The following is a 57,671-nucleotide window of genomic DNA, read 5'->3' on the forward strand; positions in this document are numbered from 1 at the left end:
TAGTTCAGGCTGTGGCGCGGCTCGCGGTCGTTGGCGTAGATCACGTGGCACGAAGCGCAGCCCGAGGAGCGGTAGTCACCCGGCTGGTCATTGGTGCCCATCTGGAACAGGAACGGGTCGTTGAGGCGCGTCTTGTGGATATTGAGCACCGGGATCGCAACGCGCAGGCCGGTGGCGGGGCCGCGGTTCGATTGCTTGAGATCCGGACGGCCGGGCTCTTCGAGACGCTGGATCGAACCGGTCGAATTGGGCAGGCCGATTTCGGGGAACTGCGGGTTGATCGTGCGGCCGCCATCCTCGAACACGCGGAAGATGTCGCCCGGCGGGATCGTGTGCCACTTGGGCAGGGGATAGAGGATCGGCAGCGCGCCGCGCGCCTTTTCAGCCGGGGTGACCGTGCCCCACATCGGCTTGCCATCGGGGCCGATCTGCTTCGAGGCAGATTTCAGCAGCGCGGGTTCGCCCTGCCTCGTAAAGCTCTCGCCGAACATGTAGTTTTTGAACGGCACGATGCCGTTGTTATAGGCCGCGCCGCCCCACAGCATCGCGCCCGTCGCCATCAGCGAGCGCTCCGAAGCCTCGATGATGGACATGTGGCAGGCCCCGCAGGAATCGCGCGCGACGCGGTAGTCCGAAGGGTTCACGAAGCGGATGAATTCGGGGCTTTCCCTGGCGAGCAGCGCATAGGAGCGCTTGGGGTTCGCCGAGCTGGGCCAGCTCCATGCGACGGGAAAGCGCGGCAGGACATGCGCGTCCTTCATCGCCGCGACATAGTCCATCGAACCACGCGCCCAGCGCCGGTCCGCCATGATGCGGGTATTGCCGCCATGGCAATCGGCACACGAAAGCACCACGGCGGGGCTGGCGTGCATGGTGCGGTGGTCGCTCGTGGTGTGGCAGCTGACGCAGCCCGCGTTCTGCTTGTCGACATAGGCCCATTGCTCGGCCGCCGTATCGCCCGGCTGGCCGCGCGGCGCGGGCGGGGCGCGGGTGTAGGTGATCTTCTGCGCGACTTCCTCGCCCGAGGCCCAGAGCGCGGTCGGCACGCCCAAGGCGCCGATCAGCAGCGCCAGCCAGATCAGCAGAGCCTTTCGGGGCGCGAAGTGCATGGTCTTGCCCATCAGAAAGCCAGCGTCAGGTTGCCGAGCACGGAATAGAACTGCCTGCCGTGGCCGCGCTGGTCGAACAGGTCGCGGAAACCCTTGCCCGCCTTCAGCACCGCGCCCGACAGGCGGAAGACCACATTCTGCGCCGCCTTGGGCCGCCAGGTGGTAGCGACCGAAAGATCCCAACCGATCGCCTTGGGGATCGAGCCCTGGTTGCGCAGTTCCTGCAGCACGGCGGTATTCGCAAACCACAAGTGGTTGGCATTGGCGGTGAGCCGGAACGTGGGGGTGAGATCAAGATCGGCGCCCACTCCGGCCAGCGCAGTGCCCGGATTGAGGAAGTTCGACTGCCCCTGCTCCTTCGACGAGCGCAGCGAATTGAGGATGCCGTTGCGCCCGTTCACGCCGATGACGCGCCCTCCGCCTGCAAAGGGGATCGATTGGCGGATCCAGTAGGAGGTGTCGGCCCCTGCGAACTGCGGGTTCTCGAAAATCGCGTCGAAGCCGGTCTCGGTGTTGTCGTAAGGGTCGCTGTCCCCCGTCGCATAGAGCGCGGAGGCGCGGAAGCGGGCCCAGTTGCGATCATAGCTGATCTCGGCAGCGCCGAAGAAGGAGCGGATCCGCGCCGGTTCACTGGTGAGGAAATTGTTCCGGTCCTTGCCGAACGCGCCATAGAACTGGCCCGTCAGATTGAGCCGGCCGATATGCCCATCCACCCCGTAGCCCAGATAGAACACGCGGTATGTGCGCGGGCGCAGATCGCCGAGCAGCGCCGGGCGGACCGGGAACCCGTTGGCATCGGTGGTGATGCGCGTCTCCCGGTTGACGTTGTAGGTCAGCGAAAGCTGGCTGGTCAGGCCGACGAAGGGGAAATCCTGCCGATAGAGATTGGCCGCGAAGACCCAGTCCTTGCGCAGCGGCGCGGCGATATTGTTGAGCCCGGAATTGGTGTCCTTCTCGATCCGCCAGAAATAGGCGAGATTGAACTGCAGCCGGTTGTTGTCGCGGTTGCCGAACAGACGCACGCCAAGCTGGTTGTCATTGAACAGGAAGCCGCGGAAATCCGCCTGGAACGGCTGGATGCCGACGCGCAGCGAGACGAAATCAAAGCGGTTCGTATCGAACTGGCCGAGGTGGTAGTCGATGAAGGCTTCCTGCAGGCCAACGAAGCCGTCGGTGCGCTTGGTGCCCTTCGAAGGCTCGACAAAAAGCACGCGGCGTTCGGGCACTTGGACGTGGTTGATATTGGCCGCGATTGCCACGCGGTATTCAACGACCGGCGGCTTGAAGGCCGTTTCGCCCTTGAGCAGCGAAAAGCCGGCGATGAAGGTCTGCGACAGCACGAGGCTGTTGCTGCGGCCGAAGGTATCGTTGGAATCGGGATCGCTCGTCGTCTGGTTCCCGACGGGAATCGGGAAGCTGCGCGGCTCGACCACGGTATCGGAGACACCGTTGACGACGAAGAACCAGTCGTCGCCCTTGAGGAAACCGGGCCGCTTCCCCGCCGCGAGCGGACGGTCGCCCTTCAGCGTGCTATGGTGGAAGGGATCGAGCTGCGAATGGCAGACATGGGCGAGGCGCGGGAACAGCGTGTAGAGCGCGGAGTTGATCTTGCCGGACGCGGTATCCTTCTTCGGGCAGAGCGAAGAGGTGATGCGCCAGCGATCCGGCACGCCGGTATCGACAACAAGGTCGGACGGGCTGCCCTCGCCGTCCCACTTGTCATAGAAGGCTTCAGGCGGCGGCGCATTGACCGCGCCGGGATTGTCCTGCTCGACCTTGTCCGGCAGCGTCTTCTGATAACCGGGGCGGCGGCGGCCTTCGAGCAGTGCACCGTCTGCCGTCGTCGGCTCGGCTGCGGGCGCATCGCTTGGCGGCGCAGCGGGCGGTTCAGCCGTTGCCGCTGGCGCGGCCAGCGCGAGCATGGGAGCAAGGAGGGACGCCAGTGCGCTCACAGCCCCTCGCAGACATTCTGCGCTGATGTATCGAGGAAGGGCGCAAACGGGCAGTTCACATAGCGCAGCCGCACGCCGACACCAACTTTCACCACGATCCGGTCCGACCGCATGGCCTTGGGCGCATTGCCGATGCTGCCGACCTTTTTGCCGCCGTTGCTGGCGCCGAGGAAGGCGATCATGTCGTCCTGATCGATGCCGTCACCCGAAACGCCGATGGCGCCGACCAGCGTGCTGCCGCGGTAGATCGGCACCGCACCCGGGAAGATCTGGATTCCATTGGCGAGGCGCTGCTGGCCGCTGGGCGCGCGCGGGACATTGGTGCAGCGGTCCGCGCCAAGCGTTCTGGCGATCAGCGCGGTCTGGAGCCCGGTGGCAAAGGGGCTGAAGCTGGCGATCGGCAGCGAGAGCGGACCGTTCGGGCGGCCGACTTCGCCATCGGGGAAATAGGGCCGCGCGAGCAGGCCGACGGCGCGGTTGGAGAATGCGGACTTGCCGGTGAGCGCTGCGGTGTCGGCAAGGAAGCTGCGCGTCGCCGCGACGGTGGGCGCGACACCGGGATCGGGATCGGCGAAGAGCAGCGCGCCTGCCCTGGGGTTCGAGAAGAACGCCGCCGTGCGCGCCTTCTGCAGCGAGACATCGGTGCCGAAGATCGGCGCATCGGGGCTGCGCACCAGCCCGAGCGGCGTGCCCCAGGTATCGACCACCGATATCGAGACTTGCGCCGGCGAATCCAGCGGGCGGCGGATCTGCGCGCGGGCCCGGCTCATGACCTTGAAGGCTTCCTCCAGCACCGCGCGGACTTCGGCCGGGCTGAGCGCGGTGCCGACTTCGGCCGCATCCGTGCCGCCGCGGATCGGAAAGCGGTTCACGCCGTTGCCGTCGCTGAGGATGAAGGCCTCGCGATTGCTGAACTCGGCTGCCGTGGCAAGGCGGATGCCGCTGCGTTCGGTGCCATAGGCGACGCCGGGGAGGATGGCAGTGCCGGCGTAGAAGCCCGCAACCGCAATGAGCGCCCCGGCCCCGGTGCCCAGCGCGGCAAAGCTGGATTGCAGCGGGTGGAGCTGGCTTGCCATGGCATCGGAGAAGCGCAACGTGGTGCCATCGACCGGGATGCGGTCCGCGCGGATCGTGATCGGCGGCGCGAAGCCCTGCAGGCCGGCAAGCGCAAGGACCTCGTCGAGATCCTTGTCGAAATCGAGCACATTGGGATCGAAGCCGTAGATCCCGTCCGCCATCACGCCGATCCCGCCGACAACCACGCCGCGCTTGTAGAGCGGCAGCCCGCCCGGATCAGCCGCGAGGCCGAGCGGGGAACGCTTGGGGCCGATCATCGCCGTTGCTACCGCCGCATTGCCGGGAAAGCGCGTGTTGAGATCAGAACAGGGCAACTGGCTGAACTGCACGCCGAACAGCGGCCCGGATTCCAGCCCCGGCGTGCTTGGCGCGGGCGGGAAATGCGGCTGGACGATCATCGAGGCCGTCCGCGTCGAGAACGCATTGCCGCTCGAGGAGAGATAGGCAGCCGTGATGGCCTTGGCGATGGCGCCGAGCTCGGAAGGGAACACACTGGTGGGCAGCTGGGTGCGCGCGGTGATGCGCATCTGCGTAGCGGCACCGGTCATGCGATAGACCGCCAGCACGTTGCCCACCCGGTCGACCACCGCGATCGTCGCCTTCGCGCCGCGCGCCCTGGCCTCACCGACCGCCTGCGCGATGACTTTCTGGACGTCGGCGATCGTCAGCGCTTCCAGCGGCGGTGCGGTGTAGACGGCCGCCGAGGCATTGCTGGCGGCGATCGGGGCGAACCCCGAAAGCACGAGGCCAACCAGCGCGAACCAGGCCGCCAGATGTCCGGGCAGTTTGCGAAGGGCCATCAGCGTAGACTCCGGATTGAACGGACCGCGCTGCCCAGTGCGCGGCGAAAGGCAATCGGCTGGAACCCGTTGGGATCGCGCACCGCAGCATAGGCCTGGTTGATCTGGAGGCGCAGATTGCCCGCGCTGCCCGCTGTCACCATGCCGGCGTTGACCATGCCGTTCAGCAAGGTGTCGAGCGCCATGACCGACTGGACCGAGCCTTCATAGTCGGTGAAGCGCTCGGCAATCGCGTCGCTGGCGATGGTGTCGATCACCGTGAAGGCCTGATCGCGGCTGAAGGCGGTCGCCGCAAAGCGCGCGGAGAGCGCTTCGGCGGCCTGCCGCAGCGCCTGCGCCGCCGCCACCGTCTCGCTGCGGCCCACGCCCATCGCGCGGTGGAATGCCTTGGCGCGCGCATCGAATGTCGCAGCTTCGGCCGGGGCGACGACGCGCGCGGCGGCGAGCAGAAGGATCATGTTCTCATCGTTGTACGGCGGCATCCCGGCATGGATCGGGCGGCCCGGATTGGGCACCGCGCTGACGTTCGCCTCATCGCTGTCGTAGATGCGGCGATGGCAGGAATGGCAATCGTAGAAGGTGAACTCGGGAAACACGCCGTCGCTGGCCTTGGCCGGCTGCAGATAGAGCGAGAGCCCGCGCGCGACGGCCTCGGCCTGCCCGATCGCCCACATCTGCATCGAATTGGTCTTGTGGCCCTTGCGCGCGATGTAGTCGGCATCCTCGTCGTGGTGCTGCTGCAGGGTGCTGAACAGGTCCATCTCGAACGAGATGCGTGGGTGGCCCGCCGCCATGATGCGATGCGCGATGAACTGGCCCGGTCCATCGCCCGAGAGGTGGCAATCGAGGCAGACCCCGGCGCGCACGCGCGGGACAGTGAGATCGGTCATCCCTTGCGCCACATTGCGCGCATGGCTGGTGCCGACAGTGTAGTGGGTGGCGAGCCAGCCGCCGCCGGGTCCGGCACCGGAATTGCCGTGGCAGGCCTCGCAATCAACGCCGTCCGCGAGCCTTGCCGCACCCTGCGAGGCATGGCAGCCGGCGCATTCACGCACGAGCCCGGCGCTGTCCAGCCCGAGCCTGCGGGCTATCGCGGCCCCGCGCGGTTCGCCGATCACGCGCCAGGCGCGGCTGTGCGCCCCGGTGGGAGAGCTTTCTTCCTGCCAGCGCAGCAGTTCATCCTGACGGATCGGCGTTCCGCTGGCGACGCTGCGGCCATGGCAGGTCGAGCCGGCACAGCTGGCGACGCCCATGTGTGCGCGCTGGGCAGCATTGTCCGCAGAAGATTGCGCCTTGAGCGGTGCGGGACGCAGGGCGAACGCTGCGGCAAGTGCAAGCACCGCGAGCGCCAGACACGCAAGGGCGGCGATGAGCGGTCCTCTGGCCCCGCCGCGAAGGGCAGCCTCAAACGACCGCGCCAGTGTCGAAATGCCCCGCATTGCCCCTCGTTCCCAACGGCAGCGCCGAGTGCGGAGGAACCTTTGCGGGCCTCACCGCGCGCAGGACGCGACCCAACAGGACGACCCCTTGATGGGTGGTTACGCCAGACAGTGCGTGCCATTCAAGCGTGGATTTGTACCGAACTCGACCGTCGCCGCGCGCCCTGCGCTCAGACCCGCCGGATCACCAGATTGCGGATCTCGCTCATGTCCTCCATCGCAAAGCGCACGCCCTCGCGGCCAAGCCCGGAATCCTTGACCCCGCCATAGGGCATGTTGTCGACGCGGTAGCTTGAGACATCATTGACGACGACACCGCCGACCTCCAGCTGGTCCCAGGCCTCAAGCACCTTGTGAATATCGCGCGTGAAGATCCCGGCCTGCAAACCGAATTTGCTGTCGTTGACTTCCTCCAGCGCCGCGTCCCAGTCGCTGAATTTCGAGAGGATGACGACCGGGCCGAAAGCTTCCTCGGTATAGACGTCCATGTCGCGGCTGCAGCCTTCGAGCAAGGTTGCCTCCAGCATCGCCCCGCTGCAACCGCCGCCCGCCAGCAGCGTTGCGCCGCCTGCGATGGCCGCGTCGATCCAGCCCTTGAGGCGCTGGGCTTCCTTGGCGGAGATCATCGGGCCGATAAAGGTATCGCGCGCCTTGGGATCGCCCGAGATCAGCGTCTTGACCTTGGCCGCCAGCATGTCGCGGAAACGGTCGTAGATGCTTTCGTGAATGATCACGCGCTGCACGTGAATGCAGGACTGGCCCGACTGGTAATACCCGCCGAACACGATGCGCGCGAGCGCATGATCGAGATCGGCATCGGCATCGACGATCACCGCCGCATTGCCGCCGAGTTCGAGCACGACCTTCTTCTTGCCCGCCTTGGCCTTGAGGTCCCAACCCACACCGGGCGAGCCGGTGAAGGAAAGCAGCTTCAGGCGCTCGTCGGTGGTGAAGAGATCGGCCCCGTCGCGGCTGGCGGGCAGGATCGAGAACGCGCCTTCGGGGAGCACGTCGCATTCCGCGAGCACCTCGCCCATGATGATCGCGCCCAGCGGGGTGAGGCTGGCAGGCTTCATCACGAAGGGGCAGCCCATGGCAATGGCAGGCGCGATCTTGTGAGCGGCGAGGTTCAGCGGGAAGTTGAACGGCGAGATGAAGCTGCACGGACCGATGGGAACGCGCTTCCACATCCCCATGTAACCCTTTGCGCGCGCAGAGATATCGAGCGGCTGGACTTCGCCGTAATTGCGCGTCGCTTCCTCGCTGGCGATGCGGAACGTATCGATCAGGCGGGTGACCTCGCCTTCCGCATCCGCGATCGGCTTTCCGGCCTCAACGCAGAGCGCATAGGCGAGCTCGTCAAACCTTTCGATGAAGCGGCGCACGCAGTGGGCCAGCACATCGCGCTTCTCGTAGCTTGCCAGCCGCGCCATCGGCTCCGCCGCACGGACGGCGCCGGCAATGGCGGCGTCGATCACATCGGGTGTGGCGAGCGCGGTGCGGAAGGCGATCTCGCCGGTGAACTTGTCGGTCACCGCAAGATCGGTGTTGGGCTGCACCGCCTTGTTGTTGAGATAGAGCGGGTAGACGTCTTTGAGCTTGGTCATGGCGTACTCCCCCCTCCCGCCTGCGGGAGGGGTCGGGGGTGGGCTTTGGAGCAGGCCTTGCTGGCCCACCCCTGCCCCCTCCCGCAAGCGGGAGGGGAACACGCTAGTCTTACAGCGCCTTCGACAGCGCCTTGATATCCTTGTTCAGGATCTGGTCGTTTTCAGAATAGTCGACCGGGCAATCGATCAGGTGGACACCCGGTGTATCGCGGCAGTGCGCGAGGAGTTCCTTGAGGTGCGCCGCACTTTCCACGCGGTGGCCATGCGCGCCATAGCTCTCGGCGTATTTCACGAAGTCGGGATTGCCGTAGGTCAGTCCGAAATCGGCAAAGCCCATGTTGGCCTGCTTCCAGCGGATCATGCCGTAACTGTTGTCGTTGGGGATCAGCACGGTGAGATTGAGGCCTAGCCGGACGGCGGTTTCCATCTCCTGGCTGTTCATCATGAAGCCGCCATCGCCGCAGATCGCCATGACCTTGCGCTCGGGGTAGAGCATCGCGCTCATCATGGCGGAGGGGAGCCCTGCCCCCATCGTGGCGAGCGCGTTGTCGAGCAGCACGGTGTTGGGGCGGTAGGCGGTATAGCCGCGCGCGAACCAGATCTTGTAGACGCCGTTGTCGAGGCAGATGATCCCGTCGTCCGGCATCGCTGCGCGCACTTCGCTTACAAGATGCGGCGGGAAGATCGGAAAGCGCGCGTCGGCGGCCAGGCCCGCCGTGTGGGCCACTTCGGCAGCGCGGTAGTCCAGCAGCCGGCCGCAGGTCCAGCTGGCGTTCGGAATGATGTCTTCCTTCATCTGCCAGATCGCGTTGGCGATATCGCCAATGACCTCGATATGCGGGAAATAGACCGGATCGACTTCGGCCGTCTTCGACGAGACATGGATTACCGTCGGGCCACCTTCGTGCATGAAGAAAGGCGGCTTTTCGATGACATCGTGGCCGATGTTCACGATGCAGTCGGAATCCTCGATCGCGCGGTGGACGAAATCGCCCGCCGAAAGCGCCGCGCAGCCGAGGAACTTCGGATGGCGCTCGTCGATCACGCCCTTGCCGAGCTGCGTGGTGAGGAAGGGAATGCCGGTCTTCTCCACGAACTGGAGCAGCATGCGCCCTGTCATCGTGCGGTTGGCGCCCGCGCCGATCACGAGGACCGGCGACTTGGCCGCCTCGAGCGCCTTGACCGCCTGCCGCACCGACTTGGGATCGGCGCTGGGGCGGCGGACCATCGAGCGCTTCAGCGGGCGCGCCTCGGTATGCTCGTCGGCAATGTCTTCAGGCAGCTCGATATGCGTCGCGCCCGGCTTTTCCTCTTCGGCCAGGCGATAGGCTTCGCGCACCCGGCTCGGGATATTGTCGGAACTGGCCATCTGATGGGTGAACTTGGTCAGCGGCCCCATCATCGAGACGACATCGAGGATCTGAAAGCGGCCCTGCTTCGATTTCTTGATCGGCTTCTGGCCGGTGATCATCAGGATCGGCATGCCGCCCAAGGTGGCATAGGCCGCCGCGGTCACCAGATTGGTCGCGCCCGGCCCGAGCGTCGCGATGCAGACGCCGGTCTTCCCGGTGTGGCGGCCATACGTCGCGGCCATGAAGCCGGCGCCCTGTTCATGGCGGGTCAGCACAAGCTTGATCTTGCTGGAGCGAGACAGCGAATCGAGGAAATCGAGGTTTTCTTCGCCGGGTACGCCGAAGATGTATTCGCAGCCTTCTTCCTCAAGGCATTCGACAAACAGGTCAGAGGCTTTCTTGCCGGCACCATCGCTCATGTATTCGCTCCCCAGCGGGAGCCCGCAGCCGCGCCTCCCTCAGCCCAGTACGGTCGCGACCAACCGGTGGTTACAGCATGCCGCTGCACCCCCGGTGCCAAGGGGTAACAAAGGCACGCGCGCGAGTCACGCCTCGCGCGCCACTTCAGTAGCCGAGCGCGAAATCGACCTGATGCGTCAGCGGCTCGCCGCGGTGGTAGCGTGCCAGATTGCCGAGGAAACGCTCCACCGCGCGGCGGAACATCTTGCCCTGCGCGCGGCCGGAAAGGTGCATGGTGATATGGACATTAGGCATCGCCCACAGCGGGTGCTCCGCCGGGAGCGGTTCGGGCGTGGTGACATCGAGGAACGCACCGCCGAGCTTCTGTGCAGTAAGCGCCGCCACCAGCGCATCCTGATCGACCACGCTGCCGCGCGCGACATTCACCAGCACCGCCGAGGGCTTCATCACCGCCAGTTCCGCCGCGCCGATCATGCCTTCGGTCTCCGCCGTGCCGGGCACGGCCAGGATCACCCAGTCGAACTCGCCCAGCCGCCCGCGCCATTCGCCGGGCGTCAGCGTGCCCTCACCCGCCGAGCGGCGGACCTTGACCACATCGACCCCGAACCCGGTGAGGATGCGGTCGACGCGCTGGCCGATCTCGCCATAGCCGAGGATGAGCGCCCGGCTGCCATCAAGTTCCATCTTGCCGGGCGATTCGGTAAGCCATTCGTGTCGGCCTTGCGCGTGCACCACCTCGCGGTAGCCCTTGGCGATATTGAGCATCCCCATCACGACATATTCGGCGATCGTCACCGCATTGATGCCCGCGCCGTTGGTCATGACGACGCCGCGCTCGGCCATCAGCGAAAGCGGCAGGCCATCGACCCCGGCGTAGATGCTGGTGAGCCACTTGAGCTTCGTGGCCCGCCGGATCGCCTCGGCCATCGGCGCGGTGTCTTCCAGATCGAACCAGCCGATCTCGGCTTCGGGCGCCATTTCCATCAGCTCTTCGGTGTGGCGGAAGAAGCGCGGCTCGATCCACTCCGGCAGATGCGGCTGGACCAGCGGCGCGGCGAGCGCGTTCATCACAAGGACCGTCATTGACAAGGCTCTCCCGCACTGTTTCGTTCAAGGCGGGATAGCGGAGAGAGGCGCCGATGAAACGGATTTTTGTGTCAGTCTGCCTTGCGGGCGTGCTCTTCCCGGTCACCGTGATGGCGCAGGACAATGGCATGTCGGAAGTCATCGTGACGGCGACGCGGCGGGATTCCGACACGTTCGACGAGCGCGTCCCCGCCGTGGGCCTCAAGCGCGTCGCCGATTTCGCGGTGCAGGAAGTCTCGATCACGGGCGATACGCGCGATGCCGGCAAGCGCATCGCCGAAGTGTACCAGATGATCGAGAACGCAATCCGCCTGGCGCCAAAGCAAGGCGTCCAGCTCGCCTATGGGGAGCGCACGGTCGAGCCGCTGACCTTGCAGAACTACAAGACCCTCTCGCTGTCCGGAGCGGGCCGGCCCGATACCTCGCGCGCGGTCTTCCTGATCAAGGTGCCGCTCGGCGGGGCGGTGTCGGGCGTGGTTGCCGAGAAGAAGATTGCCGATTTCATCAAGGCCGTGGAGCCGGTGGGCCGTGCGGAATTCGGCGAAACGGAGGACCTGACGCTGTCGGTCGTGGCACCGGATCAGTATCGCGGCGCCGTGGCGGATGCGATCGCCGCCGATGCGCGGACAATGGCGGCCAAGCTCGGCCCAGATTATGGCGTGGAGATCGAAGGCCTCAACCGCCCGGTTGAATGGGCCCGCGCGAGCCTTTCCGAAGTGCTGCTCTACATTCCCTACAAGCTGGTGGTGGTGCCCAAGCGCTAGATGGCTACCGCAATCCTTCGTAGATGATTCGCATTGGCGGAGCGTGCAGGCATTCGGCAAAGCTGAACGGGCGCGTTTGCAGCGCCCCGACGTGCGCTGCACCGGGATGGCGCGGATTAAACAGCAGCACGTCACCTTCCGGCAGGACTTTTGATGGCACGGCAGCCACCAGAGAACGCTGCTCGACCAGCCAGCTCTCCACCCACGCCCGAATGGCGGGCTCGTCCAGCCCCGGCGGCACGCGTTCGGGCTCCTCCGCAACTTCGATCCAGCCAAGCACCGTGTCATTCGCCGCTTCCACCGGATCGGCCGGCTGGTAACGCAGCGCAATCAGGACCGCGAGACCGGCTTCCGAAGCGAAATGGACGACCGGCATGCCCGGCGGAGAGTAGCGCCCGCCGTGCGCGATCGCACCAGCGCCATCGAGCGCCACATGCGCCGCGCGCGTGATGCGCCAGAGCCTCACCCCAGCTTCCACTCCCAGCCGAGCGGATCGCCGTCCATCACCTCGACACCCCTGGCCGTCAGTTCATCGCGCAGGGCATCGGAGCGGGCGAAGTCCTTGGCGGCGCGAGCTTCCTTGCGCGCGGCTAGTGTGGCTTCGATTTCGGCTTCGGTGATGGTGGCGGACTTGGGGCGGATGCGGAGGTCCTTTCGCTCCAGTTCCTCATGCTTGCCGTAGGAGCTGAAAAAGCCAAGGCCGAGCACTGCATCCATATGGGCGATCGCACTGCGCTTGATGACGTCATCCACCTTCTTCACCGCAAGTGCTTCTTCGAACGCAGTCAGTGCCAACGGCGTGTTCAAGTCATCGGAAATAGCAGCTTCGAACTTGGCGAGCGCCACCTCAAACTTTGGGTGCTTGATGAGCGGCACCGTCGGAGGATTCGCAAGCAGCTCAGCTTGGTTGAGCATCCGCTTCAGCCGCGTCAGCGCCGCCCCAAGCCCTTCCCAGCTGAACTCCAGTTCGCTGCGATAGTGCGCCTGCAGGCACAGCAGCCGGTATGCCAGCGGGTGATACCCCTTGTCGATCAGCAGCTGCAGCCGCAGGAACTCGCCGCTCGATTTCGACATCTTGCCCGAGCGTTCGACAAGAAAGTTGTTGTGCATCCACACCTTGGCGCCCGAGTTGGCCGCGTCGTCGAGGCCGTTCGTGCAGCAATGCGCCTGGTTTTGCGCAATCTCGTTGGGGTGGTGGATCTCGCGGTGGTCGATCCCGCCGGTGTGGATATCGAACGGAAAACCCAGCACCGCGCCCGACATGACCGAGCATTCCAGATGCCAGCCCGGCGCGCCCTTGCCCCAGGGCGAATCCCATTCCATCTGCCGTGTCTCGCCCGGCGGGGTCTTGCGCCAGATCGCGAAATCGGCCGCGTTGCGCTTGCCTTCCACCGCCTCGATCCGGCCCTCCCCATCCTCGGTCTGGGCGCGGGCGAGCCGGCCATAATCGGCGACGGTCGAGACATCGAAGTAGAGCCCGCTGTCCAGCTCGTAGCAGTGCTTCGCCGCGATGCCCTTCGCGAACTCGATCATCTGCGGCACGTAGTCGGTCGCCACCGTCCACTGCGCCGGCTGGCGGATGTTCAGCGCGCGCACGTCGGCCCAGTAGGCCTGCTTGTAGTGCTCGGCGATGTCCCAGATGGATTGCTTTTGCGCCGCCGCCATCCGCTCCATCTTGTCTTCGCCATCGTCCGCATCGTCGGTCAGGTGGCCGACATCGGTGATGTTGATGACATGGGTGAGCCTGTAGCCCTTGAAGCTCAGCGTGCGCCCCAGCACATCGGCGAAGACATAGGCGCGCATATTGCCGATATGGGGGTAGTTGTAGACCGTCGGCCCGCAGGTATAGACGCGCGCCTCGCCTTCATGGACCGGGGTGAACGGTTCGGCGCGGCGGGTCAGGCTGTTGAAGAGCGTCAGCGGGCCAGAAGTCGGGGCAGTCGTTTCCATGCCCTGCGCTCTGCCAGCCTGCGCGCCTGCCGGTCAAGCGCGCGCGCGCACCGATAAATGGGGACTGTCCCTATTTATTCAGCCGCCGCCGGGACGCTCGCCAGCACCTCGATCTGGCCGGTGCAGCCCTTGTCCGCCAGCATCGCGGCCACCGCCACCGGCTCCTCCGGCACATCCGCCAGCACGCGCGTGGTGATCTTCACCGTCTGGCCAAGCGGGCTGGTGAAGCGGTAGGTCTGCCCGTCAACCACCGGCAAGGTCGCCATCGGCCAGAGCTTGATCGCGCTGCCGGCGCGGAAGGTCACTTCGGCGGGGGTGTTGTCCGCGCCATAGAGCGTGCCGTTGCCGGTTTCGGCGGGGTTGGGCCGCCACAGCACGACCTGGGCGGGATCGGCGATGCAGACGGTGCCGCCACGGCTGACGTCGACGTACCACACATTGTCGGGGCGGACCGGTTCGGTCGGCACTTCGGCATCGCCGCGCACGGCCCCGGTGCGCGTGCGCGCGCCGCCGCGGGCGATCAGCGCGGCGAGCGCGGTATTGGCGCCGCTCGCGGCATCGCGGTTCACGGCATTGTCGATGCGGAAGCTGCCGGGCCCTGCCAGAACGCGCGAGCCGGCCCCGTCGATCACCGTCACCTGATCGCCCGCCTTGAGCGTGACCGCAGCGCCCGCCGGCAGCTTGCGCCCCATCGGATAGGCCGCGGCGGAAGGCCCGGTCGAGCGGATCACCACGGCCTGCGCATAGGCCGCCATGCTCCACCCGAAGCTCGCCGCCATCAGGGCAACAGCAGCAAAGGTGCGACTAGCCAAGGCCATAACTCTCTCCATCATCCAGTTCCGCAAGGCGGCGCGCCAGATTGGCCAGCGCGGGATCCTTGTCGCCGTTCGCCGCGATTCGCGCTGTGAGCGCCTGCACAGCCGCGCGATTTCCTGCAGCATGCGCAGCAACGAGGTCTTCGGCAAGCGCGCGGGCGGAAGGATCGCCCTCCGGCACGGGCTCGAAAACCTCAACCGGGGTCGCGCGGCCGCGCAGGCTGACGGTGCCCATCGGGCGGAACCCATCCAGCCCGGAGCGCTCCACGGCCTCGCGGCTGACAAGGATTGTCGTCTCGAGCGGCTTGTTCGCGCCTTCGAGGCGGGCGGCGGTGTTCATCGCATCACCCAGCGCGGTGTACTGGATGCGCCCCTCGCCCCCGAAGTTGCCGACGATCGCTTCGCCGAAGTGGACGCCGACGCGGGTACGGCCAATCGGCGGCACACCGGCGGGGGCGTCGCGGCGGAATTCCTCGCCCGCATGGTACATCGCGATGGCCGCCTTCACCGCCCGCGCGCCATCATCGGGATAGGCAATCGGCGCGCCCCAGAACGCCACCACCGCATCGCCGACGAACTTGTCGAGCGTGCCGCCATGTTCGAGGACGATGGCGGAAAGCTTGTCGAGATAGTCGTTGAGCAGGCGCGCGATCATCTCGGGCTCGACCGCGTGAGTCAGCTTGGTGAAGCCTTCGAGATCGCTGAACAGGCAGACAATCTCGCGCTTCTCACCATGAAGCCGCAGCCGTTCCGGATTGCGCAGGATTTCGCTGGCGACCGAGCGCGGAAGGTACTTGCCCAGCGCGCCTTGCGCAAATTCGCGCTGCGCCGCGTTGATCGCCCGCAGCGCCGCGCTGACCGCGACATAGGCGACGAGCCAGCCCGCCGGCCAGCCGGCAGCGGGGAGCCCCAGCGTATCGAAACCGGCATTCGCGGCAAGAAACGGGATTGCCGCAAAGGCCACAAGCTGCGCCGCCACGCCAAGCGCCAGCTGCCATGGCCGCGCCCGGACCGCCGCCGTCGCCATGCCGAGCAGGACGGCGAACAGGGCGCCGATGGTCTGCGCCCAGCCCGGAACGCTGCGCGGCAGCGCCTTGTCGAGCAGCTGCGCCAGCATCGAGGCGTGGATTTCCACCCCGATCATCCGCGAATGGCCACCGCGCGGATCGGGGGAAAGGCCGGTCCGGGTAATCGGCGTGTCGAACTGGTCGAAATCGGCAAAATCGCCACCGATCAGCACATAGCGCCCACGGATCGTATCGGCGACAAGCGGCGCAGTGGCGGGATCAGCGAGGAGATCGATGGGGATCTTCTCGAAGACCGGGCGGTCCGTCGCACTGGGCAGGCGATAGCGGATCGGCCCCGCAAACCCGGAGAACTGCGGCGCGGCGTCCGGCGTCGTTTGCGTCAGCGCTTGGGCCAGCAGCGGCGGCAGACCGGGATATTGCTGCGGCCAGCGGCGTGCAGCGCCATCGTTGTCGGTGACGAGCAGGATGCTGGCGGGCTTCGTCGTCTCCGTCGTCACGGCGGCGATATAGCGCCTCAGGTCCTGCTCCTGCTCCCAGGTGATCGCCTCGGGATTGGTGCGGTTGCTGGCGAAGGCGAGGTAGACCGGCGTCGTCATGCCGCGCAGCGCGGCTTGCAGCAGCGGATCATCGTCCTGCGCGCTATCGAGCAGGATATCGATGCCGATGCCCTTCGCACCCTCCCCCGTTGCCTTGAGGCCCTCGATCTGCGCCAGCGCCTGCGCCAGCACGGTGCGGTCCACGGGCGAGATCTGCCCCGTCTTGCGGTTGGTCTCGTCGGTGTAGACGACAAGGACGATGCGCTTGTCCGTATCGGCGCGCGGGGCAAAGCCGGCAGCGCGCACATCATAGAGCGCGTTTTCGGCATCACCGAGGATGGGGAGCTGCCAGCTGCGCAGCGCGGCAAACAGCGCAAGTGCCAGAAGAAGCGACGCCACGGCCAGCCGCTGCCAGCCGAGCTCTCGCAGCCCCTGCCGCAGCGCCTGCGCCGATGCGCCCCCTGATTGAGGCCCTGATTCAGGCATCGCCAATCCCCTGCATCACACAGGTGATTAGCGCCCCTGTGCGCCACTGCCTATGCAGTAGCGCACGCAATCCCCTCAGAAGCCGAGGAACCTGACGTTGCCGTCTATGGGTTCGCGCTCGCGCTCGAAGTGGTTCACCGGGTTCTCTTCCTCGCGGTAGCCGATGGCAATGCCGCAGAAGAAGATGTGCGTTTCATCCGATACGCCGAGGAACTCCTTGATAAGCTTGGCGTAGACGGAGAGGAATTCCTGCGGGCAGCTGTCGAGCCCCTCGCCGCGCAGCAGGAGCATGATCGTCTGCAGCCACATGCCGACGTCCGACCACTGCGGCGGCCCCATGCGGCGGTCGAAGTAGCAGAGCAGGACGGCGGGCGCGCCGAACGAGACGAGATTGGCGCCCATGAACTTGTTGCGCGCCTCGACGTCCTCGCGGCCGATGCCCATCGCGGCATACATCGCCTTGCCCACGCCGTGGAGCCGCGCCTTGCATTCGGGGATCACTTCCGGATCGTCCCAGCTGTATTCGCGCGGGTCTTGCGGGGGCGTAACCGCCATCTTGGCCTGCAATTCCTTGAGCGGCGCGCCGGTCACGATGGTGGCTTCCCACGGCTGGAAGTTGCAGCCCGAGGGCGCCCAGCGCGCGGTGTCCATCACCCGGCGCAGCACCTCGAGCGGAACGGGCTTGTCCTGAAACGCGCGGATAGAACGGCGCGTGAGAACGGCGTCGGCAACATCTATTGGCATCAATTCCCCCAGATAATTCAATCGGATCAATCGTCTTCAAACAAGCCGGCCAGCTGTTCGACCATCGTGCCGCCCAGCTGTTCGACATCCATGATCGTGACCGCGCGGCGATAGTAGCGCGTCACGTCATGCCCAATGCCGATGGCCACAAGCTGGACCGGTGACTGCTTCTCGATCCAGTCGATCACCCGGCGCAAGTGCTGCTCGAGATAGCCCGCCGAGTTCACCGAAAGCGTCGAATCGTCAACTGGCGCGCCGTCCGAGATGACCATCAGGATGCGGCGATCCTCGGGCCGCGCGAGCAGGCGCGTGTGCGCCCAGAGTAGCGCCTCGCCGTCGATGTTTTCCTTGAGCAGCCCCTCGCGCATCATCAGGCCGAGGTTCTTGCGCGCGCGGCGCCAGGGTTCGTCGGCCTTCTTGTAGACGATATGGCGCAAGTCGTTGAGGCGACCGGGATGCGCGGGCTTGCCGCCCGAAAGCCAGGCCTCGCGGCTTTGGCCGCCCTTCCATGCGCGGGTGGTGAAGCCCAGCACTTCGGTCTTCACACCGCAGCGCTCGAGCGTGCGCGCCATGATGTCCGCGCTGATCGCCGCGATCGAGATGGGGCGCCCGCGCATCGAGCCCGAATTGTCGATCAGCAGGGTGACGACGGTATCCTTGAACTCGACGTCGCGCTCGATCTTGTAGGACAGCGAATGGCCCGGCGAGATGACGACGCGGGCCAGCCGCGCGGCATCGAGCAGGCCTTCCTCCTGATCGAAATCCCACGAACGGTTCTGCTGCGCCATGAGCCGACGCTGGAGCCGGTTGGCAAGGCGCGTGACGATGCCCTGAAGGCCCTTCAGCTGCGCATCGAGATAGGCACGCAGGCGAGTGAGTTCCTCCTCGTCGCACAGCTCGGTGGCGGAGACGACTTCGTCGAACTGGGTGGTATAGGCCTTGTATTCCCAGCTTTCCGGCAAGTCAGTCCACGGCCGGTTGGGGCGCGTGGGGAGCATGCCCTCGTCGCCTTCGTCCGCCATGTCGGCATCGGCGGTGTCTTCCGAAGTCTCGGTCTGCTCCTGCTCTTCGCCTTGTTCATCGCCTTCGGTGGTATCGCCGGCAACTTCGCTGGGCTGCTGCTCGGCGCCGTCGTCGGAGGCATCGGGCTGGTCCTCGGCCTGATCGTCGGCCTGCTCGCCGTCGTCCTCGTCGCCGCCGTCCTCCGCATCATCGGGGGACTTGGTCAGGTCGAGGTGGCCGAGCATTTCGAGCGCAAGGTTCTGGAACGCCTTCTGGTCGTCCATGAGGTCGGCCAGCCCTTCGAGATCGGCGCCGGCGCGCGCCTCGATCCAGCTGCGCACCATGGCCGTGCCGACTTCGGCGGCAGCAGGCACCGGCTGACCGGTCAGCTTCTCGCGCAGCAGCATGGCGAGCGCGGTGGGCAGCGGCACGTCCTCGGGCCGGATCGCGCGGGCGATCGGATCGGAGGCGATGCGCATCGTCGTCGCGGCATCGAGGTTACCGCGGATCCCGGCATAGCCGTCCGAACCGAGCGCCTCGTAGCGGACCTGCTCCACCGCATCGTAGCAAGCGCGGGCCAGCGGTTCGACAGGGGCGCCGCGGCCATGCAGCACCTCGTTGTGGAGCCTCAATTTCAGCGCCATGCCATCGGCAAAGCCGCGCGCCTCGGCCACTTGCGCGGCGGGCAGCGCGCGGCCCGGCATCGGCAGGCGCAAGTTCGTGCCCGTCTGGCTCGGCGCGTCTGCGGTCCAGGCGACTTCAAGCTCGGGCACATCGGCCACCGCGCGGGCGGTGCCGGCGAGGACGGAGCGGAACTGGTCGAGGGGGCTTTCGTCAGGCAAGGTCTATCCAAATCCAGAAGCAGGCAGCTTTTTTCTCATACGCCCTTTATGGCGCTCGCGATCAAGGCCGCAACGACGATCTCTAGCACGATGAACAAAGCGGGATAGCTACCAAGAGTGCGATCAATCAGCCCGGACACGATCCGCCCCGCCGCCATACCCGCCGAAGCCACCGCCAGTGCGAGCAGGATACCATCCGAAACACCGGGTCGCACAAGGCTGAATAGCAGCAGGCCCGCAACCGCGAGTGGGAAACCGCCATAAACCGCGCGGATCTCGTTGCGGCTGTCGGCTTGGCTGGCCTCGATCCCGAAACCGGCCAGAAGATTGTGCGGTCGCGTGAGCGCTGCCACGCCGATCAAGCCGTAAAACAAGGCTGCCGCAAGCACGCCGAACATGGCCCATGCCGCTCCTTGAAACGCCAGCCAACTGGCGATGGCCAGCACCGGCAGGCCGATCAAGTCCGCAATCGCAATGCTGCGCAGCGCCGCAGGCGCACCTGCGCGCCACCAGATCACGACGAACGAGCCCATGCTGATCCCCACCGCAACAACGGCCAGCCGCCGCACCCCGGGATCAAGTACGGCCCAGACGCACACAACCACGATCACCAGAAACAGCGCCGCGCGGTGATGCATCAAGGTGAAGCCGCTAGAACCCGGCTCGACGCCATACATCCGCGAAATCAGTGCAGGCTGGAACAGCGCGAGCGCGGGCATGGCGTGGACGAGGCCAAGCAGCGCCCAGCACAGCCCGGCAATCATGGCACAAGTTCCCTGACCGCGCCTGCCGGGCTGCTGCTGATCATGCCGTTCATCTGCACCTGTCGCCCAACCGGATCAGCCGATCGCCTGAATTCACCCTATCGACTGCCCCGTCTTGGCCCAGTCCGCAAGAAAGCCCTCGATGCCCTTTTCGGTCAGGACATGCTTGAACAGGCCCTTGATCACGGCGGGCGGCGCGGTGATCACGTCGGCGCCGATCTTGGCGCTTTCGAGCACGTGGACGCCGTGGCGGATCGAGGCGACGAGGATCTCGGTGCCGAACGCGTAGTTGTCGTAGATCAGGCGGATATCGCGGATGAGGTCCATGCCGTCGAAGCCATTGTCGTCATGCCGGCCGACGAAAGGCGAGACGAACGTCGCGCCGGCCTTGGCCGCCAGCAGCGCCTGATTGGCCGAGAAGCACAGCGTGACGTTGACCATCGTGCCCTCGCCCGTCAGCGCCTTGCAGGTCTTAAGGCCGTCGATGGTGAGCGGCACCTTGATGCAGACGTTGTCCGCGATCTTCCGCAGCACTTCCGCCTCGCGCATCATGCCTGCGTGATCGAGCGCGACCACTTCAGCGGAAACCGGACCACTGGTGAGCCCGCAGATCTCGCGCGTCACCTCGATGAAGTCGCGCCCCGCCTTCGCAATCAGCGAGGGATTGGTGGTCACGCCGTCGAGCAGACCGGTCGAGGCAAGGTCGGCAATCTCGGCAGTATCGGCGGTGTCGACGAAAAACTTCATGGGAGGCGTGTCCTGTATGCGATTCTGCGAACCCTATAGCGCGAGGGTGGGCGCTGTGTAGCCTGTCATTCTTCCACCCTTTCGAACATGGGCGGGCTTTGCCCCGGCGGACGGCAGTGCCTAGATGGGGTGCATGACCCGCGTGCGCTGCATCGTCTTCAATGCCGCTCTCGGCGCGCTCGACTACCGGGTGCCCGAGGGGATGGATGCGCCGCCTGGCAGCGTCGTGGTGCTGCCGCTGGGGCCGCGCCAGATCCTGGGCGTGGTCTGGGATGAAGGCGACTTGCCGGGGGACGAAGCAAATGCCCCTTGGCCCGAACACAAATTGCGTGCGGTTCTCGAGGTGCTTCCAGTGCCGCCGCTGCCGGTGGCACTGCGCCGGCTGATCGCGTGGACGGCAGACTACTACCTCGCGCCGCTCTCCGCCGTGGCGCGCATGGCCTTGTCGAGCAGCGCGGCGCTGAAAGGCAGCGGCACCGTCACCGAATACCGGCTGACCGGCGAGGAACCGGCGAGGATGACGCCGCAGCGGCTTCAGGCGCTCGATCTGTTGCAGGGCGAGCAGGCCACGATGCGCGAGCTGGCGGAGATCGCCGGTGTTTCGGAAGGCGTGCTGCGCGGCATGCTCGGGCAAGGACTGCTGGAGCCCGTGCTGGTCGACAGCGACCGGCCCTACCCCGCGCCCGATCCGCAATTTGCAGCACCCGCACTGGCCGAGCAGCAGGCCGAAGCGGCAGCCGAGATGGTGGCGGCGGTCAAGGCTCACACTTTCCAGCCGTTCCTGCTCGATGGCGTGACCGGTTCCGGCAAGACCGAGACCTATTTCGAGGCGGTGGCGGCGGCATTGGAGGCCGGGCGGCAGGTGCTGGTGCTGCTGCCGGAAATCGCACTGACGGCGGCGTTTCTGGGCCGGTTCGAGGCGCGGTTCGGCGTCGCGCCGGTTACCTGGCATTCCTCGCTCAAGGCGTCCGAGCGGCGGCGGGCGTGGCGACAGGTGGCGTTCGGCGGGGCGAAAGTGGTGGTCGGCGCGCGCTCGGCGCTGTTCCTGCCGTTTGCCGATCTCGGGCTCGTGGTGGTCGACGAAGCGCACGAAGTGGCGTTCAAGCAGGACGACGGGGTGCGCTACAACGCCCGCGATGTGGCGGTGATGCGCGGGCACTTCGAACAGGTGCCGGTGGTGCTGGCAAGCGCGACCCCGGCGCTCGAAAGCCTCCAGATGGCCGAGGCCGGGCGCTACAAGCGGCTGGTGCTGCCAAGCCGCTTCGGCGGAGCACAGCTGCCGAAGATCGAGGTGGTCAACCTCACCGAACTGCAGCCGCCGCGCGGGCGCTGGCTGGCGCCGCCACTGGTCGAGGCCTTGGCGGACCGGCTGGACAAGGGCGAGCAGAGCCTCTTGTTCCTCAACCGCCGCGGCTATGCGCCGCTGACGCTGTGCCGGCATTGCGGCTTCCGCTTCAAGTGCCCCAACTGCTCGGCCTGGCTCGTGGAGCACCGGCTATCGCAGCGCCTTGCCTGCCATCACTGCGGGCACGAAGTGCCGCCGCCGCCGGTCTGCCCGGAGTGCGGCGAGCCCGACTGCCTTGTCGCCTGCGGCCCCGGCGTGGAGCGCATCGCCGATGAAGTGAGCGAGCTGTTGCCGGGCGCGCGGGTGGCGGTCGTCACATCCGATACGCTGGCCAGCCCCGCCGCTGCCGCCGAGTTCGTCGCGCAGGCGGAGGCGAAAGCAATCGACGTGATCGTCGGCACACAGCTCGTCACCAAGGGCTTCCATTTTCCCGAGCTCACCTTGGTGGGCGTGGTCGATGCCGATATGGGGCTCGACGGCGGTGACTTGCGCGCGGCGGAGCGAACCTACCAGCAGATCGCGCAAGTGGCCGGGCGCGCCGGTCGCGGGGCCAAGCCGGGCGAAGTCCTGATCCAGACGCGCCACCCCAAGGCCGCCGTCATCGCCGCACTCGCCAGCGGATCGCGCGATGCCTTCTACGAAGCCGAAACCGAAGCCCGGCGCGAGGCGGGCGCGCCGCCGTTTGGCCGGTGGGCGGCGATCATCGTCTCGAGCGAGGACGAAGCCGAAGCACGCGAGGCGGCTCGCGCCATCGGCGGGACCCGGCCAGACGAGCCCGGCGTGCTGATCCTCGGCCCGGCCCCCGCCCCGCTCTCGCTGCTGCGCGGTCGGCACCGCTACCGCCTGCTGATCGCGGCGCGCCGTTCGGCCGAAGTGCAGAAGCTGATCCGCACATGGCTCGCCCCCTTGCGCTTCCCGCCGGGGGTGCGGGTGGCGGTCGATATCGACCCCTATTCGTTTGTGTGAAGATCCAACAGGTTGACACTGTTGACAATGTCCTGATGAAAAAATCCGATCCGGTTTGATCGTTTATTTTCAATTTCTTGCTGATTGATGCCCGATACAGGTTATTACTTCAGAGTGGTCCTTGTAGGAAAGTGAAATTGATTGTGCCCGGACTGGCGATGGCCTGCTTGCCAAGCGCTCGCCAGTGGGTTTAGCCTGCCCTTCATCAGGAATCCCGGGGAGCTTTCAGATGCGCGGAACGTCGGTCACGGCACTTGCCTTGCTCCTCTCGCTAGCCATCGCGCCGAGTGTTCGCGCCGATGCGCTCGATGATGCGGTAAACAGCGAGCTCAAGCGGCAGACCATTCCCGGCCTTGCCGTCGGGATCGAGCAGGACGGCAAGATCACGCGCCTTTCGGGCTATGGCAGCGCCAATCTCGAATGGCAGGTGCCGGTGACGCCCGACACGCTGTTTCAGACCGGATCGACCGGCAAGCAGTTCGCCAGCCTCGCGATCCTGATGCTCCAGCAGGAAGGCAAGCTCAGCATCGAGGATCCGATTTCCAAGTATTTTCCGGATGTTCCGGCCAGCTGGGCGGATATCAAGCTGAAGCACCTGCTTTCGCATACCTCCGGGCTCGAAGACGACTATGCCAAAGTCGATCTGCAGAAGACGCTGCAATGGGACGAGGTGCGCAAGCTGGTCTACCAGATGCCCAAGACGCGGCCAGCCGGGGCAAAATGGGCCTACTGCAACGCCGCCTACATAATGCTGGGCATGGTGATCGAGAAACTCACCGGCGCGCCCTATCACCAGTATTTCACCAGCCACATCTTCAAGCCGCTGGGCATGAACGCCACCCGCGACATATCGGAAGCGGACATTATCCCCGGTCGCGCCTCGGGCTATGAGCGCGAGGGAAGCAAGCTTGGCGCGCCGCTCAAGAACCAGGCATGGGTTTCAACAACGTTCAACCACACCGCTGATGGCAGTACCTACATCAGCGCGCGCGATTTAACGACCTATATCGCTGCTATGGACGTTCCCAACCCGCCCTTTGCGCCGCTCTGGACCAAGGCCAAGGCCCCGGTAATCAAGGCCGACCCGGACAAGCCCGCCTATTACGGCATGGGCTGGTTCACCGTCGCCGTGGACGGCACCCCGATCGAATACCACTCCGGCGCATGGCAGGGCTTCCGCGCCTTCATCATCCACTATCCCAAGCAAAAGACCGGGTTGGTCGTTCTCGTCAATTCGGACATTCCCGAGCCTCGACCGCTGTTTGACAAGATCATGGCCGCAGCCTTGCCGGGGCTTCCGGTTCCGCCGAACTGACCGGACCGGCAAGGTCCATACTCACGACGGCATGATCCTCGCCAAGCGCGATCACGCAGTCCGCCCGGCCCGGCAGATCGGCAAGCAGGTGGCGGGACAGGCGCTCGTAATGCATCACGAAGCGCGCGACTTGCACGTTTGACATGCCGAGCCCGGTCCTTTCGCGCAGCTTGGCCTCCTGCAATTGCCGCCAGCCGAGCACGGTCTCGAAGCCGGGCGCCTGCAGCATGACCAGCATGTCGGGCGCCTCGAACAGCGCGCGATAGGGGCCTGCGAGCGCGGCGTTGACATGGGCGCGCCAGGCGCCGTCCGCATCTTCGTCTGCTTCGAGCCGGTTGACCGGCCGGACAAGGTCGGCCCCGGACTGGGGCCGTGCGCCGACGCACCAGCCTTCGAACAGGAGCACATCGAGCGGCGCGGCGATCACCGGCCAATCCGCATCAGGCGCGCGGTCATCGCGGGCCTTGTCGAAACGCGGGAGGGTGAGGCCGGGCCGGCGGGTGCGGACAGCCTCGATCACCGAGACGCCGAGCGCAACGTCATGCGTACCGGGGACGCCGCGGGTGGCGAACAGGGGATGGACAGTGCTCGCGAGATCGCCGCGCTGGGCGCGGGTCAGATAGAGATCATCGAGCGAGAGCGTCGCGGCATGGAGGCCGTGCTCTTCGCGCAGGAGCACCTCAAGCATCCGGCAGAGCGTGGATTTGCCGCTACCCTGCGAACCGCTCACGCCGACGATCAGCGGGCCGCCCTGCGCGGCGGCGCGCGCGGCAATGCACGCGGCGAGCGGGCGCCAGTGGGTTTCGATTGTGGCGCTGTAGCTGGCGGGGAGGCCTTCAGCGGCGATCAGATCGGCGAAGCTCTCCACGGCAGATGGCCCCTCACCCGATCCCTGCACGCCTGATCCCTCTTGCCGTGCGCGCAGGCGGCACGAACCGCTATCGTCCCGCGCGCGCCGCCTCGCGGAAGGAGACCATCTCGCGCTGATCTTCATCCCACAAGGCGAGGCGCAAGGTGCCGCAAGCCTCGAGCGCCGTGAAGCGGTTCACATCGCGCAGATCGGGATGCTTCTCGAGGACTTCGGGCAAGCGATAGAACGGAATCCGGCTGGCCAGATGATGGACGTGATGGACGCCGATGTGGCCGGTGAACCACGCCAAGACGGGCGGCAGTTCGAGATAGGAACTGCCGAGCAGCGCCGCATCATGGAATGACCAGTCGGCTTCGCGGTTCCAATGCGCTTCGGGGAACTGATGCTGGACGTAGAACAGCCATACGCCGATCGACGCCGCGCTGAGCAGCACGGGGAAGAAGACCAGCGCCGTTACGCCGAAACCCAGGAAATAGACGGGGATGGCGAGGAGCAGCGCAGTTGCCGCATTGGTGGCGATGGCGCTGATCCAGTAGATCCATCCTTGCTTCATCAGGCCGATGGGAAGGCGGTGGCGAAGCAAGAAGAGATAGGCCGGGCCAAGGCCCAGCAGAACCGCGGGATGGCGGTAGAGACGATAGGAGAGCCGCCCCAGGCTTGTGCGTTCCCGGTATTCGCGCAGCGTCAGCGTGTCGACATCGCCAAAGCCGCGGGCATCGAGATTGCCGGTGGCCGCGTGGTGCTGCGCGTGCGAGCGCCGCCAGCAATCGTAGGGGGTCAGCGTCAGCGTGCCGAGCGCCCGGCCGATCCAGTCGTTGTTCCCCCGGCGGCGCATGAACGCGCCGTGGCCGCAATCGTGCTGGATGATGAACAGCCGCAGCAGAAACAGGCCCGCCAGCGGCGTTGCGGCCAGCGCCAGCCAATATCCCGCCTCCACCGCGATCGCGATCAGCGTGAACAAGGCGAGGAACGGCAGCAGGGTAATGACGAGTTCCCAGCCGCTGCGGCCGGGGCGCGGATCGCGATACGCCTGCAAATCGCGCATCAGTTTGCGAGGGTCGATGGGCGTGGGTGCAGCGATGTCGAAACAGTCGCTGTCGTCGATCTTGAGTGCGGTCGCGTTCACATCCCGATCGCTAGTTGCCCGCGCGCAATTTGTCACGCGGGTTCAGGCATCGTCAGGAAACGCAAAAAACCATCGGTCCGGGGCGCGGTGACTCCATCGGTGCACCCCGCGCCGGACCGGGAGCCCCTGCCTTCAGCCTTCGAGCAGCGCGGCGGCCTGCAGCAGGCGGTTGCCGTGGTCGGTTTCTTCCTTGCCGTTGGCCCGCAGGAGCGCGGCGGCTTCATCGTTGCCAATGCTGGCAGCCCAGCCTTCGTAGAGCGTCTCGCCGTCAAACTCGGTCTGGGCGAGCTTGCGCAGCGCGGGCGGAGTGAGTTCACCGATGGGGAAAATGCCGCTGGCGAGGTAGGGGTTCTCGTCGGCCTCGGGCGGGGTGAAGTCCTCGCCCGTCAGCACCTTGAGCACGGCGGCAGCGCGGCGGGCGTGGAGGAATTCCTCGTCGCCATTGGTGCGCAGCAGATCGGCGACCGCGGGGTTCTCGGCACCCGCGGCGGTGGCGCGATAGAGCTCCTTGCTCGCCGCTTCGACAAGGCACATGACCTTGATGTCCATGACCGTGGGCGCGGTGACAGTGCCGATGTGGGCGAAAGCCTCGCCGATGGTCTGCGGCATTCCCGGCTCGAGCGTGACGGTGGGCATGAGGGTCTCCCTTGGTGTTCTGATTCCACGGGAGGGTACATCACGCTCACCAACGATGGGAAGGCAATTTAATCGCGCGGCTAAAGGGGCAGGAGCGCGCCTTCGCGCTGGAGCAGCCTGGCCTTGATCTCAAGCCCCCAGGCATAGCCGCCAAGGCTGCCATCGGTGCGGATCACGCGGTGGCAGGGGATCAGCAGCGAGACATGATTGGCGCCATTGGCCGAGCCTGCCGCGCGCACCGCGCCGGGGCGGCCGACTTCGGCGGCGAGCTGGGCATAGGTGCGCGTCTCGCCCTTGGGAATGCGGCGCAGCGCTTGCCACACGCTTTCCTGAAAGGGCGTTCCGGCCACATCGACGGGGATATCGGTGAAGTCGATCTCGCCGGGAGCTTCTGCGGCCCTGACGATCCGGGCGAGCAATGCGGGAAAATCGCCCCCGCCCCGCACCCGTTCCGCCTTCGGAAAGCGCTCGGCAAGCACGGCGGGGTCCTCGCCGAAGGAAAGGCGACAGACGCCCTTGTCGGTCGCAGCGACAAGCATTGGGCCGAGCGAGGTTGCCGCCACATCCCAGCGGATCACCGTGCCGCGCCCGCCATCGGTCCAGGCGGAGGGGGCGGGTTCGGTATGGCTCATGGCGGTGCTCCTGCAGCGTGGTCTGCTACGGCAATAGCGATATCGCGTCCGGTACGCTTCCCGCTGCTTGCGGTGCAATCAATTCCCGGCAAGAACCGGGGATGATGATTTCGCTCCACCGCTTCTTCACCGCCCTCGCCGCCCTCCTCCTCGCCGCGCTGCCCGGCGTCGGCGTGGCCGATCCCGGCGACATTGCCGCGGCGAGCAGGGGCGTGGTGCGGGTCGTGCTGATCCAGTACGATGGTGGCTCGGCGCGGCTGGTGAGCCACGGCACGGGCTTTGCAATCGCGCCCGATCTCGTGGTGACCAATGCCCATGTCGTCGAGGACTTGCGCGGCAGCGACGGGATCGTGGCGGGCGTGGTCCCCTCCGAAGGGCGCGGCGGCTTTGGCGCGACGATCGCCGCCTATTCGCCTCAGCGCGATCTCGCCCTGCTCAAGCTGAAGCAGGGCGCTGCGCTCAATGCCCTCACGCTGTTCTCGGGCGCGCCGACGGATGGCGAGGAAGTCTACGCAGCGGGCTATCCCGGCAATGTCGACATGGCCGAGGGGCTTTCGATGGGTGACCTCGTCAGCCCGCAGGTTGCGGTGAAGACGCGCGGCTATGTCTCGGCAGGGCGCTCCTCGCGCGCATTCGACACGATCCTGCACACGGCGCCGATCGGATCGGGCAATTCGGGCGGGCCGCTGCTCGATGCTTGCGGGCGGGTGCTCGGCGTCAACAGCTTCGGCACGGTGAGCGAGAACACCACCGATTCGGCATTCTACTTCGCGATCTCGACGCGCGAGCTTTCCGCATTCCTGCAGGAGGCCGGGGTGAGCCCGCATGCGAGCGGCGCGCCCTGCACCTCGCTCGCCGATCTGGCGCGCGCGGATGCGGCTCGCGGGGCCGAGGATCAGGCGCGGCTGGCGGCCGCGGCAGAAGCGCGCAAGGCGGCGCAGGCGGACTTGGCCACCAGGGCCCAGCACGATGCAGAGTTGCAGATTCTCGCCGAGCGCGACAATGATCTGGCGCTGGCGGCAGTGCTGCTGGTGGCAGCCGTGGCCGCCGGCGCGGCAGCCTTTGCCTTCAATCAGCGCGGCAAGCGGCGCGAGCTGAAGTTCGCTGGCGGCGCGGCCGGGGTGCTGGCGCTCGCGGCGGTCGGCGTCTGGCTGCTGCGTCCGCCGCTCAGCCTCATCGACGAGCGCGCCAAGGACATCATCGCCGAGAACAAGGCCAAGGCCGAGGCGAGCCCCGCCGCCGATGCCAGCACCAGCGTGCCGGAAGGCCCGCAAAAGCTGGTCTGCGTGCTGGATCCGCAGCGCAGCCGCGTGACCGTCTCCGACATCACCGACGTGCCGCTGACCTGGGCTCCGGGCGGCTGCGTCAACGGAAAGACCCAGTATGGCCTCGCCGGCGACGGCTGGAGCCGGGTGCTTGTGCCGCAGGGTGAGGCGACCGTGTCGATCACGCGGTTCGATCCGGACCGGCGCGAGTACACGGTCGAGCGCTATCTGATGGGGCTCGATGCGATGACTGCCCTGCGCGAGGCCCGCACCAAGCTCAAGGCCCCGGCCTGCGGCGTGGATGAAGCGACAGCACGCGCGCTGGGCGAGGCGCAGGGGTCGATCCGGGCCCTGCTGCCCGCCGAGCCGAACGAGCGGCTGCGCTACAACTGCAAGCCCGAGCCCTGATCGCGCGGGGCCTCTGACCGGCCGCATGCGCCTGCCTGAAAGGGCTTGGTTTTCACCCTGTCCCGGGAATCGGCATCTGGCATCTTGTCAGGCAGGGACTTGGTTGCTAGGCGCGCCCCCATTGCGGGCCGTCGTGCTTTGTGCGCGGCACCATGGCCCATGCAAGCTACATTTGCGATCCATCCTGGATGAAGGGGACCAAGGCGCGTGGAGATTTCCGGCGGGATTACGGCCAGCTTGGCGGGACGTTACGCGGCCGCGCTCTATGACCTGGCAGGCGAACACGGGGTTGTGACGGCGGTCGAAACCGACCTCGATACCCTCGGCGCGGCAGTGCGCGAATCGGCTGACCTCGCCGCGCTGCTCAAGAACCCCGAAGTTTCGCGCGATGTCGCCGCGAAGACGATCGACGCGGTGGCCGATTACCTCAAGCTCTCGGACCTGACCCGCAAGTTCCTCGGCGTGCTCGCGGCGAACCGCCGCCTCGCCTCGCTGCCCGACGTGGTGCGCGCCTTCACCGCGATCGCCGCTGCCGCGCGCGGCGAAGTGACCGCCGAAGTGACCACCGCGCACCCGCTCGACGAAGCGCAGCTCGCGCAGCTGGCTGACAAGCTCAAGGCCCGCGAGGGTCGTTCCGTCACGGTCAAGGCCCATGTCGATCCGGCTATTCTTGGCGGCCTCGTCGTCAAGATCGGCAGCCGCATGATCGACGGCTCGATCCGCACCCGTCTCAATTCGCTCGCCCAGGCCATGAAGGGCTGACAACTCAGGGCTGAAGCCTCAAAAGTTTTACGAAAGGCGTTTCCATGGAAATCCGCGCAGCTGAAATCTCGAAGGTCATCAAGGACCAGATCGCCAGCTTCGGCACCGAGGCCCAGGTCTCGGAAGTCGGCTCTGTGCTCTCGGTCGGTGACGGTATTGCCCGCATCTACGGTCTCGATCAGGTCCAGGCCGGCGAGATGGTCGAGTTCTCGAACGGGGTTAAGGGCATGGCGCTCAACCTCGAAGCCGACAACGTCGGCGTCGTGATCTTCGGCTCGGACGCCGAGATCAAGGAAGGCGACCAGGTCAAGCGCACCGGCACCATCGTGGACGTCCCCGTCGGCAAGGGCCTGCTCGGCCGCGTGGTCGACGCGCTCGGCAACCCGATCGATGGCAAGGGCCCGATCGTGGACGCCACCCGCACCCGCGTCGAAGTCAAGGCGCCCGGCATCATCCCGCGCAAGTCGGTGCACGAGCCCGTGCAGACCGGCCTCAAGGCGATCGACGCGCTCGTCCCCGTCGGCCGCGGCCAGCGCGAACTGATCATCGGCGACCGCCAGACCGGCAAGACCGCCGTTGCGATCGACACCTTCATCAACCAGAAGGCCGTCAACGCCGGGGATGACGAGAGCAAGAAGCTCTACTGCATCTACGTCGCCGTCGGCCAGAAGCGCTCGACCGTCGCGCAGATCGTCCGCCAGCTCGAAGAGAACGGCGCGATGGAATACTCCATCGTCATCGCCGCGACCGCTTCGGAGCCCGCGCCGCTGCAGTACCTCGCGCCCTACACCGGTGCGACGATGGGCGAGTTCTTCCGCGACAACGGCATGCACGCCGTGATCGTGTACGACGACCTTTCCAAGCAGGCCGTGGCCTATCGCCAGATGTCGCTGCTGCTGCGCCGGCCGCCGGGCCGCGAAGCCTACCCGGGCGACGTGTTCTATCTCCACTCGCGCCTGCTTGAGCGCGCCGCGAAGATGAACGACGAGAACGGCAACGGCTCGCTCACCGCGCTGCCGATCATCGAGACGCAGGCCGGCGACGTTTCGGCCTACATCCCGACCAACGTGATCTCGATCACCGACGGCCAGATCTTCCTGGAAACCGGCCTGTTCTATCAGGGCATCCGTCCGGCCATCAACGTCGGTCTCTCGGTGAGCCGCGTGGGTTCGTCGGCGCAGACCAAGGCGATGAAGAAGGTGGCCGGCTCGATCAAGCTCGAGCTCGCGCAGTACCGCGAAATGGCGGCCTTCGCGCAGTTCGGTTCGGACCTCGACGCCTCGACGCAGAAGCTGCTCAACCGCGGTGCGCGCCTGACCGAGCTGCTCAAGCAGGCGCAGTTCTCGCCGCTGGGCTTCGAAGAGCAGACCTGCGTGATCTTCGCGGGCACCAACGGCTACCTCGACGGTATCCCGGTGAACCGCGTGGGCGAGTATGAGGCCGAGCTGCTGAGCTACCTCCACTCCAGCCACGCCGACCTGCTCAAGCTGATCCGCGACACCAAGGACCTCGGCGACGAGGCCAAGGGCAAGCTCAAGGACGCGCTCGACGCGTTCGGCAAGCAGTTCGCGTAAGGAAGAAAATTGGGACAGTCCCTATTTATCGCTTACGCTTTTTTGGAGTTTTGCACCGGGTCGGAGGGCGATAAATAGGGACTGTCCCTATTTTCTTCCGGCCCCCGCAAGGGACATTCGATGGCCAGCCTTAAGGAACTCAAGGGCCGGATCAACTCGGTCAAGTCGACCCAGAAGATCACCAAGGCCAAGCAGATGGTCGCGGCGGCCAAGCTGCGCAAGGCGCAGACGGCTGCCGAAGCCGCGCGCCCCTATGCCAGCCGCCTCGCTGCGGTGATGGCGAGCCTTGCCGGCAAGGTTGCCGGGCAGGACAGCGCACCGCTGCTGATGCGTGGCACGGGCTCTGATCAGCGCCACCTCCTTGTCGTCGTCAACACCGACAAGGGCCTGTGCGGCGGTCTCAACTCGAACATCGTCAAGGAAGCCAAGCTTCAGGCCCGCGCGCTCGAAGCCGCCGGCAAGACGGTGACGTTCTACCTCGTCGGCAAGAAGGGCCGCGCGCCGCTGAAGCGCGAATTCCCCAATGCCAAGGCCGATGGCTATGACACCAGCATGGTGCGCACGCCCGGTTTCGACGAAGCCAGCGCGATCGCGCACGAGCTGATCGAAATGTTCGCCGCCGGCAAGTTCGACGTCGCGCACCTTGTCGCGCCCAAGTTCAAGTCGGCCCTGCAGCAGGATCCGATCACCGCGCAGCTGATCCCCGTCCCCGCCCCGGCGGCGGCTTCGACCAGCGATGCCGTTGTGGAGTACGAGCCGGGCGAGGAGGAAATCCTCGAGGCTCTGCTGCCGCGTTACGTAACAACGCAGGTCTTCGGCGCGCTGCTGGAGCGTGAAGCCTCCGAACAGGGCGCTTCGATGACCGCGATGGACAACGCCACGCGCAACGCGGGCGAGCTGATCCAGAAGCTGACCATCCAGTACAACCGCAGCCGTCAGGCCGCGATCACGACCGAACTCATCGAAATTATCGCGGGCGCCGAAGCGCTCTAAGAACTTCAAGGCAAGGAACGAACAATGGCCACCGCAGCCGTCCTCAACCAGACCACAACCGGCAAGATCAGCCAGGTCATCGGCGCCGTCGTCGACGTGACTTTCCCCGGCGAACTGCCGGCGATTCTCACCGCGCTGGAAACCGACAACAACGGCAACCGCCTCGTGCTCGAAGTCGCCCAGCACCTCGGCGAGAACACCGTCCGCACGATCGCGATGGACTCGACCGACGGCCTGACCCGCGGCCAGCCGGTGACCAACACCGGCGCGCAGATCTCGGTGCCGGTCGGGCCGATGACGCTGGGTCGCATCCTCAACGTGATCGGCGAGCCGATCGACGAGCGCGGCCCGGTCAACGCGGAAAAGACCGCGCCGATCCACGCCAAGGCCCCGGAATTCATCGACCAGTCGACCGAAGCGGCCATTCTGGTCACCGGCATCAAGGTCATCGACCTCCTCGCGCCTTATGCGCGCGGCGGCAAGATCGGCCTGTTCGGCGGCGCGGGCGTCGGCAAGACCGTGCTCATCCAGGAACTGATCAACAACATCGCCAAGGGCCACGGCGGCGTCTCGGTCTTCGCGGGCGTCGGCGAACGCACCCGCGAGGGTAACGACCTCTACCACGAGTTCCTCGACGCCGGCGTTATCGCCAAGGACGCCGACGGCAACCCGACCCCCGACGGTTCGAAGGTGGCGCTCGTGTTCGGCCAGATGAACGAGCCGCCGGGCGCCCGCGCCCGCGTCGCGCTTTCGGGCCTGACCATGGCCGAATACTTCCGCGACGAGGAAGGCCAGGACGTGCTGTTCTTCGTCGACAACATCTTCCGCTTCACGCAGGCGGGTTCGGAAGTGTCGGCTCTCCTCGGCCGTATTCCTTCGGCGGTGGGCTACCAGCCGACCCTCGCGACCGACATGGGCGCGCTGCAGGAACGCATCACCTCGACCACCAAGGGTTCGATCACCTCGGTTCAGGCGATCTACGTGCCCGCCGACGACTTGACCGACCCGGCGCCGGCTGCCTCGTTCGCGCACCTTGACGCGACGACCACGCTGAACCGCGCGATTTCGGAACTCGGCATCTATCCGGCGGTGGACCCGCTCGACTCGACCAGCCGCGTTCTCACCCCGGCCGTCGTCGGCCAGGAGCACTACGAAACCGCCCGCCGCGTTCAGGAAACCCTGCAGAAGTACAAGTCGCTGCAGGACATCATCGCCATTCTCGGCATGGACGAGCTTTCCGAGGAGGATAAGCTCATTGTTGCTCGTGCGCGGAAAATCCAGCGCTTCCTCTCGCAGCCCTTCCACGTGGCCGAAGTGTTCACCGGCATCTCGGGCAAGTTCGTGCAGGTCGAAGACACCGTCCGCTCGTTCAAGGCGGTGGTTGACGGCGAATACGACCACCTGCCGGAAGCCGCGTTCTACATGGTCGGCGGCATCGACGACGTGATTGCCAAGGCCAAGAAGATGGCTGAAGACGCATAAGGAAAGGCGCCCCGCCGCAAGGCCGGGGCACCTTGATCTCCCCTCCCGCTCGCGGGAGGGGTCGGGGGAGGGCCTGTCGGGCAGCTCTTTCCTGAGATGAACATGCCCTCCCCCAGCCCCTCCCGCTCGCGGGAGGGGAGACTAGAGGCCCTCCTTTGAACGGAGGGGAGTTTGATCATGTCGCTCCACTTCGAACTCGTCACCCCGGCCCGCCTCGTCCGTTCGGAAGAGGTCTTCATGGTCGAAGTCCCCGGCTCGGAAGGCAACTTCGGCGTGCTGGAAGGCCATGCGCCGTTCATGTCGACGATCCAGGACGGCGCGCTGCGCGTCTACCGCACCAATGGCGCGGCGCCTGAAGACATCCGCATCACCGGCGGCTTTGCCGAAGTGAGCGAGAAGGGCCTCACGGTCCTCGCCGAGCACGTCGAGGGCTGATTTCAGCGCCAGGTTCAGCCAAGGGGCCGGTCCGTTTGGGCCGGCCTTTTGCGTTTGGGGGCCTCCCCCTCCCCGTTCGTGTCGAGCGAAGTCGAGACACCATGCGCGGCGCTTGGTGTCTCGACTTCGCTCGACACGAACGGGTTTGGTTTCGTGCGCCCCTTCGTCATTGCGAGCGAAGCGAAGCAATCCAGAGCGTTTGTGCGCGCGGCTCTGGATTGCTTCGTCGCTGCGCTCCTCGCAATGACGTGATTGGGGGCGATGCGGGGCACAGCAAACTTTTTTCGCCATTTCACATAACTGAACTTTTCAGCCTGTTGAAATTGAGGCATGGGAGCGCATCGAGTCCGTACATTCCGGGAGAGCCTTGCATGACCCAGTCCCTCGAAGCCGTGATCGGCGCGCAGCCTGATCTTGTCCATTTCCTGCGCAACCAGCAGCTGGGGCCGAACGTCTATCCCGGCGTGCCATCGGAATACTCCAACTGGCGCGCGGAGCAGTGGGCCTGGGGGCACACGGCGGTGCTCTACAACCAGTCGTACCACATGGTCGATCTGGCGGTTAAGGGTCCGGATGCCTTCGCGATGCTCGAGCATCTCGGCATCAATTCGTTCAAGAACTTCCAGCCCGAACGCGCCAAGCAGTTCGTGCCCGTCACGCCGGACGGCTACGTGATCGGCGACGTAATCCTGTTCTATCTCGACGAGAACCACTTCAACCTCGTCGGCCGCGCGCCGACGATCGAGTGGGTGGAATACCACGCCGCCACCGGCAACTGGAACGTGACCGTGGAGCGCGACGAGCGCTGGGCGATGCGCACCGACGGCAAGCGCAACTCGTGGCGCTTCCAGATCCAGGGCCCGAACGCGATGAAGATCATCGAGAAGGCCACCGGCAAGACCCCGCCCGAACTCAAGTTTTTCCACATGTGCCGCATGACCATCGGCGGCAAGGAAGTGCGCGCGCTGCGCCACGGCATGGCTGGGCAGCCGGGCTTCGAGCTGTTCGGCCCCTGGGAAGACTACGGCGCAGTGCATGCCGCGCTGGTTGAGGCGGGCAAGGAGTTCGGCATGGCGCTGGTCGGCGGCCGGGCCTATTCCTCCAACACGCTGGAATCGGGCTGGATCCCCTCCCCCTTCCCGGCGATTTACACCGGCGAGGCGCTGGCCCCCTATCGCGCGTGGCTGACGGCCAATTCCTATGAGGCGAAGTGCTCGGTGGGCGGCAGCTGGGTGCCCGAGACGGTCGAGGGTTACTACACCACGCCGTGGGATCTGGGTTATGGCCCCTTCATCAAGTTTGACCATGAGTTCATCGGCCGCGCCGCGCTCGAAAAGATGGCCGCCGCAGGAAACCACCGCACCAAGGTAACCCTCGCGCTCGACAACGAGGATGTGATGCGCGTGCAGTCCTCCGCGCTCAGCCAAGGCGAGCGGGCGAAGTTCATGGAATACCCGAGCTCGGTCTATGCGATGCACCCGTTCGATCAGGTGCTCTCCGGTGGCAAGATGGTCGGCCTCTCCACCTGGATCGGCTACACCGCGAACGAGGGCAAGTTCCTCACGCTCGCCATGATGGAACCGGGCTTTGCCGAGACCGGCACCGAAGTGACGCTGCTGTGGGGCGAACCCGATGGCGGCACCAGCAAGCCCACTGTGGAACCGCACGTGCAGACCGAAATCAAGGCGGTCGTGGCGCCCGTGCCCTATGTGGCGGCCGCGCGCGACAACTATGCCGAAGGGTGGCGCACGCGGAAGGCTTGAGGATTGAAGGTTTCTCGCAGAGACGCGAAGGGAAAGGGAGACGCGGAGAAGCGAAGTTGCCTGCGGCGCAGCCGCCTTCATCTCCTCTTCTCTGCGTCTCGCTTCTTCTCTGCGTCTCTGCGTGAACCATTCTCCTTTGAATGCAAAATTAGTTTGTACTACTAACAATATCTGCCAGAATGCCCGCAACGAAAACACGCGAGGATGCCATGGCCGCCAACAACACGATCACTTTCTATGACCTCGCGCTGAGCACGGGCGCGACGATCAGTCCGTTCGTGTGGGCGACGAAATATGCCCTGAAGCACAAGGGCTTCGATCTCGAAGTCGTGCCCGGCGGGTTCACCGGCATTCTGGAACGGACCGGTGGCAAGACCGAGCGCCTGCCCGCGATCGTCGATGATGGGACATGGGTGCTCGATAGCTGGGGGATCGTCGAGTACCTCGACGCCAAGTATCCGGACCGCCCTGCCCTCATCCCGCATCCCTCGGTGGCCGCGACGCTCAAGGCGCTCGATCACTGGTTCTGGAACGCGGCGGTTGGCCCGTGGATGTTCTGCTTCTGCCAGGACTACCGCGATCTCTCGCTGCCGCAGGACCACGAGTACGTCACCCACAGCCGCGAGAAGATGCTCGGGCGAAAGCTGGAAGAGGTGCAGGCTGGCCGAGAGGAACGCCTGCCGAAGATTTCCGCCGCGCTGGAGCCGCTGCGCGCCGCGCTGGGGCAGCATGAGTGGCTGGGCGGCGATACGCCCAACTATGCCGATTACCGCATCCTCGGCGGCATCCTCTTCACCGCCTCGGTGTGCAAGATCCCGGTGCTGGCAGAGGACGATCCGCTGCGCGGCTGGATCGAGCGCTGCCTCGATCTCTACGGCGGGCTGGGCCGCCATCCTGGGCTGTTTCCGCTGTTCGGCCTCACCCAGCGCGAGGGCGATCCGGACCTGTTCAACCGCAATGCCGGCCAGGGCGGGATCTACAAGCGCAACACCGGGCCAGCTTCGACCGCAGCAGAGACGCAGCGGATTACCGAGGGCATGAAAAAGTAAGCTCCCCCTCCGTCAGCCCAGCGCCCCTGCCGCTCGCATTAGTGCCGCCCTCACACGCGCCTCCAGCGCGTCATCGAAGCGGACGGCGGGGACGGCGACGCTGAAGGCGCCGACGAACTGGCCATCGATGCGCGCAGGCACCGCCGTGCCGACAATGCCGACGGTCGCTTCCTCGCGCGCGATGGCGATGCCTTGCGCGGCGATACCAGCAAGATCAGCGCAAAGATCCGCCTCGCTGGTGCGGGTGGCGGGGGTGAACACCGCGCGGGTGGTCTCGGCGAAATAGCGCGCCAGATCGGCTTCGGGCAGCGCGGCGAGGATCACCTTGCCCGAAGCGAGCGCGTGCAGGGGCCGCCTTGTGCCGGGATCGACCGCATAGCGCAGCGCCTGATCGCTGGCCTCGGTGACGATGGCCTCCACCTCCCAGCCGCGCTGGACCATGAACGAGGCGGTCTCGTTAAGCTCGCCCTTCAGCGCGCGGACGAGCGGGGCGACGCGGTCGGCCAGCGGAAGGGCTTCCTGCGGCGCGCGCAGGCGTTCGAGGCCGGGGCCTGCCAGATAGCGCCGCCCTTCCCGCGCCAGATAGCCGCGATCGGCGAGCGTGGTGAGCAGATAGGACAAGCTGCTCACCGGAATGCCGAGCGCACTGGCGATCTCCTGCGCCACCACACCCTGCCGGTGGGCCACGACAAACTCGATCACATCGAGCGTGCGCAGCGCGGACTTGACCGGCGGAGGGGCAGCGGATGAGGCCATCAGGGCGCGAAGGTTAGCGAACCGCGCCGCTCGGCGAAACGCCAACCTTCGTCGGTGCGCACAAACCTGTCGTGGAACGAGCCGACCAATGGCGCGCCGCCACCGGTGAACAGCAGCATGGCGCTGACGCCGCTGGCCTTATCGGGCCCTTCCACGGTGATCACCACATTGCTGCACACGTGCCGCGTGGCGCGCGCCGGGCGGCTCTTGAACGCGGCGAGGATGGCCTCGCGCCCGTGGATCGGCGCGTCGGGCGCGGTGGGGCGAAACATGACCCCATCCTCGGCATAGAGCGCCGCCAATTCATCCCAGCGCGCCTCGTCGTTGAGGTTGGCGTAGAGCGCGATAAGGCGCGCGCAGTCGGCCTCGGCAGCGCGGCGCAAGTCGTCTTTGGCGTCCTCGGTCATACGCGCTCTGCCGCGATATCAGCGCCTTCGCGCAAGTTCCTGAGCTTGCGCCAGGTGACGATGGGATCGATCTTGCCATAGCCCGCGAAGGTGCCGAAGCCGCAATCGGTGCTGCCGACAACACGATCCGGCCCGACGATGGCGGCGAAGCGTTCGATGCGCTGCGCGATCAGTTCGGGATGCTCGATGTAGTTCGAGCAGGTGTCGATCACGCCGGGGGCGAGGATCTTGTCCGAAGGCAGCTTGGCATCTCGCCAGACCTTCCATTCATGCTCGTGCCGCGGATTGGCGGCTTCGAACAGAACGGTCGAGGGGCGCGCTTTCAGCACGATGTCGATCACGCGCTCCAGCGGAATGTCGTGGTCGTGCGGGCCTTCGTAGTTGCCCCAGCACACGTGCATGCGCATCTTTTCGGGCGGGATATTGGCGGTAGCAGCATTGAGCGCCTCGACATTGGCGGCGGCAACCATGAGGAAGTCTTCCTCGCTCATGTCCTGATAGCCGGTGTGGCGGCTCATCGCGAGATCGGGGCAATCGAGCTGGAGATAGAAGCCCGCGTTCACGATGGTCTCGTATTCCTCGCGCATCGCATCGGCGAGATCGGCGAGATAGGCCTCGTGGCTCGGGTAGTGGCGGTTGACCTGGAAAGCGGTGATGAGGCCCGGCGAGGCGGCGTTCATGAAGGCTTCGGTATCGGGCGCTGCATGCGCATCGAGCGCGGCGCGGAAGCGGCGGATATCGTCATGCAGCGGCTGGAGCGAGACGAGTCGCACATCGCCGATGCACGAGGCGCGGACGAACTCCTGACTTCCCATGATCGCCGAGAGCTTCTTGGCAAGGTTCGGCACTTCGGCAAGGTCTGCCGCGGGCTTGCGATCGATATGGCCGCCAAAACCGGACAGTCGCTCGATCATGTAGGTCGAGTAGCCGACCTTGCCGAGCTCGCCATCCGAGACGACCGAAACGCCGGCTTCGACCTGCGCCTTGACGGCGGCATCGACAGCACTGGCCACCACCGTGTCGAAGGCCTCAGCATCATAGGCCTCGCCCTTGTCGCGCGCGAGGAGCAGCGGGGTGAGTTCGTCTCCGCGCGGCAGGCTGCCAACGTGGGAAGTCTTGATCTTGGCCATCACACACCCCTTGAGTTCATACTTGTGAACTTTTCATAGTGGATGGGACGGCGGTGGCAAGCATGAGTTCGGCCCAATCGTCCTCCACGCGCGCCTAGCCGCGCTCCTCGAGAGGATCGGCGGGCACCCGTTTCGCATAGTCGAACACCGCAAGTTGGCGGCGCAGCGGCGCGGTGCGAACGCCTTCGGCGGCGAGATGTGCGGCCTGCGCTTCGGTGCCGCCGGGGTACTTGGGATTGAGGAAGCCGCCCTTCCTGAGCACGCGCCACCACGGGGTGAGCTCGTCCTCCGGCACTCCCATGGTGCGGCGTTCCTCGGCAGCGCGGGCGCTCATGTTGAGGAAGATGGCGGTAGAGACCGGGCAGGCCACCGCCACCGCGTGGCGCCGCGCGAGAGCGGCGCGCAGATCGTCGAGCGTGATGACCTCGCCCGGCCGGAGCTGCCGGACCAGTGCATCGATTTCGGCGGGCGAGGATATCACCATCGCGCCGCCGGCCGCTTCGCGAAAGCCCGGGGCGCCGGGCGGGATCATGTGCACGATGTGCGGCTGTCGGCCGCTTTCCAGATGGTCGATCGCGGATTTGCGCTTGGCCATTGTTGCCTCCTTTCCTTGCGGCGCCATCGCTAGCGCGTCCGCTGGTGGCGGGGAATAAGACGGGTTTGATCCCGTTTCGTTCGCAGATCACGCGCCGCTCGGGCTAGTCCCGCTCCTCACCGGGGCGGCGGCCGGTCATCCGCAGGTAGAAGCGCGAGAAGTAGGACGGATCATCGAAGCCGAGCTCGCCCGCCACCTGCGTAGCGGTCGCATTGGTGTAGCGCAGCAGGCGCCGGGCTTCGAGCGCGAGGCGGCGGTGGATGAGGTCCATTGGCGAGCAGCCGAGCTGCGCCGCGGTGAGGCGCGAGAGCGTGCGGCGGGTGAGGCCGAGCGCGCCGGCATAGAAATCGAGATCGCGGTGCTGGCGGTAGTGCAGCTCGATCAGCTGGCGGAAGCGGGTCAGGCGCTGGTCGTCGCGCGGGGACTCCGCTGCCCCGGCCTCGTCTCGCCCCAGCGTGCGGATCAGGCTTTCGGCAAGCGCGAGGAACAGCGGGTCCTGCTGCTGCCACTCCTGTTGCAGCACCAGCATCTCACGCGCGAGCCACAGCGCGCGGGCGGCCGCTTCGGCCGAGAGATGCGCGATGCCGCCGCGCGCGAGCATGGTCAGCAGCGGGTCTCCGGCCCCGACGGCGCGTGTGGAAAAGTCCGTGGACAAAGTGAGGACAAACCCGCGCGTGCCCTGCCTGAAGCGGAAACCGTGGACCGCAGCGGCGGGGACGATGACGCGCCCCGGCCCTTCCAGCCCGGTGGCATCGCCCTCCAGCGTCACACTGGCATGTCCCTCCTCTACCAGCAGGACCTGCACGAAGTGATCGTGGCGATGGATCCCGATTTCCCAATCGTGCAGGGCACTACGCTCTGCAATTGTTTCGATATGGGCAAAGCCGCCGGGAGCGGAAGCCTGCCCTTCACCATAGAGCGCGTAACGGGGGATCGCCTCTGCCATGTCCCGAAAGTACCACGAGTTTGTCCTTGCCCTGTCTTTCGTCCATTCGTCCCGCCTGTCAAATGACGAAATATGACCCGCCATGGCAGCGGACGGTTGGGGAGACAGGATCATGCACACTCAAGTCGCCATTATCGGCGCAGGCCCTGCGGGCCTGCTCCTGGGCCATCTGCTAAAGGCAGAGGGGATCGACTGTGTGGTGATCGAACGCCAGACGCCGGACTATGTGCTTTCGCGCATCCGGGCCGGGGTGCTGGAGCAGGTGACCGTAGGGCTGATGGAGCGGCTCGGGCTCGATGCGCGGCTGAAGGCCGAAGGGCTGGTCGAGGAAGGCTTCAATCTGGCCGATGGCGAGCGGCTGATCCGCATCGATGTGGCCAAGTTCACCGGCAAGACAGTGACGGTCTACGGCCAGACCGAAATCACCCGCGATCTGATGGATGCGGCACCGGCGCGCGGGCTCGAGGTGATCTATGGCGCCGAGAATGTCGCGCTCCACGATATCGAGGGCGATGCGCCTTCGGTCACGTTCCGCCGCGATGGCCGCGAGGAGCGGCTGACGGCGCGCTTCATCGCCGGGTGCGACGGGTTCCACGGCCCCTCGCGCAAGGCGATCCCGGCAAGCGTGGGCCGCGAGTACGAGCGGGTCTATCCCTTCGGCTGGCTGGGCATTCTGGCCGATGTGCCGCCGTGCAATCATGAACTGATCTACGCCAACCACGAGCGCGGCTTTGCCCTCGCCTCGATGCGCAGTCACACCCGCAGCCGCTATTACGTCGATGTGCCGCTGACCGAAAAGATCGAGGACTGGAGCGACGACCGGCTGTGGGACGAACTCGCCGTGCGGCTGGGGCCCGAGGCGGCGGCGAACATGACCCGCGGCCCTGCCATCGAGAAGTCGATCGCCCCCTTGCGCTCCTATGTGTTCGAGCCGATGCGCCATGGCAGCCTGCTGCTCTGCGGCGATGCCGCGCATATTGTGCCGCCGACAGGCGCCAAGGGCCTGAATCTGGCCGCCAGCGACGTCCATTATGCTGCCGAGGCGCTGTGCGGCTATTTCAAGCATGCGGACAACGATGCAGTGGCGGCCTATTCGGCACGCGCGCTGGCGCGGGTGTGGAAGTCCGAGCGCTTCAGCTGGACGCTGACCAAGCTGATGCACCGCTTCCCCGAGGACGGCCCCTTCGAGCGCGCGATGCAGGTGGCCGAACTCGACTACATCGCATCGAGCGACGCGGCGCAGGCGAGCATTGCCGAGAACTATGTGGGGCTGCCAGTCTGACTCTGCGCCGGCCTGCCCACCCCCGACCCCTCCCGCACGCGGGAGGGGTGGTACTGAAACTCTCCCCCCTCCCGCTTGCGGGAGGGGTTCGGGGTGGGCCAATGCGCTGCACTGTCATATCGTCACAGTGCCGTCATAGTAAGGCGACAAGGAGCGGTTCATAGAACCGGACGCTGCAGGGGTCCGGGTGGGAACCGGCTTCGATGCGGCAGATCGATATCCTTCTTACCAATGCGCTGCCCGGTGGGCAGGACAGCTTCGTGCACGGCGACCTGAAGGTGTTGTTCCACCGCTGGAACTGGTCCGCGCCGCTGCCGCTGCTTGATGGCAGCCCCTGGGCGTTCGTCGACTGGCTGCTGCCCGAGCTTTCGGGGCTGGAGCTGTGCCGCCGCCTGCGCTGCGATCCGCAGACCGAGGCCGCCCACATCACGCTGGTGCTCGAGGAAGACGATGCCGATGCCCGGCGCCGCGCGCTGCGGGCCGGGGCGGACGATTACATTCTCGGCCCGATCGACCGCGCCTCGGTGCTCGACCGGGTGCTTTCGGTGCAATTGCCCGAGCACGAAGTACCTGCGCGCGCGCTCAAGCTGGGCGAGCTCTCGCTTGACCTGACGGCACTGCAGGCGCGCTTTCGCGACAAGCCGGTGCCGCTGATGCCCAACGAGTTGCGGCTGCTGCGCTATCTGATGGAACAACCCGGCCACGTCTTCAGCCGCGCGCAGCTCATCGCGGCGCTGGGCAAGAAGGAACAGCCGATCGACGAGCGCACCGTCGATGCCTGGGTCAGCCGCCTGCGCCGCGCGCTGCGTGAGGCAGGCGCCGGCTATCCGCTGCGCACCGTGCGTTCGCTGGGATATGTGCTGGATCGGCCCTGAAAGCGAAAGCCCCGGCTTCCTGACTGGAAACCGGGGCCTTGCAGTTTACAGATCGTGGCCGAGCTTGATGCCGAACACTTGCGGCTTGATCGGGTAGTAGCGCGCCGCAGCACCACAGATTGACGGGGTGCAGACCGTGTTGATGCTGAGGATACCGCGCTTGTCGAAAGCGTTCTCGATGAAGGCCGAGATATCGAAGCCCGAGACCTTGGCGCCCACGGAGAAGTCGAACGTCTCGAAGCCTCTGGTGCGGCCAAGCAGGTCTGCTTCACGCGTCGTGAGGTACGAGCGCGTGCCCGACTGGTGGTTGAGCGTGCCCTGAACGAAGGCCTTGGCCTTGCCCAGTTCGAACTCGTAGCGCGCGGTCATGTTGCCCTTGAACCGCGGCTGGACCGGCAGCGGCGTACCCCTGGGCGCGGCGACGACGCCAAGCGTGCAATCCGGGTTGCCGTTGGTGTCGAACGAGCAGAAATCGGTCGTCAGCTTGCCGTCGATCAGCGCCCCCGAGCCAGACAGGTTCAACCCGCCAAGCCGCAAGTTGAAGTCCATTTCCGCACCGTAGACCCGCGCATTGCCGGCGTTGTAGATATTGGTCACGCCAGCGGAACCGACCGGGGCGAGGCCGTACTGCAGGTTCTTCCACTCTTCATAGAACAGCGCGCCGTTAAGCCGCAACTTGCGGTCGAACCACGAGGTCTTGAAGCCCAGCTCGTAGTTGTTGAGCGTATCAGCAACGTAGGGATTGACGTTGGGGCGGCGGTTGTTGCCGCCGGGGCGGTAGCCCGTCGAGTACGTCGCGTAGACCAGCCGGTCCGGATCGATCTTCCACGTGAGGTTGACGCGGTGGGTTTGGCTGGTCTGCTTGGCCTGGCGGTCGAAGTTGTTGCAGACACGATCATCGGCAACCACGGGGATGCAGTTCGCCGCGGTGGTGTTCGACCTGAAGCCGGAGAAGCCGACGAAGGTGTTGTTGTAGCGGAACACGCGGACACCGCCCGCGAGCGTGAGCGAGGGCGTGATGTCGAACGAGCCGTCGATGAAGGCAGCATAGTCGCGGTCGACGCGGTAGGCGCGCGTGGCGAAAAGGTCGTCGCCCGCCTTGGGCACCGCCGGCGAGTTCGGAATGGCTGCAAGGCCGTTGATGTAGTAGTCCGCCACGATGCGGTCGGTCTGGCGCTGGTAGAACACGCCTGCCGCCACCTTGTAGCGCTCGCCCGCAGGCGATGAGATCCGCAGTTCGTGGCTCTGCTTGGTCAGGGCGTCGTGACCGTGAACCTGCTGGGTGGGATCGAGGAAGCCGCCATTGCCGGTCGGGAAGTAGGTGTAGTAGCCACCCTGGAACTGGTCATAGGCGACCGAATATTCCGAATAGTCGCTCAGGTTGTCGATCTTGCGGTCGAAGTAGCCGCCCGCATAGGTCAGGTCCCAGTTACCGATCTTGCCGTTGATCGTCATCGTCGCGAGCACCCAGTCGTCGCGATTGCGCGAGGGGCCGAAATCGGTGACCTTGAGATCGCCGATGCGCGGATCGAACAGGAACGAACCGCGCGTGGTCTGGTGCTGATAGATCACGGCAGGCTCGATCGTCCAGCTGTCGTCAAGATCGACCTTGAGCGCAGCGCGGCCGCCGACCGTGTCGGTGGTGTTGACGTTGTCCTTGACGAACTTCGCGTTGTTGACCGTCACGTTGGTAGCCGGGTTGTCATCCCCCAGCGTGAAGGTGCGCGTGCCCGGCACGCTGTCGATATAGCCGCCATCGCGCTGGTAGAAGCCGACGACGCGCAGCGCCGCGCGATCGCTCAGCGGGATATTGACGAAGCCTTCGATGCTGCCGCCGCCGGTGCCCTTGCCGACCTTGGTGCCCGAAACATCGATGCGGCCCGAGAATTCCTTGGTATCGGGCTTGGCAGGAATGATGCGCAGCGTGCCGGCGAGCGAGCTCGAACCGAACAGCGTGCCCTGCGGACCCGAAAGCGCCTCGACGCGGGCGATATCGTAGACGTGGAGGTCAACCGCGTTGCCGATGGTCGTGACGGGAACTTCGTCGAGATAGAGCGCCGCCGTCGGCTGCGAACCGCCGCGCAGACCGTCGCCGCCGCTGGTGATGCCGCGGAAGGACAGCTGCGTCTGGCCCGGGCCGAACGACTGGAAGCTGACGCTGGGCAGCGCCTTGGCGTAGTCGTCGAAGCTGGCGACGTTGAGCTGCTCGAGCTTCTGGGTGCCGAAGGCCTGGATCGAGATCGGCACGTTCTGCAGGTTTTCGCTGCGCTTCTGCGCGGTCACGATGATCTCGGTGCCATCGGAGGCGGCAGTGGCTTCGCCGGCGGCCTGCGGGCTGTCCTGCGGTGCGGACTGTGCAAGCGCCACGGGTGCTGCGAACGCCGCGGTCGCCATGAGAATGCTGCGCGAAACGCGCGTGTACGCCGTCTTCATATTATTCTCTCACCTTCTTGGTCCCCCAAGGACGGCGGCGACCGTGGTCCGACTTGGCGATGATTTCAACAGTGTTTCAGAGATGTTGCGCCAAGCGCCGGTATGCGTGGCCGATTTGCAACGTAATATTACCCGGCGCGCTTACCACCCCTGCGGTGCGGCAGGATAGGCGGTGAGCACCTCGCCGAGCGCGGACTTGAGCGGATCGAGGAAGGGCTCGAACGGCTTCCACGCTTCGGTGCCTTCGCGGAAAATCGGGCGGCGGACCTGCTCGGAGCTGGGCGTGCGCACGGCACGCTCGGTTTCGTAGAAGGAAAGGCACGCGGGCTCGAACGGCAGACCGCAGGCGCTGAGCAGCGCGCGCACTTCGGTCTCGGTATCATCGACCATGCGTTCGTAGATCACGCGGTGCACCTTCCCCGGCATGACGCGGTCGACATGCGCCATCAGGCGGACATAGTCGCGGTAATAGGCGCCCATATCCTCCAGCGAATAGGAAAAGCCCTGCCCGCGCGCGAAATGCTGCTTGAAGTTGGAAAAGCAGCACGAAAGCGGATGGCGCCGCGCGTCGATAATCTTCGCATTGGGCAGGATCAGCCGGATGAAGGGCACATAGAGCCAGTTGTTCGGCAGCTTGTCGATGAACAGCGGGCGCGCCGTATGGCGCTGGACGCGGGTGCGTTCGAGATATTGCTCGCCCAGATCGCGCAGCTTCGCCGGGTCGATGCTGGCAAGGTCCTGCGGGTAACTCTCGAGGCTGCGGGCAAGAATGCCGATATCGGGGAGCTCGCTGGTGCCTTCGACCTGACTATGGCTGGAAAGGATCTGCTCGACCAGCGTGGACCCCGCGCGGGGCATGCCGAGCACGAAGATCGGATCCGGCGCGGGGCAGCCTGCACCAGCCTGGCGCGCAAAGAGTTCCGGCGCGGCGACGGCAATGGCAGCATCGACCGCAGCGGTGGTGTCCGCCGCCTTGTAAGCGAGGCGCTTCTTCCGCAGCGCATTGCCCGCAGCATAATGCGCAAACGCGGTTTCCGCTTCCCCCGGATTCCCCTTGATGCGGTCCTCGTGCGCCTTGCCGAGCGCGAAATCGAGGTGCCAGCGGTTCTCATCCGCGACGTTCCCGTCAGCCAGAGCGGCACGCATGGCAGCCATATCCTCGTCCGAAAAGCGCACGGTCTTGAGGTTGGCGAGGCTCCACCAGACTTCGCCGAGGCCCGGCTGGATCGCCAGCGCGCGGCGATAGGCGGCGATGCCTTCCTCAAGCCGCCCGACCGTCTTGAGCAGATGGCCATAGCTCATCCAGACCTTGGGCTGGTTCGGTACATCCTTCAGCACGCGGGCATAGAGCGCGAGCGCCTCGTCGAATTCACCGATGCGGCCATAGGCGGCAGCCTGCAGATTGGCATTGCTGAGGTTGTCGGGATCCTCGGTGGTAACCTGCGCCAGCTCTTCCAGCGCTTCCGTCACGCGTTCGGTGCGATAGAGCACGAGCGCGAGATTGGCGCGCGCCGGGGTGAAATCGGGGGCAAGCTCGATCGCGCGGCGCAGCAGGTTTTCGGCATCCTGATAGCGCCCGATGCGCCCCGCAAGTTCGGCAAACAGGCGGATCGCGCGCACATCGAAGGGGTTATCCTTGAGCAGCGCGCGCAGCAGCGGCTCGGCCTCGTGCAGCACATTGGCGTTCATCGCCATGGCGGCGCGGACGAGGCGGGGATCGTAGCTGACGACGGAGTTGGGTTGGCTGGCCATTGCGCGCGCAACAAACACGGGTGACGCGGCGCGATCAAGCGTTACTCTGCATGTTCGACACATGCGCTCCCTTGCCCCGTGCGTGTCGAGCGAAGTCGAGACACGGGTGCGCGGTGTCTCGACTTCGCTCGACACGAACGGAGCGGGGGTGAGAACGGAGGGATTTTCTTGAACAAACCCCGCGGCCTCAATTTCTGGATGGTGCTGGCCCTGTGCGTGGGCAACATGGTGGGCTCCGGCATCTATCTGCTGCCCGCGACGCTGGCGCCGCTCGGCACCAACCAGCTGCTGGGCTGGATGGTGACGATTGCCGGTGCGACCGCACTGGCTGCCGCCTTTGCGCGGATGGGCGCGCGCCTGCCGGGCTCGGGCGGGCCTTATGCCTATGTGCAGGCAGCATTCGGGCCGTTTGCCGGGTTTGCGACGGCGTGGAGCTATTGGGTCATGCTCTGGGCCGGCAACGGCGCAATCGCGGTGGCGGTGGTGAGCAACCTCAGCCTCGTGGTGCCGTGGATCGGCAAGACGCCGGGGGTGCCGGCGGTGCTGGCGGTCGCCTGCGTGTGGGGGATGACCTGGCTCAACATTCGCGGGGTACGCGCGGCGGGGGCGTTTTCAGTGGTGACGACCGCGCTCAAGCTCATGCCGCTGGTGCTGCTGATTGCGCTGGCGCTGTGGTTTGCGGCGAGCGGCCTGCCGCGCGTGGCGCCAGCGGAAGTATCCATCGCGCCGGGGGCCATCGCGACGGCTGCGGGGCTGACATTCTGGGGCTTCCTCGGGCTCGAATCCGCGACAGTGCCCGCCGGCAAAGTGGAGAACGCCGCGCGCGTGGTGCCGCTTGCCACGATCATCGGCGTGCTGCTGACGGGCGCGGTCTATTTCGGGATCAGCGTGGCGTTCTGGGCCTATATGCCCGCGGCCGAAGCGGCGGCCTCCCCTGCCCCGGTGGCGGATTTTCTCGGTCGCACCTTTGGCGGCAACATGGCCTCGGTGGTGGCGGTGTTCGCCGCGATCAGCGCGTTCGGGACCTTGAACGGCTTCATCCTGCTGCAGGGCGAGATGCCGCAGGCGATGGCGCGCGGCGGGGTATTTCCGGCCTGGTTCGCCAAGGATGGCGCGCGGGGAACCCCGGTGCGCGCGCATGTCGTGTCTTCGCTCCTGTTGAGCGCGGTGACCTTGCTCAACTATGGGCGGGGCCTTGGCGACTTGTTCCAGTTCATCGCCTCGGTAAGCCTTGCAGCGGGAATGCTCGCCTATTTCATGAGCATGCTGGCGGCGATCCGCCTGCTTCCCGAAGAGCGCGGGCTTGTCCTGCTGGCGCTGGGCGGCGCGGCGTTCATCGGCTGGGCGACATGGGGCCTCGGCGCAAGCGCAGTGGGCTATGGCCTGGGCCTCGTGCTGGCGGGCGTGCCGGTCTACCTCGTGGTGCGCGGGGCGAAACAGGCAGCACCTGCGTGAAGGCGCGCTGGTGGAAGCGGCTGTGGCTGCGGTATCTCTACTACTGCAAGGAGCACTGGATCATCGCCGGCACGCTGACGCTGTGGGCGCTCTGGCTGCTCGTGCAGGTGGGCATCCAGCTTTTGCCGGTGGTGCTGGAGTTCCTGTTTGAACTGGTGATGTTGCTGATTGTGGCAGCCTAGAGCCTGTCCCCCTCCCCGAGCGAACCCGGGGAGGAATGAGGGGTCACTTCGCGCGGTGCAGCACTTTCCACAGCGTGCCGCGATCGCGGATGATTTCCGCCGCCGCATTGTGGCCCGGCGCGCCGGTCACGCCGCCGCCGGGATGCGTGCCCGAACCGCACATGTAGAGGCCCTTGATCGGCGAGCGATAGTCGCCGTGGCCCAGCACCGGCCGCGCGGCCCAGAGCTGGTCGAGCCCCATGTTGCCATGGAAGATATCGCCCCCGATGAGGCCGAACTTGCGCTCCAGATCGAGCGGCGAGTGGATCTGCCGCGCGATGACCGCGTTCTTGAAGTTGGGCGCGTGGTCGTTGACCGTGTCGATGATGAGATCCGCCACCTTCTCGCGGTGCTTGTCCCAATCGACCTTGGGATCGAACTGCTGGCAGAACAGGCTGGCGACATGCTGGCCCGGAGGAGCGAGGCTGTCGTCGATGGTCGAGGGCAGCTTGATCTCGATGATCGGCTTCTTCGACCAGCCACCCGTCTGGGCGTCGATGAAGGCCTGGTCCATATAGTCCATGCCCGGCGCGATGATGATGCCGGCGGTGTGGTGCTCGGCCTTTTCCTTGCCGGGCAGCACGGTGAAATCGGGCAATTCGGAGAGCGCGACGTTCATGCGGAACGTGCCCGAGCCGGTCTTGTAGTTCTTGATGCGGCGGTTGAAATCCGCGTCCAAATCGCTTGAATCGACAAGCTGGCGATAGAGCAGCGCGGGGCCGACGTTGGCGGCGATGGTGGGCGCGTAGAGCTCCTCACCGCTTTCGAGCTTCACGCCGGTTGCCTTGCCGTTGTTCACCAGCACCTTGGAGACCGGCGCCTCAAGGCTGATCTCGACGCCATATTCGGCGCAGGCGCGGGCCATGGCCTGCGTGATCGCGCCCATCCCGCCGACCGAGTGGCCCCAGGCGCCGAACTTGCCATTCACTTCGCCGAACACATGGTGGAGCAGCACATAGGCCGAACCGGGGGTCGAGACGCCCGCGTAGTTGCCGACGACCGCGTCGAAGCCGAAGGCGGTGCGCACGTAGTCATGCTCGAACCAGCCTTCGAGGAAATCGCGCGCGGACTTGGTGAAGATGTCGAGCAGATCACGCTGCACATCGAGACCGAGGCCGGCAATCGGCCAGCCCTGCTGCGCGGCAGCCAGCAGCGAGCGCACACCGCCGCCGACATTGGGCGGGCACTTCAGCGCGATGTCGCGCAGCACCTGAGCCACTTTCTCAAGTGCCGCGTCGTAGTGCTGGTAAGTCTCGGCGTCCTTCTTCGAGAAGCGCGCGAACTCCGCCTCAGTGCGACCCGCGCCGCCGCCGAGCTTGAGGTAGTCGTTCTCGAACGGGAAGAAGTTGCTGATCGTGCGCTCGATGATGCGGAAGCCGCGCTCGTGCAGCTTCATGTCGGCGATCACCTTGGGGCGCAGCAGGCTGACGGTGTAACTCGCGGTCGAGTTGCGGAAGCCGGGCGCGAACTCCTCGGTCACGCAAGCGCCGCCGACGATGTCGCGCCGCTCCAGCACACGGACCTTCATCCCGGCGCGGGCGAGATAGAAGGCGCAAGTGAGGCCGTTGTGGCCGCCGCCGATGATGATCGCGTCGTAGCGGTTGGACATTCGATTTGCTCCCGATTTCCTGAGTGGGAAAACCCACCCCCAGCCCCTCCCGCAGGCGGGAGGGGAGTTTATGTTGCGCCCGTCCTTCTCCCCTCCCGCTTGCGGGAGGGGCTGGGGGTGGGCCCTTCTAACCCTTCGACCACCCCGCCGGCGGGGCCTTGTGCAGCCTCGCCTCCGGGGTCAGCGCGCGGATCTTGCGGGCGAAGCTGCGCAGACAGACCTCGCTCTTGCCGATGGGCCCGGCGCCATAGGTCTGCGAATGCATTCCTTGCTGCACGCGCTCGATCAGCCAGGTGTCTTCCTTGTTGACCACGCGGTTGATCCGCCAGTTGGCATAGCGGACGAGCTTCATCTCGCGGCTGTCGTCGGGCAACGCATAGGCCATCTCGCGCAGCAAGCAGGTGGTGGGGCTGATCGGAAGCCACTGCATGAAATCGATCTGATCCGCATAGATATCGAAGGCAATGTTCGGCCAGAGCTTGAAGTAAAGCCAGCGGCGGCGGTTCTCTTCCGGAAGCTCCTCCACGTGGGGCAGATGCTCCTGATAGAAGCGTTCCCAGAAGTTGGCCGAGGGCTTGTCGACGAGATCGCCCTTCAGGCGGTCGACCCAGTCGTCGGCCTCGATCTGGTAGGACTTGCCGAAGATTCGGGTAAGGCCATCGTGCGCGACCGGGATGTGGAGGTTGTCGGAATAGTTGTCGCCGACGTTCTTCCAGTTCACATTGCGGGGGCGCAGCCGCATGGCGCCCATCGGCTGCATGTCCTCGAACCGGTAGGGCGCGATCTCGGCTTCGTGCGGGGCCATCATCTCGCTCGGCGTGGGGAACACGCCGGGCTTGAGGCAGACCCAGACAAAACCGCGCCAGACCTCGAGCGCGACCGGCACGAGACCGTTTTCCTCCAGCTTCAGCGCGGGATAGTCGGACTTCATGGGAACGCCAGTGAGGCGGCCGTCGGTCTCGTAGACCCAGGCGTGATAGGGGCAGACGAGCTTCTTCGCGCAGCCCGCAGTGCCCTCCACCAGCCGCATCGCGCGGTGGCGGCAGACGTTGGTGAAAGCGCGCACTTCGCCATCATCGCCGCGCAGCACGATCACGCTCTCGCCGATATAGTCGATCGTGCGCCAGTCGCCCGCGTTGGGGATCTCGTTCACATGGCAGACGATCTGCCACGAAGGGCGGATCACCCGCTCCATTTCGACCGCGTGGTATTCGGGATCGGTGTAGAGCCAGCCGGGCAGGCTCCAGTCGGCATCGGGATCGTGCTCGCTCGCCGAAAGCGCCGCGACGACGGATTGGTGGCCCATGCTGACGAATCCCTCAGGTTGAAATTGCTTGTTGGACGATCGTACAACAAGGCGTAGGATATGCAAGATGAAAGCGCCCGCCTTCCGGAGAATCGAACCCGACGCCCGCCGCCTTGCCCTGATCGAGGCCTGCGCGCGCGTGCTGGCGCGCGCTGGATCGGCCGGCGTGAGCGTTCGCGCGATTGCGGTGGAAGCGGGTGTCTCGCCCGGGCTGGTCAGCCACTATTTCCCCGGAATCGAAGCGCTTGTTGCCGCAACCTATGCGCATGTCGAAGGCGCGGTGGCAGAAACGCTCGACCGCGCCGTGGAAGCGGCGGGCCCCGATCCGCGCGCGCGGCTCGATGCCTTTGTGACGACGACTTTCGCGCCGACAATTGCCGATCCGCAGCTGCTCGCCACCTGGATCGCGTTCTGGAGCCTCGTCACTGCGCGGCCCGCCATCGCGGCACAGCACGACGAGCAGTATGCCGGATCGCGCGCGCGGCTGGAGAGCCTTTTAGGCGATTGCGGAATGCCCCCCGGCGAGCAGCGGCGCGCCGCGATTGCCGTAAGCGCGCTGCTCGACGGCCTCTGGCTCGAGCTGTGCCTCTCGCCCGGCTGCTTCAGCGCGGAGGAAGCGGGCGACATCGCGCGCCGCTTCCTCGATACGCTTATCTCGACAGGTCGGTAATGAGGCTCAGGTAGTACGTCACGCCGGGGCGGATGTTCTCCAGCCGCACGCGCTCGTTGAGGCCGTGCGAAAATTCCTCGCTGTCCTTCGTGAAAAGCGGGCTTGCACCATAAGCGGGGATGCCGAGGCGGCGGAAATACATGCTGTCGGACGCGCCGGAGCTTTGCGAGGGAATGACCGCGACGTCCTTGCCCCAGGCCTTGCGAATGGCCTTGGTCGAGGCGTCGACGAAATCGGGCCGCATGGGCGAGGCCGGGGTTTCGAACGAGCCTTCGGTCACGTCGATGATCTTGACGACCGGGCTGTCGATCACCTTCGCCAGCTGGGCCATGATCTCGGCAAGGCTGTGGCCGGGGAAGATGCGGCAGTTGATGAAGGCAGCGGCGCGCTGCGGGAGGGCGTTGAGCGCGTGGCCCGCCTCGGCCATCGTCGGCACGCAGGTGGTCCCGACCTTGCCGACCGTGGCGGGGTTGGCGCGCAGTACGGCGATCGCGGCTTCATCGGCCGGATTGGCAGCGAAGGCGCGCATCGCGGCGGCGATCTTGGGATCGGTCTCGAAGGGCGCAGCCTGCGTAAAATAGGCCTTGGTCAGCGGGTTCTGTTCGGCCGGGAACGTGTAGGCCCCCACTTTCACCAGCGCTTCGGCAAGCTGAACAATCGCGTTTTCGGGGCGCGGGGCGGAGCTGTGGCCGCCGGGGTTGGTAACTTCGAGCTTGAAGTCGCCGTAGGTCTTCTCGGCGCCGTCCCACACCCAATAGAGCGGCTTGCCGGTGGCTTCGTCGAACTTGCCGCCGCCGGCATCGGCATTGATGACCATCTCGGCATTCTTGAGCTTGTCCGAGAGGAGCCCGGTGGTCTTCATCACCGTCTCTTCATCGCCCGAGAATTCGATCACGATGGTGCGGCGCGGCTTGAAGCCACTGCGGCGCAGCTCGATCAGCGACGACATTGCAACGGCGCCGCCGAACTTCATGTCGGTCGCGCCGCGGCCATAGAGCACGCCGTCCTCGATCACCGGCGTGAAGGGATCGCGCTGCCAGTCCGAAGGCTTGGCCTCGACCACGTCCATATGGCCCGAAATCACCAGCGGCTTCAGTTTGGGATCGGAACCCTTCCACGTGGCGATGATGTAGGCGGTGTCGTCGACCGGGGTGATCTCGACATCACCCTCGCCCCAGCCGCCCGCAAGCAGCGCCTGCTTGTAGAGATTGGCGACGTCGATCGTGCGGTTGCTCTCGCCGCGCACCGAACGGATGGCGATAGACTTCTTCGCCAGATCAAGCACCTGCGCCTCGGCAGCGGGGTAGCCCGCGGGGGCGGCGGCGAGCGCCGGCAGCGGGGCAAGGGCCAGAACGGACACGAGAGCAAGGCGGGAAAGGGACATAGCGTTACGGGGCTCCAGATGTCCCCCGACGCTGGCGGCCTATGCTGCGCTGCGCAAGATGTTTTGTTGATAGCGTTGCGCGGGGTGGCGCATTGCCGCCTTGCCCACCCCAAACCCCTCCCGCCTTCGGGAGGGGCTTAAAGTTCCTCCCCTCCCGCATGCGGGAGGGGGCTTAAAGTTCCTCCCCTCCCGCATGCGGGAGGGGCTGGGGGTGGGCCTTCTTCAGGCGGTGGGCAATCAGCCCTGAACCTTGCTCGCGTCGAACGTGCCCAGACCCGGCTTGAAGCTCTTCTCGTCGAGGAACTGGCGGGTGGCTTCCTTGCGCGCGGCGGCGCCGCCGAAGCTGTGCAGGGCTTCCTGCGCGCGGATCTGGTATTCAAGGCCGTTGTCGTAGGTCATGTCGACCATGCGGCGCATCGTCCACTTGGTGGCGCGCAGCGCGTGGCTGTCCTTCTTCTTGAGCACGTTGGCGATTTCCAGCACGCGCTCCTTGAGCTTGTCTGCCGGCACGGCCTCGGTCACGAGCCCCTGCTCCTCAGCCTGCTTGCCGGTAAGGTTTTCGCCCATCATCGCGTGGTACATCGCCTTGCGGAACGGCATGAGTTCCTGGGCGACCTTGGACGCGCCGCCACCGGGGAGGATGCCCCAGTTGATTTCGGAAAGGCCGAACTGTGCGTCCTCGCTGGCGATGGCGATGTCGCAGCCGAACAGCGGGCCATAGCCGCCGCCGAAGCACCAGCCATTGATCATCGCGATCGTCGGCTTCTCGTACCAGCGCAGACGTTCGAACCAGCCGTAGCTTTCGCGCTGCGACTTGCGGACGGCCCAAAGCCCCTGCGCCTCGGTCTCGCGGAAGTATTCCTTGAGGTCCATGCCGGCGGTCCAGGCCTCACCCTCGCCGGTGAGGACGAGGACCTTCACGTCCTCGCGGAACTCGAGCTCTTCGAGCACGGCCTTCATGCGGCGGTTGAGCTTGGGGCTCATGCAATTGCGCTTCTCAGGCCGGTTGAAGGCCACCCATGCAATGCCGTCTTCTACGCAGAAGGCGACGGTGTCTTCCTCCGCGCGCTCGGGCTTGGGGGCGATCGGGGTCTGGTCGGTCACAGCGGGTCCTCTCGGGTCATGCGTGTCAGGTGAATCTGGCTTGTGGGTTATGTACTATAACACTTTGCGAGTCGGCGCAATGTGGGCCGGTTCAGCCCCGGTGAAGCAAGAATTAGGGCCACAAAGGTGGTTTCAACCGCAACGGACCCAAAACCTGCACCAAAGGACAGGATGGCTGTGCAGAGGCGTGTGAACGGTCACTGCATACGAATGCAGCATTTGATAATAATGCAAAATTCACGCTCTGAAATCGCTTGAAACGGCGGTTTTCGGTGGATGAATTGCAATTACTGCAACTGCTACGCCATGTTTCGCACTTGCGAAGACTCGGGGTGGGGCGCACTAAGAACACGCCTTTCAGGCATCCTCTCCCAAACTTTCCAAGGGCCACCCGGCAACGGGTGGCCCCTTTTTTTTGGTCTGGTAGCCCCGCATTGCGAAGACCGCTGACTGAGGGCACTAAAGCGTGGTGAGACGCTTGATCCTGTTCCTGCTCCCCGCGCTTTCAGCTTGCTCGCAATCTGCCGACAGCTTCGTTGTCCACGACCCCGCGGGCAAAGCCCAATCAGCCGTGGTTGCCGTATGCCGTGCGCGGGCACCTTTGGTTCGCGTGGGCAATCGGTTTACCGGGGTTGTCCCGATCTCTTGCGAAGGTGCAGGAAAGGTCGCGGTAAGTCTGAAAGACGGCAGACAGTTAGATTGCCCCGTGGGCTATGTCACCAATCTTTCCCAGTCCTGGGTGTTCCGGCTCGAAAACGGGCGCTGCGTCAGGCAACCCCACGACTGATCGAATGGCAAGCAGTGCTTTACTGAGCAAGCCCTACCCGTGCGGCAGGATCACCGTCCGCCCGATCACGCGGCGCTCGCGCATCGCAAGGTAGGCCTCACGCCAGTCGGCGAGCGGAACGGCGGAATGGACATGGGGGCGGATGCGGCCTTCCTCCGCCAGCTGCAGGATCGCGGCCATGTCCTCGCGCCCGCGCTCGGGAAAGCGGCGGCCATACTCGCCCGCGCGCACGCCGACGACCGAGAAGCCCTTGATCAGCGGAATGTTGGTGCGCACCTCGGCGATGCGCCCTCCGGCGAAACCGACGACCAGCAGGCGCCCGCCAAACGCGGTGTAGCGGCAGGCCTCGTCGAACACGTCGCCGCCGACGGGATCGTAGACAAGGTCCGCGCCGCGCCCGCCGGTCAGCTCGAGGATCTGTTCGCGCAGCCCGGTCGGCCCCGCCAGCACGTGATCGGGCGCATAGAGGCGCTGCACAGCCGCGCGCTTTTCCGCGCTGGAGGCAACCGCGATGACGTTGAGGCCCAGCGCCTTGCCAAGATCGACAGCGGCAAGCCCCACTCCGCCCGCCGCGCCGTGCACCACCAGCGTCTCGCCCGGCTCGGCGCGGCCGATGCGCGCGATCGCGGTGTAGGCGGTGATGTAGGCCGCGCGCAGGGCTGCGCCTTCGGCAAAGGAAAGCCCCTGCGGCAGCGGCAGCAGCGCGGCATCGGCGAACACGCCATATTGCACCACGGCGCCCGTCAAGGTCGCGACAACCACCTTGTCGCCCGCCTGCCACCGGCTCCCCTCCCCTGCTGCGACGACCTCGCCTGCGGCTTCCATGCCGGGCACGAAGGGCAGCGGAGGTTTGGCCTGATAAAGCCCCTCGGTCATCAAGAGATCGGGAAAGCCGAGTGCAGCGGCCTCGATGCGGACGAGCGCCTGCCCAGGCCCCGGCTGCGGCATGGAGCGTTCGGCAAGGCCGACACCGGCAAGATCGGGGGCCAGCGCGGACACTTCAAGGACGCGCATTACGGACGGCAGCATGGTCATTGGCGGTTGTTCTCCCGCCGCAGTCGATGCCTCAGCCGCTCCGCTCCGTCCAGTCCTACGCCGCACTCGCCCGCTGGTGCAGGCGGGTGATCGCATCGAGCGAGGACAACAGCGCGCCTTCCTGCCAGCAGCCGTAGTATGAACAATGCTCGCCGGCGAGAACGATGCGTCCGTCCATCGCGACAAGATCCTGATAATGCGCCTCGCGGCTTTCCTCGGTCCATGTCGCGCAGCAGCCGAGAATCCACGGCATGCGGCTCCACGCGAGCGAGACGCCGCTGCGGAATTCGGACTTGTAGTGCTTCGGGTGGAACACCGAGCCCTGCTCGAGCGCGGCCTGGATGCGCTTTTCAGGCGTCATCCCGGCGAGGATATAGGCCCCCACCCCGAACGGGTAAGCGCCCAGCAGCACCGCCGGGCCATCACTGAAGGCGCCGTGGCCGGGATAGCTCACCAGACCGATGGCCTGATCGGTGAACGAGGAGCCGCCATAGATCGCATCCTCGGTTTCCCAGAAGCGGCGCTTCATCTCGAGTCCGATCTTGACCGAATTGCCATAGGGCAGCGCCTTGATCGCGGCTTTCTTGGCCTCAGAGACCTGAATATCGATCTGGCCGAGCACGGTGGCGGGGATCGTGCAAACCATCCAGTCGGCGCGGGTTTCGCCCGCCGCGCCGGTCTTCGCATCGGTCCAGCTTGCCGTCACGCCGCGCTCGTCCTGCGCGATCTTCGTGACGCGTGTGCCGAAGCGGATCAGCTTGCCCACGCGCGCCTGAAACGCC

47 protein-coding genes and 1 pseudogene (1 of these 48 running past the window's edge) are annotated in these 57,671 nt (G+C 65.9%); 16 read left to right on the forward strand and 32 right to left on the reverse strand.

Annotated features, from left to right (window positions below; translation table 11 throughout):
• The 7 genes from K5Q19_RS07025 to K5Q19_RS07055 all read right to left on the reverse strand — a co-directional run.
• A partial coding sequence (locus K5Q19_RS07025; protein WP_292942638.1) for a cytochrome c3 family protein occupies positions 1 to 1,109 on the reverse strand: 1,109 nt, incomplete at its 3' end.
• Positions 1,110 to 1,120: 11 nt separating this feature from the next.
• Entirely contained in the window at positions 1,121 to 3,031 is a 1,911-nt protein-coding gene (locus K5Q19_RS07030; protein WP_292942913.1) for a hypothetical protein, read from the reverse strand.
• A 26-nt stretch (positions 3,032 to 3,057) separates the two neighbouring features.
• Positions 3,058 to 4,938, reverse strand: a complete 1,881-nt coding sequence (locus K5Q19_RS07035; RefSeq protein ID WP_292942641.1) for a heme-binding protein — start codon at positions 4,936 to 4,938, stop codon at positions 3,058 to 3,060.
• On the reverse strand, positions 4,938 to 6,377 hold the full coding sequence (locus K5Q19_RS07040; protein ID WP_292942644.1) for a multiheme c-type cytochrome: 1,440 nt from the start codon (positions 6,375 to 6,377) through the stop codon (positions 4,938 to 4,940). Before K5Q19_RS07040 ends, K5Q19_RS07035 begins: the two co-directional genes overlap by 1 nt.
• 170 nt (positions 6,378 to 6,547) lie before the next feature.
• Positions 6,548 to 7,984: an aldehyde dehydrogenase family protein gene (locus K5Q19_RS07045; protein WP_292942647.1), complete on the reverse strand. Its 1,437-nt coding sequence runs from the start codon at positions 7,982 to 7,984 to the stop codon at positions 6,548 to 6,550.
• Between the two features lie 109 nt (positions 7,985 to 8,093).
• Complete coding sequence (locus tag K5Q19_RS07050) at positions 8,094 to 9,755, reverse strand: acetolactate synthase large subunit (protein ID WP_292942650.1); 1,662 nt, start codon at positions 9,753 to 9,755, stop codon at positions 8,094 to 8,096.
• A 145-nt stretch (positions 9,756 to 9,900) separates the two neighbouring features.
• Entirely contained in the window at positions 9,901 to 10,839 is a 939-nt protein-coding gene (locus tag K5Q19_RS07055; protein ID WP_292942652.1) for a D-2-hydroxyacid dehydrogenase, read from the reverse strand.
• A 56-nt stretch (positions 10,840 to 10,895) separates the two neighbouring features.
• On the opposite strand from K5Q19_RS07055, the gene K5Q19_RS07060 reads away from it, so the two are divergent.
• Complete coding sequence (locus K5Q19_RS07060) at positions 10,896 to 11,606, forward strand: TonB-dependent receptor (RefSeq protein ID WP_292942654.1); 711 nt, start codon at positions 10,896 to 10,898, stop codon at positions 11,604 to 11,606.
• A 4-nt stretch (positions 11,607 to 11,610) separates the two neighbouring features.
• On the opposite strand, the gene K5Q19_RS07065 is transcribed toward K5Q19_RS07060, so the two are convergent.
• The 8 genes from K5Q19_RS07065 to fsa all read right to left on the reverse strand — a co-directional run bounded on the left by K5Q19_RS07065 (position 11,611) and on the right by fsa (position 20,520).
• The gene (locus K5Q19_RS07065; protein WP_292942656.1) at positions 11,611 to 12,072 is read right to left on the reverse strand and encodes an RES domain-containing protein; all 462 of its coding nucleotides are present in this window, start codon (positions 12,070 to 12,072) and stop codon (positions 11,611 to 11,613) included.
• Positions 12,069 to 13,556 carry a cysteine--tRNA ligase gene (gene cysS / locus K5Q19_RS07070; protein ID WP_292942658.1) on the reverse strand — a complete coding sequence of 496 codons (1,488 nt, stop codon included), beginning with the start codon at positions 13,554 to 13,556 and terminating at the stop codon, positions 12,069 to 12,071. Before cysS ends, K5Q19_RS07065 begins: the two co-directional genes overlap by 4 nt.
• 74 nt (positions 13,557 to 13,630) lie before the next feature.
• Positions 13,631 to 14,374 carry a hypothetical protein gene (locus K5Q19_RS07075; protein ID WP_292942661.1) on the reverse strand — a complete coding sequence of 248 codons (744 nt, stop codon included), beginning with the start codon at positions 14,372 to 14,374 and terminating at the stop codon, positions 13,631 to 13,633.
• Complete coding sequence (locus K5Q19_RS07080; protein WP_292942664.1) at positions 14,361 to 16,421, reverse strand: adenylate/guanylate cyclase domain-containing protein; 2,061 nt, start codon at positions 16,419 to 16,421, stop codon at positions 14,361 to 14,363. Before K5Q19_RS07080 ends, K5Q19_RS07075 begins: the two co-directional genes overlap by 14 nt.
• Before the next feature lie 75 nt (positions 16,422 to 16,496).
• A complete protein-coding gene (locus K5Q19_RS07085; RefSeq protein WP_292942667.1) occupies positions 16,497 to 17,165 on the reverse strand; it encodes a nitroreductase in 669 nt (222 codons plus the stop codon).
• A 26-nt stretch (positions 17,166 to 17,191) separates the two neighbouring features.
• Positions 17,192 to 19,009, reverse strand: coding sequence for a cobaltochelatase subunit CobT (gene cobT / locus K5Q19_RS07090; protein ID WP_292942670.1), 1,818 nt, complete (start codon positions 19,007 to 19,009; stop codon positions 17,192 to 17,194).
• 35 nt (positions 19,010 to 19,044) lie between these two features.
• Positions 19,045 to 19,773: a DUF4345 family protein gene (locus K5Q19_RS07095; protein WP_292942673.1), complete on the reverse strand. Its 729-nt coding sequence runs from the start codon at positions 19,771 to 19,773 to the stop codon at positions 19,045 to 19,047.
• Positions 19,774 to 19,866: 93 nt separating this feature from the next.
• Positions 19,867 to 20,520: a fructose-6-phosphate aldolase gene (gene fsa, locus K5Q19_RS07100; protein WP_292942676.1), complete on the reverse strand. Its 654-nt coding sequence runs from the start codon at positions 20,518 to 20,520 to the stop codon at positions 19,867 to 19,869.
• Positions 20,521 to 20,653: 133 nt separating this feature from the next.
• Here fsa and K5Q19_RS07105 point away from each other — a divergent pair, with 133 nt between their 5' ends.
• Both K5Q19_RS07105 and K5Q19_RS07110 read left to right on the forward strand, forming a co-directional pair.
• The gene (locus K5Q19_RS07105; RefSeq protein ID WP_292942679.1) at positions 20,654 to 22,831 is read left to right on the forward strand and encodes a primosomal protein N'; all 2,178 of its coding nucleotides are present in this window, start codon (positions 20,654 to 20,656) and stop codon (positions 22,829 to 22,831) included.
• Positions 22,832 to 23,060: 229 nt separating this feature from the next.
• Positions 23,061 to 24,146 carry a serine hydrolase domain-containing protein gene (locus tag K5Q19_RS07110; RefSeq protein ID WP_292942682.1) on the forward strand — a complete coding sequence of 362 codons (1,086 nt, stop codon included), beginning with the start codon at positions 23,061 to 23,063 and terminating at the stop codon, positions 24,144 to 24,146.
• Here K5Q19_RS07110 and K5Q19_RS07115 read toward each other — a convergent pair.
• The 4 genes and pseudogenes from K5Q19_RS07115 to K5Q19_RS07130 all read right to left on the reverse strand — a co-directional run.
• Positions 24,103 to 25,044, reverse strand: coding sequence for a kinase (locus K5Q19_RS07115; RefSeq protein ID WP_292942685.1), 942 nt, complete (start codon positions 25,042 to 25,044; stop codon positions 24,103 to 24,105). The two genes, K5Q19_RS07110 and K5Q19_RS07115, sit on opposite strands and share 44 nt — an antisense overlap.
• 40 nt (positions 25,045 to 25,084) lie before the next feature.
• On the reverse strand, positions 25,085 to 26,143 hold the full coding sequence (locus tag K5Q19_RS07120) for a fatty acid desaturase (protein ID WP_292942688.1): 1,059 nt from the start codon (positions 26,141 to 26,143) through the stop codon (positions 25,085 to 25,087).
• A 132-nt stretch (positions 26,144 to 26,275) separates the two neighbouring features.
• Positions 26,276 to 26,779: a ferritin family protein gene (locus tag K5Q19_RS07125; RefSeq protein ID WP_292942691.1), complete on the reverse strand. Its 504-nt coding sequence runs from the start codon at positions 26,777 to 26,779 to the stop codon at positions 26,276 to 26,278.
• 80 nt (positions 26,780 to 26,859) lie between these two features.
• Positions 26,860 to 27,390 (reverse strand): annotated as a pseudogene (locus tag K5Q19_RS07130) (methylated-DNA--[protein]-cysteine S-methyltransferase); the annotation flags it as partial.
• A 122-nt stretch (positions 27,391 to 27,512) separates the two neighbouring features.
• Between K5Q19_RS07130 and K5Q19_RS07135 the strand changes: the two are divergent.
• From K5Q19_RS07135 to K5Q19_RS07170, 8 genes are all read left to right on the forward strand, one after another.
• Positions 27,513 to 29,084 carry a serine protease gene (locus K5Q19_RS07135; protein ID WP_292942694.1) on the forward strand — a complete coding sequence of 524 codons (1,572 nt, stop codon included), beginning with the start codon at positions 27,513 to 27,515 and terminating at the stop codon, positions 29,082 to 29,084.
• A 207-nt stretch (positions 29,085 to 29,291) separates the two neighbouring features.
• Positions 29,292 to 29,846 carry a F0F1 ATP synthase subunit delta gene (locus K5Q19_RS07140; RefSeq protein WP_292942697.1) on the forward strand — a complete coding sequence of 185 codons (555 nt, stop codon included), beginning with the start codon at positions 29,292 to 29,294 and terminating at the stop codon, positions 29,844 to 29,846.
• Positions 29,847 to 29,890: 44 nt separating this feature from the next.
• Entirely contained in the window at positions 29,891 to 31,420 is a 1,530-nt protein-coding gene (gene atpA, locus K5Q19_RS07145) for a F0F1 ATP synthase subunit alpha (protein WP_292942700.1), read from the forward strand.
• A gap of 120 nt (positions 31,421 to 31,540) precedes the next feature.
• The gene (locus K5Q19_RS07150) at positions 31,541 to 32,413 is read left to right on the forward strand and encodes a F0F1 ATP synthase subunit gamma (protein WP_292942703.1); all 873 of its coding nucleotides are present in this window, start codon (positions 31,541 to 31,543) and stop codon (positions 32,411 to 32,413) included.
• A gap of 24 nt (positions 32,414 to 32,437) precedes the next feature.
• Positions 32,438 to 33,895 (forward strand): F0F1 ATP synthase subunit beta, encoded by a 1,458-nt coding sequence (atpD, locus tag K5Q19_RS07155; protein WP_292942706.1) that lies wholly within the window; start codon positions 32,438 to 32,440, stop codon positions 33,893 to 33,895.
• 177 nt (positions 33,896 to 34,072) lie between these two features.
• Positions 34,073 to 34,330 (forward strand): ATP synthase F1 subunit epsilon, encoded by a 258-nt coding sequence (locus tag K5Q19_RS07160; RefSeq protein WP_054121972.1) that lies wholly within the window; start codon positions 34,073 to 34,075, stop codon positions 34,328 to 34,330.
• Positions 34,331 to 34,701: 371 nt separating this feature from the next.
• The gene (locus K5Q19_RS07165) at positions 34,702 to 36,093 is read left to right on the forward strand and encodes an aminomethyl transferase family protein (RefSeq protein WP_292942714.1); all 1,392 of its coding nucleotides are present in this window, start codon (positions 34,702 to 34,704) and stop codon (positions 36,091 to 36,093) included.
• Positions 36,094 to 36,272: 179 nt separating this feature from the next.
• Positions 36,273 to 37,142: a beta-etherase gene (locus tag K5Q19_RS07170; RefSeq protein ID WP_292942717.1), complete on the forward strand. Its 870-nt coding sequence runs from the start codon at positions 36,273 to 36,275 to the stop codon at positions 37,140 to 37,142.
• Between the two features lie 12 nt (positions 37,143 to 37,154).
• On the opposite strand, the gene K5Q19_RS07175 is transcribed toward K5Q19_RS07170, so the two are convergent.
• From K5Q19_RS07175 to K5Q19_RS07195, 5 genes are all read right to left on the reverse strand, one after another.
• Entirely contained in the window at positions 37,155 to 37,898 is a 744-nt protein-coding gene (locus K5Q19_RS07175) for an IclR family transcriptional regulator (RefSeq protein ID WP_292942720.1), read from the reverse strand.
• Positions 37,898 to 38,305: a nuclear transport factor 2 family protein gene (locus K5Q19_RS07180; protein WP_292942723.1), complete on the reverse strand. Its 408-nt coding sequence runs from the start codon at positions 38,303 to 38,305 to the stop codon at positions 37,898 to 37,900. The genes K5Q19_RS07175 and K5Q19_RS07180 overlap by 1 nt, the downstream gene beginning before the upstream one ends.
• The gene (locus K5Q19_RS07185) at positions 38,302 to 39,435 is read right to left on the reverse strand and encodes a cobalamin-independent methionine synthase II family protein (RefSeq protein WP_292942725.1); all 1,134 of its coding nucleotides are present in this window, start codon (positions 39,433 to 39,435) and stop codon (positions 38,302 to 38,304) included. The genes K5Q19_RS07180 and K5Q19_RS07185 overlap by 4 nt, the downstream gene beginning before the upstream one ends.
• A 94-nt stretch (positions 39,436 to 39,529) precedes the next feature.
• Complete coding sequence (locus K5Q19_RS07190) at positions 39,530 to 40,030, reverse strand: MGMT family protein (RefSeq protein ID WP_292942728.1); 501 nt, start codon at positions 40,028 to 40,030, stop codon at positions 39,530 to 39,532.
• 103 nt (positions 40,031 to 40,133) lie between these two features.
• Entirely contained in the window at positions 40,134 to 40,976 is an 843-nt protein-coding gene (locus K5Q19_RS07195; protein WP_292942730.1) for a helix-turn-helix domain-containing protein, read from the reverse strand.
• A 112-nt stretch (positions 40,977 to 41,088) separates the two neighbouring features.
• Here K5Q19_RS07195 and pobA point away from each other — a divergent pair, with 112 nt between their 5' ends.
• Both pobA and K5Q19_RS07205 read left to right on the forward strand, forming a co-directional pair.
• The gene (gene pobA, locus K5Q19_RS07200) at positions 41,089 to 42,258 is read left to right on the forward strand and encodes a 4-hydroxybenzoate 3-monooxygenase (RefSeq protein ID WP_292942732.1); all 1,170 of its coding nucleotides are present in this window, start codon (positions 41,089 to 41,091) and stop codon (positions 42,256 to 42,258) included.
• Positions 42,259 to 42,461: 203 nt separating this feature from the next.
• Positions 42,462 to 43,133, forward strand: a complete 672-nt coding sequence (locus K5Q19_RS07205; protein ID WP_292942735.1) for a response regulator transcription factor — start codon at positions 42,462 to 42,464, stop codon at positions 43,131 to 43,133.
• Between the two features lie 45 nt (positions 43,134 to 43,178).
• On the opposite strand, the gene K5Q19_RS07210 is transcribed toward K5Q19_RS07205, so the two are convergent.
• Entirely contained in the window at positions 43,179 to 45,566 is a 2,388-nt protein-coding gene (locus K5Q19_RS07210; protein WP_292942738.1) for a TonB-dependent receptor, read from the reverse strand.
• A gap of 141 nt (positions 45,567 to 45,707) precedes the next feature.
• On the reverse strand, positions 45,708 to 47,318 hold the full coding sequence (locus K5Q19_RS07215; RefSeq protein WP_292942741.1) for a tetratricopeptide repeat-containing sulfotransferase family protein: 1,611 nt from the start codon (positions 47,316 to 47,318) through the stop codon (positions 45,708 to 45,710).
• Between the two features lie 168 nt (positions 47,319 to 47,486).
• Here K5Q19_RS07215 and K5Q19_RS07220 point away from each other — a divergent pair, with 168 nt between their 5' ends.
• Together K5Q19_RS07220 and K5Q19_RS07225 are read left to right on the forward strand one after the other, a co-directional pair.
• Positions 47,487 to 48,773, forward strand: a complete 1,287-nt coding sequence (locus K5Q19_RS07220; RefSeq protein ID WP_292942744.1) for an amino acid permease — start codon at positions 47,487 to 47,489, stop codon at positions 48,771 to 48,773.
• The gene (locus K5Q19_RS07225) at positions 48,770 to 48,955 is read left to right on the forward strand and encodes a hypothetical protein (RefSeq protein ID WP_292942746.1); all 186 of its coding nucleotides are present in this window, start codon (positions 48,770 to 48,772) and stop codon (positions 48,953 to 48,955) included. Before K5Q19_RS07220 ends, K5Q19_RS07225 begins: the two co-directional genes overlap by 4 nt.
• Before the next feature lie 43 nt (positions 48,956 to 48,998).
• On the opposite strand, the gene K5Q19_RS07230 is transcribed toward K5Q19_RS07225, so the two are convergent.
• Both K5Q19_RS07230 and K5Q19_RS07235 read right to left on the reverse strand, forming a co-directional pair.
• The gene (locus tag K5Q19_RS07230; RefSeq protein ID WP_292942749.1) at positions 48,999 to 50,603 is read right to left on the reverse strand and encodes an NAD(P)/FAD-dependent oxidoreductase; all 1,605 of its coding nucleotides are present in this window, start codon (positions 50,601 to 50,603) and stop codon (positions 48,999 to 49,001) included.
• 127 nt (positions 50,604 to 50,730) lie between these two features.
• Positions 50,731 to 51,909, reverse strand: coding sequence for an aromatic ring-hydroxylating dioxygenase subunit alpha (locus tag K5Q19_RS07235; RefSeq protein ID WP_292942752.1), 1,179 nt, complete (start codon positions 51,907 to 51,909; stop codon positions 50,731 to 50,733).
• A 67-nt stretch (positions 51,910 to 51,976) separates the two neighbouring features.
• Between K5Q19_RS07235 and K5Q19_RS07240 the strand changes: the two genes are divergently transcribed.
• Positions 51,977 to 52,579 (forward strand): TetR family transcriptional regulator C-terminal domain-containing protein, encoded by a 603-nt coding sequence (locus K5Q19_RS07240; RefSeq protein ID WP_292942755.1) that lies wholly within the window; start codon positions 51,977 to 51,979, stop codon positions 52,577 to 52,579.
• Here the strand turns inward: K5Q19_RS07240 and K5Q19_RS07245 are convergent.
• The 4 genes from K5Q19_RS07245 to K5Q19_RS07260 all read right to left on the reverse strand — a co-directional run.
• Positions 52,560 to 53,963: a M20/M25/M40 family metallo-hydrolase gene (locus tag K5Q19_RS07245; RefSeq protein WP_292942758.1), complete on the reverse strand. Its 1,404-nt coding sequence runs from the start codon at positions 53,961 to 53,963 to the stop codon at positions 52,560 to 52,562. The genes K5Q19_RS07240 and K5Q19_RS07245 overlap by 20 nt on opposite strands.
• 237 nt (positions 53,964 to 54,200) lie before the next feature.
• On the reverse strand, positions 54,201 to 55,067 hold the full coding sequence (locus tag K5Q19_RS07250; protein ID WP_292942761.1) for a p-hydroxycinnamoyl CoA hydratase/lyase: 867 nt from the start codon (positions 55,065 to 55,067) through the stop codon (positions 54,201 to 54,203).
• Between the two features lie 820 nt (positions 55,068 to 55,887).
• Complete coding sequence (locus K5Q19_RS07255) at positions 55,888 to 56,883, reverse strand: NADPH:quinone oxidoreductase family protein (RefSeq protein ID WP_292942916.1); 996 nt, start codon at positions 56,881 to 56,883, stop codon at positions 55,888 to 55,890.
• A gap of 61 nt (positions 56,884 to 56,944) precedes the next feature.
• Positions 56,945 to 57,671, reverse strand: partial view of a flavin monoamine oxidase family protein gene (locus tag K5Q19_RS07260; RefSeq protein WP_292942763.1) — the end only. The gene runs 863 nt beyond the window's last position; only the last 727 of its 1,590 coding nucleotides appear in the window; its start codon lies off the right edge, out of view — the gene reads right to left on this strand; its stop codon occupies positions 56,945 to 56,947.

It is taken from the genome of Novosphingobium sp. (assembly GCF_019748365.1).
Taxonomy (GTDB): domain Bacteria; phylum Pseudomonadota; class Alphaproteobacteria; order Sphingomonadales; family Sphingomonadaceae; genus Novosphingobium.

Coding starts and splice junctions, on each gene's coding strand:
- K5Q19_RS07175 (WP_292942720.1), bottom strand. CDS start 37,898: ATGGCCTCATCCGCTGCCCCTCCGCCGGTCAAGTCCGCGCTGCGCACG.
- atpA (WP_292942700.1), top strand. CDS start 29,891: ATGGAAATCCGCGCAGCTGAAATCTCGAAGGTCATCAAGGACCAGATC.
- K5Q19_RS07235 (WP_292942752.1), bottom strand. CDS start 51,909: ATGGGCCACCAATCCGTCGTCGCGGCGCTTTCGGCGAGCGAGCACGAT.
- K5Q19_RS07150 (WP_292942703.1), top strand. CDS start 31,541: ATGGCCAGCCTTAAGGAACTCAAGGGCCGGATCAACTCGGTCAAGTCG.
- K5Q19_RS07160 (WP_054121972.1), top strand. CDS start 34,073: ATGTCGCTCCACTTCGAACTCGTCACCCCGGCCCGCCTCGTCCGTTCG.
- K5Q19_RS07045 (WP_292942647.1), bottom strand. CDS start 7,984: ATGACCAAGCTCAAAGACGTCTACCCGCTCTATCTCAACAACAAGGCG.
- K5Q19_RS07245 (WP_292942758.1), bottom strand. CDS start 53,963: ATGTCCCTTTCCCGCCTTGCTCTCGTGTCCGTTCTGGCCCTTGCCCCG.
- atpD (WP_292942706.1), top strand. CDS start 32,438: ATGGCCACCGCAGCCGTCCTCAACCAGACCACAACCGGCAAGATCAGC.
- K5Q19_RS07165 (WP_292942714.1), top strand. CDS start 34,702: ATGACCCAGTCCCTCGAAGCCGTGATCGGCGCGCAGCCTGATCTTGTC.
- K5Q19_RS07075 (WP_292942661.1), bottom strand. CDS start 14,374: ATGGCCTTGGCTAGTCGCACCTTTGCTGCTGTTGCCCTGATGGCGGCG.
- K5Q19_RS07180 (WP_292942723.1), bottom strand. CDS start 38,305: ATGACCGAGGACGCCAAAGACGACTTGCGCCGCGCTGCCGAGGCCGAC.
- K5Q19_RS07205 (WP_292942735.1), top strand. CDS start 42,462: ATGCGGCAGATCGATATCCTTCTTACCAATGCGCTGCCCGGTGGGCAG.
- pobA (WP_292942732.1), top strand. CDS start 41,089: ATGCACACTCAAGTCGCCATTATCGGCGCAGGCCCTGCGGGCCTGCTC.
- cysS (WP_292942658.1), bottom strand. CDS start 13,556: ATGGAAACGACTGCCCCGACTTCTGGCCCGCTGACGCTCTTCAACAGC.
- K5Q19_RS07080 (WP_292942664.1), bottom strand. CDS start 16,421: ATGCCTGAATCAGGGCCTCAATCAGGGGGCGCATCGGCGCAGGCGCTG.
- K5Q19_RS07255 (WP_292942916.1), bottom strand. CDS start 56,883: ATGCTGCCGTCCGTAATGCGCGTCCTTGAAGTGTCCGCGCTGGCCCCC.
- K5Q19_RS07230 (WP_292942749.1), bottom strand. CDS start 50,603: ATGTCCAACCGCTACGACGCGATCATCATCGGCGGCGGCCACAACGGC.
- K5Q19_RS07035 (WP_292942641.1), bottom strand. CDS start 4,938: ATGGCCCTTCGCAAACTGCCCGGACATCTGGCGGCCTGGTTCGCGCTG.
- K5Q19_RS07135 (WP_292942694.1), top strand. CDS start 27,513: ATGATGATTTCGCTCCACCGCTTCTTCACCGCCCTCGCCGCCCTCCTC.
- K5Q19_RS07055 (WP_292942652.1), bottom strand. CDS start 10,839: ATGACGGTCCTTGTGATGAACGCGCTCGCCGCGCCGCTGGTCCAGCCG.
- fsa (WP_292942676.1), bottom strand. CDS start 20,520: ATGAAGTTTTTCGTCGACACCGCCGATACTGCCGAGATTGCCGACCTT.
- K5Q19_RS07060 (WP_292942654.1), top strand. CDS start 10,896: ATGAAACGGATTTTTGTGTCAGTCTGCCTTGCGGGCGTGCTCTTCCCG.
- K5Q19_RS07040 (WP_292942644.1), bottom strand. CDS start 6,377: ATGCGGGGCATTTCGACACTGGCGCGGTCGTTTGAGGCTGCCCTTCGC.
- K5Q19_RS07240 (WP_292942755.1), top strand. CDS start 51,977: ATGAAAGCGCCCGCCTTCCGGAGAATCGAACCCGACGCCCGCCGCCTT.
- K5Q19_RS07170 (WP_292942717.1), top strand. CDS start 36,273: ATGCCCGCAACGAAAACACGCGAGGATGCCATGGCCGCCAACAACACG.
- K5Q19_RS07210 (WP_292942738.1), bottom strand. CDS start 45,566: ATGAAGACGGCGTACACGCGCGTTTCGCGCAGCATTCTCATGGCGACC.
- K5Q19_RS07030 (WP_292942913.1), bottom strand. CDS start 3,031: ATGCTCGCGCTGGCCGCGCCAGCGGCAACGGCTGAACCGCCCGCTGCG.
- K5Q19_RS07085 (WP_292942667.1), bottom strand. CDS start 17,165: ATGCCAATAGATGTTGCCGACGCCGTTCTCACGCGCCGTTCTATCCGC.
- K5Q19_RS07105 (WP_292942679.1), top strand. CDS start 20,654: ATGACCCGCGTGCGCTGCATCGTCTTCAATGCCGCTCTCGGCGCGCTC.
- K5Q19_RS07125 (WP_292942691.1), bottom strand. CDS start 26,779: ATGCCCACCGTCACGCTCGAGCCGGGAATGCCGCAGACCATCGGCGAG.
- K5Q19_RS07195 (WP_292942730.1), bottom strand. CDS start 40,976: ATGGCAGAGGCGATCCCCCGTTACGCGCTCTATGGTGAAGGGCAGGCT.
- K5Q19_RS07185 (WP_292942725.1), bottom strand. CDS start 39,435: ATGGCCAAGATCAAGACTTCCCACGTTGGCAGCCTGCCGCGCGGAGAC.
- K5Q19_RS07215 (WP_292942741.1), bottom strand. CDS start 47,318: ATGGCCAGCCAACCCAACTCCGTCGTCAGCTACGATCCCCGCCTCGTC.
- K5Q19_RS07190 (WP_292942728.1), bottom strand. CDS start 40,030: ATGGCCAAGCGCAAATCCGCGATCGACCATCTGGAAAGCGGCCGACAG.
- K5Q19_RS07095 (WP_292942673.1), bottom strand. CDS start 19,773: ATGATTGCCGGGCTGTGCTGGGCGCTGCTTGGCCTCGTCCACGCCATG.
- K5Q19_RS07110 (WP_292942682.1), top strand. CDS start 23,061: ATGCGCGGAACGTCGGTCACGGCACTTGCCTTGCTCCTCTCGCTAGCC.
- K5Q19_RS07050 (WP_292942650.1), bottom strand. CDS start 9,755: ATGAGCGATGGTGCCGGCAAGAAAGCCTCTGACCTGTTTGTCGAATGC.